Here is a 57,671-nt window from a genome sequence, read left to right on the forward strand (position 1 = left end):
ACGGGTTCCAGGCGCCGGTGAAGCCCGGCGTGAAGTTCCACGACCTGCTCGTCGTGTCACTGGGCGGCAAGGGACAGTACGAGCACGTCATCAACAACACCGGATCCCCCACCTCCGGTACGTCGACCATCCCGTCACAGGTGGTGTCCTTTCCCTGAGACGGGGTGAGGTGAGTGAAGCTTCACTCACCTGAACGGCGTGGGGCCCGGCAGCCAGTCACTGCCGGGCCCCGCGTCATGTCCCGACGACCATCTCCAGGTAGGAACGCAGCTCCGGGACGGTCGCGGGAGTGATCCGCAGCCCCAGGTAACCGTCCGGGCGTACGAGGATCGCCTCGCCGCCGCGAGCGCCGTACATCGACCGGAACTCGTCGAGGCCGTCGTGCACGGCGGGCAGCTGCAGCCCGGACGCCCGCACCTTCGGGGCGAGTACCGCGCAGGCGTTCAGCAGGCCGGGCGCCACGCGCTGGGCGGCAGCCGCCACCTCGTCGAATCGCGTCGGCTGTTCCTCGTCGTCCGCGTACAGCAGCAGAGTGTGGTCCCGTCCCCGCAGCAGGGTGAACAAGCGTACGGGGAAGGACGCCAGACCGTACCTGAGACCTTTGCAGTCGGGAGCGCGGTCGCCCGGGGCCGGGCCGTCGTGCGCGGCGCCGTCCGGCCCCACGACGGGGCTGTCCCGGTAGCCGACCAGGAGCTGGGCCTCCCGGCGCATCATCGTCGCCGGGTCGTCCGGACCGGACTGGATGCCGCTCCGCGCATGACGCACCGTCCTCTGCACCACTTCCTCTCCGACCGGACGGCGCTCGGAGTCGTAGCTCGCCAACAGCCCTTCCCCCGCTTGTCCGCGCACCGCGGCCGCCAGCTTCCACGCCAGGTTGTAGGCGTCCTGGATGCCGGTGTTCATGCCCTGGGCTCCCGTGGGCGGATGGATATGGGCGGCGTCCCCCGCCACGAACACCCGCCCCTGCCCGTAGCGGTCCACCAGACGGTGGCTGATGCGGAAGACGGAGGACCAGCGCAGCGACGAGGCGGTCGTGGGCCGGGGCGAGAGCCGGTCGAGCACCGCCTGGATGTGCTCCAGCCCGGGCTGCGGGCCACGGTCGCCGCTCAGTCCGTGCAACACCCCGTCCCTGCCGGCCTGTTGTATCCGGGAGAGCTCGGGCGGAGTCGGCATCGACATCCGGTAGCGGCGGCTTCCGGGCAGCGGGATGCACACCAGCAGATCATCGGTGCGCCCGTCGACGACATGCGAGGACCGGACTCCGTACCCGACGGGCAGGTCCCAGTCGACCTCGACATCGCCCAGCATGTACTCCTCCGGGAGGGCCGCACCCTCGAAGGCGAGCCCGAGGCCCTTGCGTACGACGCTGTGGGCGCCGTCGCAGCCGACCAGATAGCGGGCCCGAAGCTCCTCCGTCCCGCCGGAGGGCAGAGCCAGACATGCCCTGACCTCGCCGTCGTCCTGGTCGAAGGAGACGAGCTCCGTGCCGCGCTCGACCTGCCCTCCCAGGCGGACCAGGAGTTCTTCGAGGAGCCGTTCCGTCTCGTACTGCGGGAGGGCGGCGAAGCCGTAGGGAACGTCCGGCGGCAGGGTCAGATCGATCCGGGCCTGTTCCTCCCCGTTGACGTAGAGCAGTTGTCCTTCGAGTTGAACAGCCGTCTCCAGCGCCTCACGCACCATCCCCATCCGGTCCCAGATCTCCAGGGTCCTGGGCTGGACGCCCACGGCCCTGGCGAACGGCAGACGCGCCCGGAGCCGGTCGACGACCCTGCATCCGATACCCCGCCGCTGCAGCTCCGTCGCCGCCGTGAGACCGACCGGGCCCGCCCCGACGACCAGCACGTCGATGTCGGTCACGGTGCCTCCCGGAGAGGGTGCGGTCACTCCAATGCAGCACACCGAGGTCGGTATGTCCATTTTCGCGCATCGGGTGGCCGACGCGGGAGGACGGTTCCCTCCCGCGTCGGTCCGTGCGCGTCAGCCGACGGTGCAGGCCTCACCGCCCAGCGCGAACGCTTCCGGCTCGGCATTGCTGCCCGACCAACTGCCCGAGAAGCCGAAGCCCACGGAGGAGCCGGACGCCACCTTGCCGTTCCAGCCGACGTCGGCCGCCGTCACCTTCGCGCCGTCCTGCTTGGGGGTGGCGTTCCACATCTGCGTGACTTTCTGTCCGCCGGGGAAGGACCAGGCCAGCTGCCAGCCGTCGAGGGCCGCGCTCCCGGTGTTGGTGACCGTCACATCGGCCTGGAAGCCGCCGGACCACTGATTGGTGATCGTGTACGTCACCGCGCAGTCGGCGTCCGCCGGAGGCTCCTCCGGATCGGGGTCCGGGTCGGGATCAGGGTCCGGGTCGGGATCCGTGCTCCCGTCGTCCGAGGTCTCACCCACCTGGATCCCCCGGCCGTTGGTGGACACGTACACCCGTCCGTAGACCCGCGGGTCGCCGGTGATCGCGGCCCCGGTCCAACCCCACTGGTGTGCGTCGTCGTTGATCCGCGTCCAGTTCGCACCCGCGTCCGTGGACCGGAAGATCCCGCGCACCCCACCGATCTTCGCGCTCACGAAGACGGTCTGGTACGAGGCGCCCGGGGCGGCCTTGCCGAAGCCCACGCTGTCCGCCTGCTCCACACCGGAGAACTTGGTGAAACTCGTACCGGAGTCGGTGGAACGCCACAGCCCGTACGCGCCCGTCGACGAGCCGCCCGCGAGCCAGATGTCGCCCTCGGTACCGGGCAACGCCTTGAAGCGGACGTTGCCTTCGGCGGGCAGGCCGTTCGCCTTGGCGGTGAAGGTGGCACCGCCGTCCGTCGACACGTAGAAGGTGCCGGCCTTGAAGCCGTAGAACTTCTTCGGGTTCTTCCGGTCGGACTCGACCGTCGCCCCGGCCGGAATGCCGGTGGACGCGGTCCAGGAGTTGCCGTAGCCCGTGGTGCGGTGGACGGCCGCACCGTCCGGGCTCCAGACGAATCCACTGGCGTCCGCGGCTGCGGCGACCGTACCGCCGCCGGTGACTCCGGAAGGTTCGGAGCCCTGGAACCAGTTGGCCCCGTTGTCGGTGGAGAAGCCGATGTGCGGGGCGGCATCGGCGTTGCCGACCCGGACGACCGTTCCTGGTGATGCCTCCGCGAAGTCCAGGCTGGTGGTCGAATCAAGGTTCGGCGAGGTGAACATCAGGCTGGGCACCGCGTCGAGATCCGTGTGCCGGAAGCCTCCGATGTCACCGAGCGCGCTCAGCAGCGGAGCGCCGGACGGCGGGCTCGCCAGGTCGTTGACGGCTGTCTCCTCCAGTCCCTTCACCATCGGAGTGATCTTGAACTGGCTGCCCGAGTCCCAGGACGTGAGGTTCTCGGTGCCGTAGACCGTCGCACCCGTCCCGTACATCATCCGGTCCGAGTCGAAGGGGTCGATCTCCAGTGCCTCCGTCATCCACCCCAGCTTGGGCGTGGTCTCGGGCGGGGACGGGTTGGCGCCCCAGCTGAGCCAGGGGACGGAGGAGACGTCCTGGGTGTAGCGGTTCGAACGGTTCGGGTAACTGGTGTACTCCCAGGCCTGTGTCCACGTCGCACCGCTGTCGGTGGAGCGGAAGATCTGGGTGTCGGGCCACCAGGAGCTGTAGGCGGTGGCCATCAGGGTGCCCGGTTTCTGCCGGTCCACGGAGAGTCCGCTGAACCCGTAGTAGGTGTCGGCCTCCGCGACCGGGCTGACGTCCGTCCACTCACCGGTCCCGGTGGCGTACCGCCAGATGCGCCCCTTGCCGCCGTCGTACGGGCCGCCCGTGTCGCTCAGCGTCAGATAGAGGTAGCCCGTGGAGGAGTCGAGTACACCCTTGTGCGCGAGGTACCCGGTCGGCTGTCCGGCGATCCGCGACCAGGTGCTGCCGCCGTTCGTCGAGCGGTAGACGGTGTTCTCCTTGTCGGCGACCCCCACGTAGATGTCCTGGGTGGTGCTGCCCGCGCTGCCGGACCGCTCGTCGAAGGTCACCCAGACGATGCCCTGGTTGTCGCCGGCGTATCCGCTGGTGTCGGACGGGTCCTGCGCGTAGTTCCCCGGATTCGGGAAGGCCGTCACCTCCGACCAGGTGACGCCTGAATCGGTGGACCTCCACAGCCCCTTGCCACTGGGCGCGCCCAGATAGAGGACGGAGTTCTTGTTCGGGTCGACCGCGAGACGCTCCCCCATCCCGCGCCCCGGCATGTTGCCGCCGAGCTTGAAGGGAAGCGTGGTCGCCTTCCAGGAGGCGCCGCGGTCCGAGGAGCGCAGGACGGCGCCGTTCGTCGGGTCCCAGCTGTTGGTGTACGTACCGACGGCGGCGTACACGTTGTCGGGCTCGGCTGTGTCGGAGGCGAGACTCACGACGCCGGACCAGCCCCATCTGTCCCAGTCCACCCAGTCGAGCAGCGGCGTCCACTGCTTGCCCGATTGGTTCCAGCGGTAGGCGCCGCCGATGTCGGTACGCGCGTAGGCGAGATTCTTCTCGGACCGGTTGAAGACGATGCCCGGCACGAAACCGCCGCCGTCGATCCGCGCATTCTTCCAGCTGTAGGTGTCCGCGGCGATCGACACATCGGATGCTTCGGCCGTTCGGGGCGCATCGTTCGAGCGTGCCGCGGCCGGGGTTCCGGTGACGGCCAACCCGGCGGTCAGGGTGAGTGCCGCCAGTAGTGCGGCGAAGGGTCTGGCGCTTAAGCGCACGGAAACGTCCTCTCCGAGCTGGACCGCCGAAGACGGCGGCCGGGGATTGACACAGAGATGGGAGCGCTCCCATAGCGCAGCACGATCGTAGCGTCACGCGTACCCAGGGAGAAGGGTGGTGCGCACGGTTCATCGGATGAATCGGTGACGCACCCCCGCACGAGCCGCCCAGGCCTCCATCGACGGGCAGCCGGCCGCACGCTTACCGCCCTCACATCGCACCCGCGTCCGCAGAATCAGTGAAAGGGACACATCTCCACCACATTCCCGGAGACGGTGTGACGACCGGACACGCGACGGGAGAAATAGCTCCATCTATTCCCCGACGTCACTTCCACATCCGGCACCGGCAGGGATCCGCATGCGTTCTTCCTACGGGCCCTCATATCGCCGACTCGGCTAAAACCTGCACACCGCATACGCAGACCGACCACGCGGACCGTCACGGAACACCCTGACCGGACCAGGTACGTACCAGGTCCGGGGCCGTTTGGTGCAGGAGTGCCCCACTTGAAGCAAAGAGGGTCACGACCACGAGGAATTCATTCCGTGAAGCTCGTGAAGGAATTGCCGCCAGAAAATGGACGGGTCTGCACGCGAGGGGATTCGAGGGAGCCGATATCGACCGATCCACTGTTGTTCGATTGGCTGCGCAAGGCATCAGCATGCTTTGATCCTGGCCCATACGGGAGCCGCACCACGGGTTCCCGGTTTAACGAATTTCCACACGAAGGGCAGCACTCACCATGAACCTCACCCCCCAGGTTGAGACCCTCGAGATCTCCGACAACGACCTGGACAACGTGTCCGGCGGCCTCATCGGCGGCGTGCTCGGCAACGTCACGGCCACCGCGGACTCCATCGCTCCGGTCTCCGGCGTCCTCGGCTCGGTCACCGGCCTGGTCGGCTCGGTCACCGGCGTGAACACCGGCGCGGTCTCCGGCCTGGCCACCGGCCTCGTCGCCGGTCTCTGAGACGGCATCGACACCGGGCCCCGGAACCACTCGGTTCCGGGGCCCGGTGCGGCCCGCCGACAGGTGAGGGAAGAGTTCCTTGCAGTTCCGCCAACAGGCCCTTTCCAAGCTGCAGTCGCCCGAACAGCTCGACCTGCCGGTGCGGTTCGCACGCCCGCAGGGACTGCTCGTCCTGAGCATCACCGTGGCCGTGATGGCCGCTGCCTGCTTCTGGGCGGTCACCGGCACCGTCGCCTCCACACTCGGCGCCCCCGGGATCGTCACGCACGCCCAGGGCAGTTACATCCTGCAGAGCCCGGTCGCCGGGCAGATCACCGAAGTGCTCGCCGCCGAAGGCGAAACCCTGCCTGCCGATGCACCGTTGCTCAAGGTCCGCACGGAGCAGGGCAGCAGCGTCGTGCGCACCATCGACGCAGGCCGGCTGACCACAGTGACGGCCACGATCGGCGCCGTGATCACTACGGGTGCGGACGTGGCGAGCGTCGAACGCATCGACGGCACCGACGATCCCCTGGTCGTGATGCTCTACGTACCGGCCAACAGCGGGTCGGCCGTCCGGGTGGGCGCCTCCGTCGACCTCACCGTCCAGTCCGTGCCCTCCCAGCAGTACGGAGTGCTGCGCGGCCGGGTAGCCGCAGTCGGCAGGCCCCGGACCCAGCAGCAGATCACCCGCTTCCTCGGCGACGGCCAGCTGGGAGAACAGTTCTCGCGCCACGGCAGACCGGTGGCGGTCCTGGTACGGCTCGACCGCTCCGCCGCCACCGAGTCCGGCTACCGGTGGTCCTCGGCCCAAGGGCCCCCGTACGCGATCGAATCCATGACCCTGGCCACCGGCTCCGTCCATCTGGCCGACCGGCGTCCGATCGATTGGCTGCTCCCGTGACCGCACCGCATCCGTCCCCCGCAGCGCAGCAGCTGCCGCCCCCCTCTCGCGGCAGACACCGTCCCGAGAGCACCTCGGGCGGCAGGCGGCGGTCGCAGCCGCGCCCTGTACCGAAGGCCGGACGGACACGGACCGTACGCACTCCCACCGTGCTCCAGATGGAGGCGCTGGAGTGCGGAGCCGCTTCGCTGGCGATGGTGCTCGCCCACTTCGGCCGGCATGTGCCGCTGGAGGAGCTGCGCATCGCCTGCGGCGTGTCGCGCGACGGCTCGCGCGCCAGCAACGTGCTGAAGGCGGCCCGTAGTTACGGCCTGAAGGCCAAGGGCATGCAGATGGAGCCGGCGGCACTCACGGAGGTTCAGGCGCCGGCCATCCTGTTCTGGGAGTTCAACCACTACGTCGTGTACGACGGCACGGGACGTCGGCTCGGGCGGCGGGGCGTGCACATCAACGACCCCGACAAGGGCCGCCGTTTCGTGCCGTCCGAGGATTTCGACACCAGCTTCACCGGGGTCGTGCTCGTCCTGGAGCCGGGCGACGACTTCCGGCGCGGTGGCCGGAAGCCCGGCGTCATGAGCGCCCTGCCCGCGCGGCTGCGCGGCACCACGGGCACGATGCTGGTGGCACTGCTCGCCAGCCTGCTGCTGGTGGCGGTCGGCGCCACGTTGCCGGCGCTGAGCCGTACGTACATCGACATGTTCCTGATCGGCAACCAGACCTCGCTGCTGGGTGTGCTGTTCGCCGCGATGGGCACCATGGTCGCGCTCACCCTCGTCCTGACCTGGCTGCAGCAGGCGAATCTGCTGCGCGGGCGCATCATCTCCTCCACGCTCGGCAGTGCCCGCTTCTTCCGGCATCTGCTCCGGCTGCCGGTGACCTTCTTCGCCCAGCGCAGCCCCGCCGACCTCGTCCAGCGCCTGCAGTCGAACGACGCGGTGGCCGAGACACTCGCCCGGGACCTCACCGCGGCCGGTGTGGACGGAATCGTCGTCCTGCTCTACGCGTTCCTGCTGTGGACGTACGATCCGCAGCTGACCGTCATCGGGGTGGGAATCGCCCTGCTCAACGTGGTCGCGATGCGGATCGTCGTGCGGCTGCGGGCCACCGGTACCCAGAAGCTGCGGGCCGACAGCGCTCGGCTGACGAACACCTCGTACACCGGCCTGCAGCTGATCGAGACCATGAAGGCGACCGGCGGGGAGAACGGATACTTCCGCCGCTGGGCGGGCCAGCACGCGACGACGCTGGACGAGCAGCAGCGTCTCGGAGTGCCGAGCGCATGGCTCGGCATCGTCGCTCCCGCCCTCGCGACGCTCAACAGCGCGCTGATCCTCTGGATCGGCGGGCTGCGGGCGGTCGAGGGGCATATCTCGATCGGACTGCTCGTCGCCTTCCAGGCGCTGGTGACCCGTTTCACCGCACCGGTCACCCGGCTCAACGGGGTGGCGGGCCGGGTCCAGGACTTCGCGGCCGACGTAGCCCGTCTGAAGGATGTCGAGAACTTCCCGGTCGACCCCCTCTACTCCCGCCCGGAGCCCGCCGCGAGTACCCGTCGGCTCAAGGGTCATGTGACGCTGGACGACATCACCTTCGGCTACAGCCCGCTCGACAAGCCGCTGCTCACCGGTTTCTCGCTGTCTGTGGGGCCCGGTCAGCAGGTGGCGCTCGTCGGCGGGTCCGGCAGCGGCAAGTCGACGGTCTCCCGGCTGATTTCGGGGCTCTACAGCCCGTGGGAGGGCACGATCCGGATCGACGGACAACGACTCGAGGACATTCCGCGGGGCGCGCTTGCCGCGTCGGTCTCCTTCGTCGACCAGGACGTCTTCCTGTTCGAGGGCACGGTGCGGGACAACGTGGCGCTGTGGGACCCCTCGGTCCCGGACGAAGCCGTCGTCGCCGCGCTCCAGGACGCCGCGCTGTACGAGGTCGTCGCCCGTCGTCCGAGGGGCATCCACAGCAGGGTGGAGCAGGACGGCCGCAACTTCTCCGGCGGACAGCGCCAGCGTCTGGAAATCGCGCGCGCTCTCGTGCGACGGCCCAGCATCCTGGTTCTGGACGAGGTCACCAGCGCACTGGACGCGGAGACCGAGCAGGTCATCATCGACAATCTGCGGCGGCGCGGCTGTGCCTGCGTCGTGATCGCGCACCGGCTGAGCACGGTCCGCGACAGCGACGAGATCGTGGTCCTGGACCACGGATCCGTCGTGGAACGCGGACGGCACGAGGATCTGGTGGCTGCCGGGGGTCCGTACGCCGAACTGGTCAGGGAGCACTGACGTGACGTCCGTACAACACCCGGCGGGCGAAAGGACCCTCGGGCACGACCCGGTCATCGCAGCGCTGGGAGGGCTCGGCGCTCCGGTCGACTGCACCGGGCTGCGCAGTCTTTCGCTCGAAGGGCCCCAGGTGCTGTGGCTCGTCGTGGGCGGTGCCCTCGACCTGTTCGCGGTCGACGCGCTGGAGCAGGGCCACTGGCACTTCCTCGGCCGGCTCGAGCCGGGAACACTGGTGCTGGGGCCCGTCGAGGGACCGCAGCACACGCTGGTCGGCCGACCTCTGCAGGAGTGCGTGCTGCGCCGGATCCCGCTGCGGGAGCTCTACCGGCCCGAGTACGCGGACCAGGGGGTGTTCGAGGGGCAGTACCGCAGCCATTACGACACCGGGGACGCCGCTCTGAGTCTACTGGAGCACGCCTTCTCGCTCGGCGTCGGGCGCAGTCAGCGTGTGCTGTTCGAGGCCCCGCTGGACAGCAGGACCGCTGTCGGCGACACGGTGGGCGACGACGACATCCTCTGGCTGCCGGTGTCACCCGGCAGCGTGCAGTACGGCGCGGCGTTCAGCGCGGAGGCCGCCGGTGATCTGCTCGTCGACGCCGCGATGTGGCAGGGGATGGTCAACCAGCAGTACCGGTTGCTGTCCGCGCTCGACCGCTGGATCGAACAGCTGGAGCGCGCCCACGAGGACCGGACGGCGGCCGGCATGAAGGCGGGCGAAGCCGTCCGCAAGGAGGCCGACCAGGCCCTGCTGACCTCGATCGGCCGTTCCGGCAGGAGCCCCTCGCGTACCGCCGGCGCAACCGACGACGCGGTGTACGCGGCCTGTCGGCTGGTGGCGAGGGAGTCGGGGATCGTCCTGTCGGAAGCTCCGGCGGACGGCGCGGTGAGCGACCGGATCGACCCGGTCGAGCGTGTCGCGGTCGCGTCCCGGATCCGGACCCGTGCGGTCCGGCTCGACGGGCGCTGGTGGCGGGAGAACTCCGGACCGCTGGTGGGCCACCGGGCCGCGTCGGGGGCGCCGGTCGCGCTGCTGTGGCGCCGCGGCCGGTACGAGGCGGTGAACCCGCTGACCGGCCGGCGCACCCGTGTCGACAGCACCGCTGCACAGGACTTCGAGCAGCGCGCCGTCATGTTCTACCGGCCGTTGCCGGAGCGGCCGCTGGGCAAGTGGCAGCTGCTGCGCTTCAGTCTGCTCGGCACCCGGGCCGATCTGCGCAGACTCGTCCTGACCGGGCTCGTGACGGTGGCGCTCGGTTCGCTCGTGCCGGTCGCGACGGGCCAGGTGCTCGGCGTGTACGTGCCCAATGCCGAGAACAGCCTCATCGTTCAGGTCTCACTGGCCGTGATCATCACCGGAGTCGTCTCGGCCGCTTTCATGCTGCTGCAGAACCTCACCATCCTGCGCATGGAGGGGCGCATCGAGAGCTCGCTCCAGCCCGCTGTGTGGGACCGGCTGTTGCGCCTGCCGACGAAGTTCTTCACCGAGCGCTCCACCGGGGAGCTGGCGAGCGCGGCGATGGGTGTCAGTGCGATCCGTCGTGTGCTGTCCGGCATCGGGCCCGTCGCCGTGCAGGCCGGCACGCTCGGTGCGATGAATCTCGGCCTGCTGTTCTGGTTCAGCGTCCCGCTGGCGCTGACCGCCATCGCGATGCTGGTTGTCATCGCGGGCGTGTTCCTCACCATGGGGATGTGGGAGCTGCGGTGGCAGCGCCGGTTGGTCGAGCTCGGCAACAAGCTGAACAACCAGGCGTTCCAGACGCTGCGCGGGTTGCCCAAGCTGCGGGTCGCCTCGGCGGAGAGCTTCGCGTACGGGGCGTGGGCGGCGGAGTTCGCCCGCAGCCGTGAGCTGCAGAAGCGCGCGGGCCGGATCAAGAACCTGACGACGGTGCTCAACGCGGTCTATCTGCCGCTGTGTTCGCTGGTCATGTTCATCCTGCTGGCGGGTCCCGCCCGCGGCTCGCTGTCCGCCAGTGAGTTCCTGACCTTCAACACCTCTGTGACCATGCTCCTGACGGCGGTCACGCAGCTCACCGGGGCGTTCGTGTCGGCTGCCGCCGTGCTGCCGATGTTCGAGCAGATCAAGCCGGTGCTCGACGAGGCACCCGAGGTACGCGGTGCCAGCACGCAGCCCGGCGCACTGTCCGGGAAGATCGAAGCGAGGGGCCTGTCCTTCCGCTACACCGATGACGGTCCCGCCGTACTCGACGATCTGTCCCTGACCGTACGGCCGGGAGAGTTCGTCGCGATCGTGGGCCCCAGCGGCTGCGGCAAGTCCACGCTGCTGAGACTGCTCATCGGCTTCGACAAGCCGGTCGCCGGCAGTGTCCTGTACGACGGCCAGGATCTGGCGGCACTGGACCAGGCAGCCGTGCGCCGCCAGTGCGGGGTCGTCCTGCAGAACGCCCAGCCGCTGTCGGGATCGATCCTGGACTGCATCTGCGGCGCCGAGGTCTTCACCCAGGAAGAGGCGTGGGAGGCTGCCGCGATGGCGGGTCTGGCCGAGGACATCAAGCGTATGCCGATGGGCCTGCACACCATGATCTCCGGTGGCGGCGCCATCTCCGGGGGCCAGCGTCAGCGCCTGATGATCGCCCAGGCACTCGTCCGGCGCCCCCGCATCCTGTTCTTCGACGAGGCAACCAGCGCGCTCGACAACGAGACCCAGCGCACCGTGATCGAGAGCACCCGGTCCCTGCGGGCCACCCGTGTCGTGATCGCGCACCGGCTCTCCACGGTCCTGGACGCCGATCGTGTGATCGTCATGTCGGACGGCCGCATCGTCCAGCAGGGGCCGCCCGCGGAGCTGCTCGCGGACACGGGCGGGCGGCTGCATGAACTGGTGCGGCGCCAGATGCAGTAGGCGGCACTGGGGGCGCCGTCCGGGGCACCGAACCGCAACGCCGCCCGTGCCGTCCCTCAACCGGACGTGTCGCGCCGGCCGCCGGGCCTGGGTACGTCCACCGCGTCGCGGATGCTGCCGCGGGCGGCCGCGGCGACGGCTTCGGCGGTGATGCCGAACTCCTCGTACAGCCGCCGGTAGTCGGCGGACGCTCCGTAGTGCTCCAGGCTCACGATCCGGCCCGCGTCGCCGACCAGCTCGCGCCAGCCCTGGCCGACGGCCGCCTCGACACTGACGCGGGCGCGTACGTCGGGCGGCAGCACCTCGTCCTGGTAGGACAGCGGCTGTTCGGCGAACCATTCGCGGCAGGGCATCGAGACCACGCGTACGGCCAGCCCCTCGTCGGCCAGCAGCTTGCGGGCGTCGAGGGCGATCTGGACCTCCGACCCCGTCGCCACCAGGATGACGTCGGGCGCGGTTCCGGAGGCCTCCACGAGGATGTAGGCACCGCGGGCCGCTCCCTCGGCCGGGGCGTGGACGCCGTCGGCGCGGTCGAGCACCGGAAGGTTCTGCCGGGTCAGGACGAGACCGGCGGGCCGGTCGGTGTGCTCCAGGATCGTCCGCCAGCAGACCACCGTCTCGTTCGCGTCCCCCGGGCGGACGACGTCGAGGCCGGGGATCGCCCGCAGTGCGGCGAGGTGTTCGACGGGCTGGTGCGTCGGACCGTCCTCGCCGAGCCCGATCGAGTCGTGGGTCCACACATAGGTGGCGGGCAGCTTCATCAGCGCGGCGAGGCGGACAGCCGGCCGCATGTAGTCGCTGAACGTCAGGAACGTACCGCCGTAGGGGCGGGTCAGGCTCTGCAGGGCGATGCCGTTGAGTACGGCTCCCATCACGTGTTCACGGATTCCGAAGTGCAGGGTCCGCCCGTAGGGGCCGCCCTTGAACTCCTCGGTCTGCCGGTCCGCCGGAATGAAGGAGGGCTCGCCCTCCATGGTGGTGTTGTTGCTTCCGGCCAGGTCCGCGGAGCCGCCCCACAGTTCGGGCAGCACCGGTGCCAGAGCGCCGAGCACCTCGCCGGACGCCTTGCGGGTGGCCATGCCCTTCGCATCGGCCGGAAACGCGGGCAGTGCCTCGGTCCAGCCCTCGGGGAGCCGCTGCTCCCGAAGGCGGTCCAGCAGCGCGGCCCGCTCCGGGTTCGCGGCACGCCAGCTCTCGTACCCCGGCTGCCACTGCTCCCGCGCCGCCCGGCCCCGCTCCCCGACTGCGCGGGTGTGGGCAAGGACCTCGTCCTCGATCGCGAACGAGACCTCGGGGTCGAAGCCGAGCAGCTTCTTCGTGCCGGCGACCTCGTCGTCGCCCAGAGCCGCCCCGTGCGCCTTGCCGGTGTTCCTCTTCGTCGGGGCGGGCCATCCGATGATGGTGCGCAGCATGATCAACGACGGGCGGTTCCGGTCCTCCTCGGCCGCTTCGACCGCGGCGAGCAGCGCATCGACGTCCTCGACGTAGTCGCCCGTGCGGGTCCAGTCCACCGTCTGCACGTGCCAGCCGTAGGCGGCGAAGCGGGCGGGGACGTCCTCGCTGAAGGAGATGTCGGTGTCGTCCTCGATGGAGATGTGGTTCGAGTCGTAGAACACCACGAGGCCGCCGAGTCGCTGGTGACCGGCGAGCGAAGCGGCCTCCGAGGCCACACCCTCCATCATGTCGCCGTCGGAAGCCACCACGTACACCCGGTGATCGAAGGGGCTGGCGCCCGGCGCGGCGTCCGGGTCGAGCAGGCCCCGCTCCCGGCGTGCCGCCATCGCCATGCCGACCGCGGCACCCATGCCCTGACCCAGCGGGCCGGTGGTGATCTCGACACCGCGGGTGTGCCTGTACTCCGGATGCCCGGGGGTCGCCGAACCCCAGGTCCGCAGCGCCTCCAGATCCTCCATCTCCAGGCCGTAGCCGGCGAGATAGAGCTGGATGTACAGCGTGAGGCTGGTGTGACCGCACGAAAGCACGAAACGGTCCCTGCCCAGCCACTGGTCATCGGCCGGATCGTGCCGCATGACCTGCTGGAACAGCAGGTAGGCGAGCGGCGCCAGGCTCATCGCCGTACCGGGATGTCCGTTGCCGGTCTTCTGCACGGCATCGGCGGCCAGGACCCGTACGGTGTCCACCGCCCGCAGATCCACCGGGCCCCATCCCGCCCGGTCAGCCACCGGCAGCGCGAGGCCGGGGTCGCGCGGTGCGGTGCTGCCGGAAGAGGATCGCTCGGGCGCCATGGTGGTGTCTCCCTCGGGATGTCGCTTACCGGTCCGTACGGGCCGGGCCCTTCGGCTCGTCCCCCCTTGGCATCCTCGGTTCCCGGAGCGCCCTTCGCATCCCGGGGCCGGTGCGTTGGAACAGATCGAGCAGTGCTTCGACGAAGCGGGCCGGAAGTGCGCGTACCCGTTCTCCCTCGAGGGACGCCTCAGGCGCGATCCGCCTGGGGCCGAATGAGCACGGACTCCTTCTACGCGTCGGCCGTCGACGCCCGTACCAGGGCGCGCCCGACCCGTGCGCAGGCCTCCACGGGCCTGGTCGCCGGCGGGTGTCGCGTCGCCGGCTTGCTACGGAGTTCTGTGGTGACTGCCGGCCGACGGCGCTCGCCGTCGGCGGCACCGCGGTCCTTGCGATCCGCGCATCGACCGCGCGGCTGACCTCGCCGGTCCACCAGGTCAACCGGCTCCGCGCGCTGCTGCTGAGGCCCCGCGGACGGGACGGAGCCGTTCCGGTGTCCGGACGACCGGGACGGCCCCGCGGGTGAGGCGGGTGAGGCGGGTGAGGCGGGTGAGGAACTGTGTCAGAACCGCTGATCTGTGACGCACGGTGACAAGGGAAAGTGCCTCAACGGCGGGCTGTCTGACTAAGGTTGGTCCGCATGGCCCACACAGAGATCGAGATCACAGCGGAACTGGTCCGGGACCTGCTGCGCGACCAGCACCCTGACCTGGCCGATCACCCCGTGAAGCTCGGCGCGCGTGGTTGGGACAACCAGCTGTGGCGGCTCGGCGACGACCTCGCCGTTCGGTTGCCCTGGGCGACGCAGTCCGCGGACGCTCTGCTGCGCAAGGAGCATGCGTGGCTGCCCGCCCTCGCCCCGTACCTTCCCCTGCCGGTCCCCGTCCCGCAGCGCCTCGGTGAGCCCTCCGAGCGGTTTCCGCGGCCCTGGATCGTCACCACCTGGGTGCCGGGCGAGCAGGCCGACCGCGCCCCCGCCACGCGCGCTGCGGAGGCGGCCGACACCTTGGCCGCCTTCCTGACAGCTCTTCACCGACCCGCTCCCACCGGGGCGCCCGCCGGTCGTGGCCGCGGGGGGCCGCTGGCCGGCCACGCCGAGCAGTTCGCCGAGCAGCTCGCCTCGGCCACCGAGCTGGGGCTGATCCCCGACCCGGACGCCGTCCGCGCGGTCTGGGAGGACGCCGCCGCCGCGCCCGACTGGGCGGGCCCGGCACTGTGGCTCCATGGCGACCTGCATCCGGCCAACGTTCTCACCGCGGACGGCACCTTCTGCGGCGTGATCGACTTCGGTGACCTCTTCGCGGGCGATCCAGCCTGCGACCTCGCCGCCCCTTGGGTACTGCTGCCGGACGGCGCCGCCGACCGCTTCTACGAGGCCTACCGGCCGACCCCGGACGCCGCGACCTTGCGTCGCGCCCGCGGCTGGGCGGTTCTGCGCGCCCTCGCCTGCATCTTCATCGGAGATGCCGGCGTCAACGGCCGCCCCGGCGGCAAGGCCACCTGGGGCCCACCCGCCCACGCCACGCTGCGACGCCTCATCGCGGCCGCCCGCCGCTGATGGATGAGGCTGGTCACCCGTTGGCGGAGCTCTACGCTCTCGTGCCGCTCGATGAGAGCCATGCGGTGGCCACCGGCCTCGGCAGCGAGGGCGACGACGGTGACGACCGGCTTCCTCCCCGGTTCCCTCGGAGCGGTCCGCGAGGTCCGTGCCGATTCCCGGAGGCCCGGTCCGACGGGTGCACGGATGCGGCACAGTCGTGCCGGCTGCGGCCCCAGGATTCCTCGTGCACAGGCGCGTACCAGTTACTCGCCCGTCTCGGCGCCGGCGGAATGGGACAGCCCGCCGTACGCCGTCCCGGCTTCAGCCGGCGCGGAAGCTGCGCAGGCGCAGGCTGTTGCCGACGACGAAGACGGAGGAGAAGGCCATGGCCGCTCCGGCGATCATCGGGTTGAGCAGACCGGCCGCGGCGAGCGGCAGGGCCGCCACGTTGTAGGCGAAGGCCCAGAAGAGGTTCGAGCGGATCGTGCCGAGCGTCTTGCGGGAGAGCCGGATCGCGTCGGCCGCGGCCCGTAGGTCTCCACGTACGAGGGTCAGGTCGCCGGCCTCGATGGCGGCGTCGGTGCCGGTGCCCATCGCGAGCCCGAGGTCGGCCTGGGCGAGTGCGGCCGCGTCGTTGACACCGTCACCGACCATGGCGACGCTGCGGCCCTCCGCCTGGAGCTTCTTGACGACGGCCACCTTCTCCTGCGGCATGACCCCGGAGATGACTTCGTCGATGCCGACCTCGGCGGCCACGGAATCGGCAACCGCCTTGTTGTCGCCGGTCAGAAGGATCGGGGTCAGACCCAGTCCGCGCAGCCGCCGGATCGCCTCCGGGCTGGTCTCCTTGACCGCGTCGGCCACCTCCAGGACCGCACGTGCCTCGCCGTCCCAGGCGACCACGACGGCGGTCCTCCCGGCCCTCTCGGCGTCGTCCTTGGCACTCCTGAGCTGCTCCGGCAGTTCCATGGCCCACTCGGTGAGCAGCTGTTCCCGGCCGACGAGGACGGCGTGGCCCTCGACGATGCCCTGGACGCCGAGGCCGGGGATGCCGGCGAAGTCCTCGGGGGCGGGCAGGGCACCGGCCTTCGCCGCCGCTCCGGTGGCGACCGCCCGGGCGATCGGGTGCTCGGAGGAGTGCTCCAGTGCGCCCGCGAGACGCAGGACCTCCTCCTCGTCCGTGTCCCCGACGGTGTGCACCCTGACCAGGGTCATCCGGCCGGTGGTGACGGTACCGGTCTTGTCCAGGACGATGGTGTCCACCTTGCGGGTGGACTCCAGAACCTCCGGGCCCTTGATGAGGATGCCGAGCTGGGCGCCGCGGCCGGTGCCGACCATGAGGGCGGTCGGGGTGGCCAGGCCGAGTGCGCAGGGGCAGGCGATGACCAGTACGGCGACGGCGGCGGTGAACGAGGCCGTGAGGCCGGCGCTGTTGCCGAGCCAGAAGCCGAGTGTGGCGAGCGCGAGCCCGATGACGACCGGCACGAACACCGCGGAGATCCTGTCGGCGAGGCGCTGGGCAGCGGCCTTGCCGTTCTGCGCGTCCTCGACGAGCGCGGCCATGCGGGCGAGCTGGGTGTCGGCACCGATCCGGGTGGCCTCGACGACCAACCGGCCCCCGGCGTTCAGCGTCGCCCCGGTGACGGTGTCGCCGACGGACTTCTCGACGGGTACGGACTCCCCCGTGAGCATCGACGCGTCCACCGCGGAGGAGCCCTCGACAACGGTGCCGTCGGTGGCGATCTTCTCTCCGGGACGGACCAGGAAGCGGTCACCCACCCGCAGGTCCGCGGTGGGCACGGTGACTTCGAGTCCGCCGCGCAGGACGGTCACCTCCTTGGCCCCGAGCTCCAGGAGAGCCTTGAGGGCGGCACCTGCCTTGCGCTTGGAGCGGGCCTCGAAGTACCGGCCGGCCAGGATGAAGGCCGTGACACCCGCCGCGGCCTCCAGATAGATGTTCCCCGAGCCGTCGCTGCGGGCGATCGTGAACTCGAAAGGGTGTGTCATGCCCGGTGTGCCGGCCGTACCGAGGAAGAGCGCCCACAGTGACCACAGGAACGCGGCGGTCGTACCGACCGAGATCAGGGTGTCCATGGTGGCCGCGCCGTGCCGGGCGTTGGTGAAGGCGGCGCGGTGGAAGGGCCAGGCCGCATACGTGACAACGGGCGCGGCAAGGGTGAGCGAGAGCCACTGCCAGTACTCGATCTGCAGGGCCGGGATCATCGCCATCGCGATGACGGGAACGGCGAGAACGACTGCGGTGACCAGCCGCTGTCGCAGCGGCCGCAGCTCGTTGCCGGCACGCTCGTCGTCGCTCGGGCCGGTCGCCGCACCTTCGCCGTCGGCGGCCCGGAGCGGGGCAGGTTCCCGGGCGGAGTAGCCGGTCGCCTCGACGGTGGCGATCAGGTCCTCGACCGAGATGTCGTCGGCGTAGGTGACCTTGGCCTTCTCGGTGGCGTAGTTGACGGTGGCTTCGACCCCGCCCATGCGATTGAGCTTCTTCTCGATGCGGGCAGCGCACGAGGCGCAGGTCATGCCGCCGATGGCGAGCTCTACCTGGGCGGCGCCCGGAGTCCTGGTGGTCATGTCCTGCTCCTCGTTCGGCGGGAGTGGGGCCGGGACCCGGACCGGAAGGACGGGCCCCGACGGCGGCCGTGGACGGTTCACGCCGGTCGGACGCGGCCGGTCGGCTCATCACCGGCGGCGCCGAGGTCTGCGGCGATCGCTGCGTCGTCCGGTTGTCCACCGGTGGTGACGGTGACCAGGCCATCGGCCACGTCGACGTCCACGGACACGACCTCGTCCGGCCCCGGCGTTCCGACCGGCTTCGTGACGGCCGTCACGCGGTGGCCGCAGACCGTGCCGGACACGCGGTAGACGGTGGCCGTGGTGCCCGCGGCGGCGGTCGTGGTGATGTCGGTGCCGGCCGGGCGGAGGGCGGCCGAAGTGACCGAGAACATTGATGCCTCCTTGAAGCCGCATACCCCTACCGGGTATCTTCTCCTTCTCCAGATATACCCCCCTCCCGTATATTCTGCAAGCCCGGCCGTGCAGGGCGTTGCACATACCCCAGGGGGGTATACCCTGATGAAGGTGGGCCCGTCCTCGAGCCCGCCCGGACAAGAAGGAGCAGCCCCCATGAACACCGCCGGGAAGATCACGTCCTTCACCGCAGCGCTCGCGGTGTCCTTCGGTGCCGCCTACGGCCTCGGCACGGCTGTCGGCCCCCTCGGCGGCACCGAACCTGCTCCCCGGGCCGACCACGTGAACAGCGCGGCATCGGAGGGAGGAGGTGACGGCGACGACCACGCGGAATCACCGGCCGGAGGGCTCCAGATCTCCGAGGCCGGTTACACCCTCGATCTCTTGACCCCACACCTGAAGGCGGCGCAGGAGAGCGAACTGCGCTTCGCCGTACGCGACGGGTCCGGCCGGCCGGTCACCGCGTACCAGCGCGAGCACGACAAGGAGCTCCACCTCATCCTCGCCTCACGCGACCTGGCCACCTATCGGCACCTGCACCCCACCCGGGCCGCCGACGGCACTTGGAGCACCCCCGTCGCCCTGCCCGCCGCCGGTGACTACCGGGTCTTCGCGGACTTCGTCCCGGGCGCGAAGAACGCCCCCGACGTCACCCTCGGCGCCGACCTCGCCGTAGCGGGCACCTACAAGCCGGCCGAACTCGCCAAGCCGTCCCGCACCGCAACGGTCGACGGATACACCGTGACCCTGAACGGGGAACTTCGCCCGGGCGCCGCGGAGGCCCTCACGTTCGACGTCAGCAGGGCCGGCCGGCCGGTCACCGACCTCCAGCCCTACCTCGGCGCCTACGGACACCTCGTCGCCCTGCGCGCCGGTGACCTCGCCTACCTGCACGTCCACCCCGACGGGGAGCCCGGCGACGACAGCACCGAGTCCGGTCCGGGAGTCTCCTTCACCTCGACCGCCCCCAGCTCCGGGACCTACCGGCTCTTCCTGGACTTCAAGCACAACGACACCGTCCGCACCGCGGCCTTCACCGTTCGGGCCGGAACGTCTGCGACTGCTCCCCAGCCGGCCGGGTCCACCTCCGGGCACGAGGACGGCGGCCACGGACACTGAGTCCGTCCATGACGCCGGCGACGTCGGCCAGCCCGGCCACCGGTCCGCCGGCTGCTTCGACGACGGCGTCGTCGGTGCTCCTCAGCGGTTTCCGTACGGTGGCCGCGGGTGAGTCCCTCCTCTCCCCCACGGCGACCCGTGCCCTCATCTCACGTTTCCTGGCCACGCCGGAGCCCGAAGCCCGGCTCGTGCCCCCGGAGCGGGTGAACGCCCTCACCGCCCGCGAGAGGGAGGTGATGGCACTGGCCGCGCACGGTAGGTCCAACACCGAGATCGCCGAGGAACTCGTCGTCAGTCCACTGACCGTACGCAGCCACGTCCAGCGCGCGATGGCCAAACTCAATGCCCACGACCGCGCACAACTCGTCGTGATCGCCTATCAGAGCGGCCTCGTGCAGACCCGGCCTCCCGGCCGGCCCTCATGATCCCGGCAGCATCCTTCGCTCCGCGGACCCGAGGAAATGCGGCCCAGGGCCAGTTCGGTGCAGCACGTCCTCGATGAGTCGGCGGCTCCTGCGGCGCCGGCCCTCCGCACACCTGGACGTCGGCGGGAGTCGCGTCGCTCAGGATGCGTGCCCCTGTCCGCGTTCCGTGAGGGCGTTCACCGGTGGTCGCGCAGGTGTGCGCGCAGCAGGTTGGGGTCGGTGGCCGTGGTGTAGGCGGCGCTGAGCACGTACACGTCCGTGCCGCGCAGCGCGACGGAGGTCGGGTTCTGCAGTCCGTCGGTCGCGTCCAGGACGGTGACGCTGGTGCCGTCGGAACGGATGCGCACCACCGTGTTGGGTGCGTTGAGTGCAGCAAGTACCTCGTTGCCGCGGCCGGTGAAGGTGAAATCGTCGATGCCGGTCATGCCCGACGCCTTGACCTGCGGCGCTCCCGCACGGTTTCCGGAGCGGATCGGTAGGCGCAGGAGGGTGCCCCGGTCGAGGTTGCTCACCCACAGCGCGCCGCCGCGTATCTTCGCGCCGTTGGCTCCGAGGAAGCCGGCCGGGGCGAGTTCGGGTGCGGTGGACCATGCGGTGGGTGTGCCGCCGGTGGTGGGGACGGTCCATACGGTGCCGAGCACCGAGTCCGTGATGTAGAGCCTCTCGTTGCGCGCGTCCAGTGCCAGCCCGTTGGGCAGGCCGTCGGCGGGCAGCGCGGTGATGCGCTGCGGGGCCTGCCCGGGGCGCAGCCGCCACAGCCCCGTCAGGTCGGCGGTGCCGGTCGCGTACAGCACGTACACGGTGCCGTCCGGGGTGTGGGCGATGCCGGTGGTCAGGGGGAACCCGAGGACCGGCGTATGGACGCCGCCGTCGACGGGCGCGGGCAGCGTCGCCAGGATGCGCGTGGTGCCCCTGGGGCTGACCAGAGCCACCTGGCGGCCGGCGGCGAAGGTGACGGCAGCCGTGCCGTCGGGCAGCACGGTGATGTTCTCCGGCATCTGGCCTGCGGACAGGTCGAAGTGGGTGGCGACCCGCACGTCTGTGAGGGGCCCCCTGCCGTGCACCGCGTTGGCCGGCGCAGCCGCCATGAGGGTGGCCGTGGCCATCAGGACGGCCGATATGGTGATCTTGACGCTTCGCTCGGACATGGTTCCTTCACTGGTTTCGGGCATGCGGCAGCCGCGGTGCGGCGCCGTGGCCGAGTGGGTTCTCCGGAGGCGCCGGCCGTGATGGTGCTGCCGGCAGAAGGGCTCGGGTCAGGTGGTGCGGGTTTCGGTGCGCGCGCAGGAGGGCGTGCGGATGCCTGCGAGCATCGGGGGCTCCCCCTGCCGCAGCCCCGGCACCCGGCGCCGCCCACCGCAGGTCGTCAACCCGGCGCCCACGGGAAGAAGTTGGCCGCGGAGCGCCTGGAGTACATCGGCGAGTCGCCCGTGCTTGTTCATGGAACCGAGTATGCGTACGGCCGACGGTCCGCGCCTCACCCCGCTGGGGTGGGGATCCGCAGAGCCCCCTTGCCCGGCTCCTCCAACACGTGACGCGGCGCCTGCCCGATGGGCCGTTCCGGCGCTCACCCCGGATCCCGATGGGCCGTTCCGGTGCTCACGCCGGATCCGGTCTTCCCCGATCCGGCTTCACGGGGGCCGTGAGGGGGCGTCAGTCCCAGCGGTCCTGGTTGATGAAGCGGCTGAAGCCCCGCCAGGAGTTGGGTCCCATCACACCGTCGATGGGCCCGGTGTAGCCGTGGGCGGCGGCCAGCCGTTGGACCGCGGACCAGGAGTTGGGTCCCATCACGCCGTCGATGGGTCCGGTGTAACCCCAGGTGCCCATGTTCCGCTGGAGCGCCGCGTACGTGTTGGTTCCCGGAACCCCGTCGATCGGGCCGGTGTAACCGGACTCGATCCGCAGCCAGTTCTGCGTCCGCTTCCACATGACAGAACCCGGAATGCCGTCCTGCTCGGTCGTCGACTTGGGCAGCCGGTCCTCTCCAGGTGGTGGGTCGGCCGCCTCGGTGAGGTCGAATGCCCAGAGGCGGGCGAGGTTGAGGTCGACGGGAGCAACTCCGCCGGCGGAGCCGACGGAGGTGTACTGGTGGGCGGCCCAGTCGGGATACTGGCCGCCGAGGTCGGGCGCGCCGGGCCAGGTGCCGTTGTCGGGCCCCCAGGAGGCCGCCCACAGGTGAGCGCCGGCGGCGATGGTGCGGCTCCAGGTGCCGGCGCGCAGCGCGCCCGTGCTGATGTAGAACCAGGGGACGTAGGTGCCGACCCGCTCCCGTACCCGGTTGAACCAGGTGGACACATCAGTGTCGTTCCACAGCCGGGTGGAATCGTCGAGCACCTCGACGTCCAGTGCGAGCACGTCGCCGACGCGGTAGTCGTGCAGATGGTCCACGAAGTAGTCGGCGGCGGCGGTGGGAGCGAGGAAGTCTCCCGACAGCCAGTAGTGCCCCACCCGTAGACCTGCGGCGCGGGCACCGCCCACATGGCCGGCGTAGGAGGACGTGACGTAGGGGCCCTCGGCGAGCTGGCACCCCCCGGCCTTGGCGATGGAGAAGCTCCGGCCTTCCGTGGCAGCGCGGGCGTAGTCGATGCCGAGCTGGTAGTTCGAGACATCCATGCCCTGCAGGTCGGCAGCCTGAGCGAGGGCCGGGCCGGTGGTGGCCGCAGCGCCGGCGGCCGTGACGATTCCGGCCGGTGCCAGCGCCGTCGCAACGGCGCCACGAATCAGGGTTCTCCTGCGCATGCTTCCTCCGGTGACGGCGGGCCCACAGCAGCAAACGTGGCATGTCCTTATCAACATCTATGCGCGTAGGTTACCGTGGCGCCGCGTTCCTCCGCCAGCTCAAGTCACCGTACTAACAAGGGAGTTGCTGTGTGCGAGAACCACGGGCCCGAAGACGGCCGGAAGGATCGACCACGGCTCGAGATGAGCCGCCGCACGCTGCTGCGCGGCTCGGTCACCACGCTCGGCCTGGCTGCCGGCGGCGTCCTCTTCTCGGGAAGTCCCGCCCTGGCGCTGGACATCTACAACCCGTTCAGCGGCTACCCGATGACCGGCAACTGGCAGGATCACCTCAACAGCGGTTCCCTGGGCGGGCTTGACTACGGCATGGCCGTCGGCACCGCGCTGCCGGCCGCCGGTGCCGGTGTCGTCACCAATATCCCGGACAACGGTACGGGTGGCCACACGGTGACCATTACCCACAGCGACGGGTATCGGACGCAGTACATGCATCTGTCGCAGTTCCTGCTGGCCAACGGCACCTCGGTCGGCAAGGGCGGCACCGTCGGGCTGTCCGGGGGTGCCGTCGGCGCCCCCGGCTCCGGAAGCTCCACCGGACCGCACGTGCACTGGCATCTGATCACCCCGGGCGGCACCCGGGTCAACCCACTGAACTACCTGGGTGGGGGCGGCGGGCTGCCCAAGTCGACGACCGAGCAGGACGGCATTCCGGGTTCTGTCATGTGGAAGCGGACGCAGAACTGGCTGCGGATCGAGTCCGGTTACACCGGCCCGATCGACGGGGTTCCGGGAACCAACACGTACGCGGCGCTCCAGCGGAACATGGGCACCTGGGGTTACACCGGACCCATCGACGGCGTGATGGGACCCAACTCCTGGTCCGCGGTCCAACGGCTGGCCGCCGCCCACGGCTACACCGGGCCCATCGACGGTGTGATGGGACCCAACTCCTGGCGGGGCTTCAGCCGCTTCATCAACCAGGACCGCTGGGACTGACCCACGCGGCCACCAGCCGTGCGGGGCCGGGACGCGACGACCCGCCCTACCGACGGCACAAGAAAATCCCCGGTCCGCAATTGCGGACCGGGGATTTTCTCGCGTATATTGAGTTCTTCTGTGTGCCCACAGAAAAGGCCCCGCACCAGGGGCCTACAAGAAACACCGTATCCGGCAGGGAGCCATTTTGTCAAATCGAGAAAGCGTCGAATTGCAGAAGGAGCAGGAATTCGTCGACCGGCTCCATAACCGTGTCGACGTGCTGCGGGGTGCTGCCTCGAATGCCGTCGAGGGCGCGTTGACTCCGGTCGGGACCGGCCTGCAGGCACGCCTCGAACGCGATGTACGCGTCGCGGAACGCTCAGGTCTGGTGGCTGCCCTCAATACGGTGGACGGTTCGCTGTGTTTCGGCCGCATCGATCTCTCCGACGGCGCCACGCACCATATCGGCCGGATCGGAATCCGCGAGGACGACACCGAACACACGCCGCTGCTGATCGACTGGCGTGCGCCGGTCGCCCGCCCCTTCTACCTCGCCACCGGGCACACACCGATGGGCCTGCGCCGACGCCGGCACCTCACCACCGAAGGCCGCGTCGTCACCGAGTTGCACGACGAGATCCTCGACCTCGGGGACCGGGAGCGCACCGGTTTCGAGGATCCGAGCGGTGACGCCGTGCTGCTCGCCGCAGTGAGCTCCGCCCGCACCGGCCGCATGGGCGACATCGTGCGGACCATCCAGGCGGAACAGGACCGGATCATCCGCGCCCCGCACCGCGGTGTACTCGTCGTCGAGGGTGGCCCGGGCACGGGCAAGACGGCGGTCGCGCTGCACCGGGCGGCCTTCCTTCTGTACGAGCACCGCGAGCTGCTCGCCAAGCGCGCCGTCCTGATCGTCGGTCCCAACCCCGCCTTCCTGCGCTACATCGGCGAGGTGCTGCCTGCGCTCGGGGAGACCGGTGTCCTGCTCGCCACACAGGCCGAGCTCTTCCCCGGCGTCCACGCGCGCGGCACCGACGCGCCCCGCGCCGCCGCCGTCAAGGGCGGCGAGCCGATGGCCGAGGCCCTCGCCCTGGCCGTCCGTGACCGGCAGCGGCTGCCCGAGCCCGGTGCCCCGCTGGTCATCCCGAACGACGACGGGGACCTCGTCCTCGACTGGGAGATCGCCTACGAGGCCCGGCAAGCGGCCCGCGACACCCGCCTGCCGCACAACCTCGCCCGCCCGCACTTCGCCTTCCGGATCATCGACGCCCTCACCGCGCAGCTCGGCGAGCGCCTCGGTGCGGACCCGTACGGTGGCCCCAACTTCCTCGGCCCGGACGACATCGCCCAGTTGGGCAAGAGCGTCGCGGTCAGCGAGGAGGTGCACGCTGCCGTCGACGAGCTGTGGCCGGTACTCACCCCCGAGGGGTTCCTGGCGGACTATCTGGCCGAGCCCGTGTACGTACCGGACGAGGACGCCGCCGCCATCCGGCGCGCGCCCGGCGGCGGGGAGTGGACCCCCGCCGACGTCCCGCTGCTCGACGAAGCGGCCGAACTGCTCGGAGCCGACGACAGCGCCGAGCGGGCCGCCGCCGAGGCCGGGCGCCAGGAGCGGATCGCATACGCGCAGGGCGTCCTGGAAATGTCGCGGGGCTCGGAGACGTACGAGTTCGAGGACGAGGAGGAGTCCGAGATACTCGCCGCCCACGACATCATCGACGCCGAGAGGATGGCGGAACGGCAGGAGGAAGCCGACCACCGCAGCGCGGCCGAGCGCGCCGCCGCCGACCGGACCTGGGCGTTCGGGCACATCATCGTCGACGAGGCGCAGGAGCTGTCACCCATGGTGTGGCGGCTGCTGATGCGCCGTTCGCCGACCCGCTCACTGACCCTCGTCGGTGACCCGGCGCAGACCTCCGAGGAAGCCGGGGCCGGCTCCTGGGACAAGATCCTGCAGCCGTACGTCGGTGATCGCTACGAGCACGTCCGGCTCGGGGTCAACTACCGTACGCCCGCCGAGATCATGGAGTTGGCCGCCAGGGTCGTACGGGCCGAGGACCCGTCCTTCGAGCCGCCCGGTTCCGTGCGGTCCACCGGCGAGACGCCGTGGACGCGGAACTCCGGCGAGGATCTGGCGGGCGCGGTGGCACAGGCGGTCAGGGAACTGACGCCCGAGGAGGGACGCCTCGCGGTGATCGCACCGGGCGCCCTCCACGAGGAGATCGCCGCCCCGCTGGACGGTGTCACGGCCGGCGCGGAGCCCGATCTCACCCGCCCGGTGGTGCTGCTCGACCCGCGCCAGGCCAAGGGGCTCGAATTCGACCATGTGCTGGTCGTGGAGCCCGCCCGGTACGGGACCAGCGACCTGTACGTTGCGCTGACCCGCGCAACGCAGCGCCTGGGCATCGTCCACCGGGAGGAACTGCCGGCGGCGCTGCGCTGACGGCGCCGGGGTACGTCGCCCAGCGGCCGCGGGTGCCGCCGTTCCGTGTACCGCTGTCGGGCCGGACGTACCGGCCTCCCGCCGACTCGGCACCGGCCCGCATGACCGAATCGGCGAGCCGGTGATGCGGACTCCGGACACGAATGGGTAATGGACGGGGAATGAGGCCCGCACCACCCGAACCGATCCCCATCGTGGGCAGGGAAGGGAGACGTTCACAGTGACACGTGAGCGCCTTTCCCGGCGGCGTGAGCTTTACGCAGCGCGCACTCGCCCTGCGTCACTCCGCCCCACGGGCTCGATGATCACGTCGGCTCCTCCAGCGACGCCCGGCCCCGGCCGGCGCGCTCCCGACTGCGCGACGGCCGGGGCCGGGTCATGTCCGGCCCCAGGACCGGATCTACTTCCGGGCGGACGCCGTACCGGCGCTGCCGTTGATGACGAACTGTGATCCGGGTTCGACCACGACGTCACCGTCGGCCGAACCGGTGATGGTGACACCGGTCAGGGTCGCACTGCCCCGAGCACCTCCATGGGCCAGGATTCCGGACCCGTTGACGGAATTGTCGATGCGGACGTTCGAGATCTGCGCTCCGGGCACGGAACCGCCGCCCGACTTGAACTGGATCCCGTCGTAGGTCGAGTCATGGATGTCGGTGTCGCGGATCGTGACACCGGGGATGTCCTGACCGGCCGCGAACAGCGTGATGGCACCGAACTCCTGGGCCTCGCCCCAGAATGCCCCGCCCGTGCGGTGGAGCGCGTTGTTGGCGATCAGGGTCTGCCCGGAGAAGGGCAGCGGGTCGTGGTCCGTCGCCAGCATGATGCCGGGGTAGTTCATCGTGTCGGAGATGATGTTGTTCTCGATCGTGTTGCCGTAACCGCCGTAGACGGCGATGCCGTTGGCCCGCCAGGGCAACTGGATCGTGTTGTTGCGGAAGTGGTTGTCGTGGCCGATGTCCACCGACGGATTCTTCACGTACTTGCTCGACCACACGGCCAGCGCGTCGTCGCCGGTGTTCCTGAAGGAGGAGTTGAACACCGTCGAATTTCTGGTCCCGTTCGCGAAGTTGATGCCGTCCGCGTAGGTGTTGCGAATCCGCATGCCCGTGAACTCGACGCCCTCACCGGGTCCCCAGAGGTCCGGAATGTTGTCGTAGTCACGGCCGACCCACACGCCCACGTTCGCGTGCTCCAGCCACACATTGGTGATCTCGGTGTCGTCGCCGAAGCGTCCGTTCAGACCCACTCCGCCCTCGGCGTTGCCGTCCCCGCCCCGGATGGTCCCTGAGCCGAAGATCGCCAGGTCCGAGATCTTCGTGTTGTCGTCGATGTCGAACCCGAAGTTCCCCTCGTGCGGGTGGTTGATGCCGCCCGCGTTTTGGGGCTGGGTGAGGGTGTACAGCTGCGAGTGCCACATGCCCGCGCCGCGGATCGTGACGTCCCTGATGCCGACCTGGTTGAACTGGCCCCGGTTCAGCGGGTCGTCGGTCAGGATCTTCTGCTCCTGCCGCCACTGACCCTGCGGAACCCACACGCAGCCGATGGCACCGTTCTGGTCGGCCGTCACTGCCCGCTGGATGGCGTCCGTGTCGTCGATTCCGTCGTTCGGGACGGCTCCGTAGGTGGTGATCGAGGTGCATCCGGCCGGCTGGGCGGCGGGCGGCGCCACCTGCTCCAGGTCGACGAGGTCGATGATGTAGAAGGAGGCCGAGTCGCCCGCGTCGCGCTGGAGACGGAACTTCGTACCGGCGGGGTAGGTCTGGCCGAGCAGGGCATTGGTCTCGTCGAACAGCCTGCGGGCGTCCGCCTGTGGCTGGTTGGTCAGGCCTTCCGGACTGTCCGTGTCACCGTAGAGCCAGCTGTGCTTGGAGGAGAGTGTCAGCTTCCGGGCGAAGGTGTCGTTGACGTACAGGCTGATCGTCGCCTCCGTCCCGACGCCCCCGGGGGCGTCGGGGATGGAGTTGCGGACCACGATCGAGTTCGACGGTACGGTCGAGGTGACCTCGACGTACTGGCCGGTGGAGCTCAGCCGCACGGACTCGCGGCCCGAGGACTCGGTGGCGAAGTTGGTGTGTCCGAAGGTGCGCTCCTGGTCCGACTTCAGCAACGTGCCCTGATAGTCGGCCTGTTCCGCCTCGTACTCGGTATAGGGGACCGCAGCCCCGCGGCCGACCACGATGGCGCGCGAGAAGACGTTGTTGTTCTCGTTGGTCTCGGTGAGGACTCCGGTCGCGTCCGCGGTGGCGGTCAGGTTGGCCCCACCGCTCCTCGCGGTCCAGCTCCCGCCGATGGGCACGGCGACCGTGCCTCCGGCGGGAATGGCCCCGGTCGTGCCGTTCAGCGTGGTGCTCTCCACGAGGAGACGGGTGACCGTCGAGGAACTCACGGCTGTGGTACCGCGGTTGTGTACGGATACGGTGAAGGTGACGGCGGCGCCCACCGCGGGATTCGACGGGCTGGACGTGATGCCGAGCACCTCGAGGTCGGGGCCGGGGCTCTGACCGACCACGAGCTTCGACGAGGCGGTGCGGCTGTTGTTGCTGTTGTCCTGCTCGACGATCGTGTCGGTCGGGTCGACCACCGCCGAGACGCTGTACGCGCCCATCACCCGCTTACCGACGTCGACCGGCACCGTGGCCGAGGCTCCGGCGGCGAGACCGCTCACGGGTGCGCTGCCGGCGACCAGGCCCTCCAGGCTGACGTCGACCGTCGTCGCGGCGGCCGGCGCCGTACCCGTGTTGCGCACTGTGGCGTTGACGGTGACGTCGTCCTTCTCGGACGGCGTGGCGGGCGACCACGTCAGCTCGGAGACGGTCAGGTCGGGGTTGGGCGCGGCGGTCCCGACGACCTGGATCTCGGCGACCTGGGCACCGGGAGCACCAGTGTTGGAGAAGAACCTGAGCTGTACGTCCGCGTGCCGCCCGCTGACCGGGATGGTCACCGTGTTCTGGTTGCCGGAAGGATTGAACGCGTAGTCGGCCCGGTCCTTCAGCGAAGTGAATCCTGTGGCGGACTGGGCACGGCCGAGCACCTGGACACTCTGTGTGCGGGTCGCCCATGCCTGGTCCGGGGAGAGCTTGACCACGACGGCCTCGATGTCGGCGTCGGCACCGAGCTTCACCGTCAGCGACGAGGGGTACCCGTTCGACTCCCAGTACGTGTCGAGCTTGTCGTCATTGGCGTTGGCCCCCACATAGGTCTGCACGAACGACGACGCCTCGATCGGCTTGTTCAGCGCCAGGTTGGAGCCGTCCGAGGACGGCGGAGCCGAATCGTCCTCTCCGGAGACCTCCACCTGGGAGAGCTGCGCGGCGTTCCAGCCGGTGTTGGCGGTCACCTGCACACGGATGTACCGCGCCTGCTTCGCGGGGAAGCCGATGGTGACGGTGTTTCCCGCCGACGGACTGAACACCCGGGCGGCCGACGCGGACAGGGTGCTGAAGCTGCTCCCGTCCGTGCTGCCCTGGACGCCGAGCGTCTGGGTCCGCGCCTCCCACGTGGTCGGCAGCTTCAGCACCACCTGGTCGACGTCGAACCGGCTGCCGAGATCGATCTGGACCCACTGCGGAAACGTGCCGGGACTCTCCCAGTACGTCTGCTGGCTGCCGTCGGTGACGTTCGACGCCGAGTAGGCGCCGTGCGACCCGCTGGTCGTCGCCTGCTTACCGAGAGCCACGTCGGGGCTCTGGACGGCCGCCGACGCGGCGACCGGCAGGAGCCCGACGGTCATCAGTGCGGCCGTCACCGCACCGACGGCGAACCGCCGTCCGAGTTTGTTCCATCTCATGCTGTCCTCAGTTCCGTGAGCTGCGGGACCGGGAGGGCACGGCAACGCGTCGCCGACCTCACGACGCGCACTGCGTCACGCGGTCGGCGAAGGCCGGGTGCGGGCTACCGGTGCACCGATGGGGGGACGATCGGGGACGCCAGCAGGAGGGAAAGCAGACCACCCGCCGGAAACTCGCGCTCATTGCTTAGGATTTTGAGTGATCCGGTCAATATTTTGCGGTGCCGAGGTGACAGGTTTCTAGCAGGTCATGCTTTTGTCAACGGTCCTCACACCGGCACCCCCCTCACACCCGCTATCCGTGCAGCTCAGCGCCACCAACCGGATCGCAGGGGAAAGGAGGGCGACGGGCGAAGCCGTCTACGGCACGGACGGCACCCACGCCAAGTCCGCCCGACACCGCGGTCGGCGTCGGAAATATTCGTGTCCGCCCGCCTCCGCCGAGGCAACGCGCCGGCCGCCCTCGGCGAGCGCGAGGCGACCGCCCTTCAGCTCGGGCACGTAGGTGCGGATGGCCGCGGGAGATGCCGAGCAGTTGCGCCGCTGCAAGGCGGAGGCCCGGTCTCGTACTGGACGTACTCGGCCGGTGCGACAACGCGGCGAGTGTGCGTGCAGGCATCGCCGGCCGGGCGGGGACTGTGCGGACGCCCCCTGGATCCGCTTCCGGACAGACCCTGGGCGCTCAGTGACCAAGGACGCGTGTCCTCCGGCACGGGGGCCGGCTTGAGCATGGTCGCCGAAGACCGGTGCCACGGGTTCGTGGAGTGTCGGTGGTCAGGGAGCGGCGTCCGCGAGGATCGCACGGCGGGCATCGAGCGCAGCCGCCGGCAGCCTCTCGTCCAGCATCATCTCAGCGTCTCGCGTGGAGCCGTTGACGGGGATGCGGGTACGCCGGTCGATCAGCGCCATCGCGGCCGGCAGCGCAGGCAATGCCTGGCGGCCCATCCGTGCGAGACCTTCCAGGCAGTACTCGCCCAACCCCGTCATCACCCAGGTGCGGCGTCATGTGGGCGAGCAGGCGGGGCAGAGCAGTGGCGCCCGCGTGCCGCAAACGCAGTGGGGCGCACAGGCCCTGCATCCGGCCTGGACGCTGAAAGGTGAGGTTGTACAGCTGGGCGGCCTGCCGGAACGTCAGTGGGCCCGCGTTCAGCAGACCCTTCCCGGCGAAAAATTCGGGAGTGCGGCCGATCATGTTGAGCACCACCTGGCAAGGAACTCCTCACTGCAGGCGTGCCGTCGCGACATGGACCTTCATCCCGCAACGGACGTGTCCATTCGGCAGCGCACGTTCCTCCACTGCGGCGAGGAACGCCTCTCGCAAGGACTCGACGGTGGGCGAATCGAGAGGTCCGACGTCGTAGATACCGGACACGGCGGCCCAGACCTGTTCCGCAGGACCACTCAGGTCAATGGGGATGGTCTCCCAGTCGACCGGCGCAAATCCAGCCGGTCCGAGGATGCTGTCGAGCCCGTCACGGCTCCGCGTCCTCCTGTCCCCCAGTACCGGGATGCGCTGCGCAGCAGGAGCCGTACTGATCACTGATCTCAGCAGCCCGAGGAACAACTCATAGGCCTCGCCGCCAACAGCGCCACCCCCCATCACACAGGCCAGCGTGCCTCCGGGGGACAGCACCCGGGCAACTTCGGCAATGACCCGTTCGACCTCTCCCATCAGCATCAACGCCATGTGAGACACGCAGGCATCGAAGCTGTCGTCGGCAAAGGGAAGGTCCTGGGCTCGGCTCTCCCGCAGCGTCGCCCCGGCCAACGCCGGTCGGCAGCGCGCCCGTGCCAGAGCTTCGGGCGACAAGTCCACCCCGGTGATCTGCCGACCATCGGTCCGGGCGAGCAACTCCATCAACAGGCCGTCACCGCAACCGAGATCCAACACCCGCCTGCTCTCAGCAACCCGATCACACAGAATCTCGTAGCTGGACCGGTCGTCCGCGGCACGGCCGCCCCCGAACGCGTCCGCTGTCACTGCTGGGTGCTCAGCGTGGAAGGCCCGCAGGAACGCCTCTTGCGATGTCGTCGTCATACACGCGAACCCTATGTGCTCCGGCTCTTCCCACCCTGACGAGTCCGGCGCTCCACTTCCAGCAGCAACGGCCGGATCGCCGCCCCCAGTTCGTCATCGACATCCCACGGCTTCGACCGAGTCGCTCCACCCCACAGCAACAGCCCCGCAGCCAACAGGGCGTCCTGGACACCATCCTCCTGATTCGACTCGGACGCGCAGACCCCCCGGGCGTAAGCTTCGCTCAGCATGGACGCGGACGCGGCGGGGGGCGGAGCACATGACGGCTGAGTCGGCACAGAGGTGGGGTTCGACCCTCGATTCGGTCGTGGTGTACGCGCAGGGCGCGGTCTGCCGACGCCTGGCCCGGGGCAGTGTGTCGCCCGGCGGCCGGGTGCGGGTGACGGGACTGCCCCGCTCGCTGGACCCCGGCTCGCTGCGGGCCCGAGTCCTGGGCGCCCCCGCGGTGCGCGTCACCGAGGCCCGGGTGGAAGTCGAGGCCGAGCCGCTCGGCACGGACACGCCCGACGAGTTGCGGCGCAAGGTCGAGCGGCTGAGCGACGAGTACGCGGCGGCGCAGGGACGCCGGGACCGACAGCTGAGCCTGATCGAGGAGGTCAGGGCTGTCCATCCGGTCCCACCTGCCCGCAGGCGCGAGGACCCGCACCGCCGCACCCCGGTCGACGCGTGGCTGGAGCTCGCCGGCTTCGTCGACGAGCGGCTGACGGGACTGCACAACCGCCTCGTCGAGCTGGAGGAGGCACTGCACAACGTCGAGCACGAGCTCACCCTCGCCTCCGACAGGCTCGCCCGCGCCTCCACCGACGCCCCGTCAGCACACGTGGAGACCACGGTCTGCGCGGTCCTGACCCTCGACGGCACTGGTGATGCGGAGGTGGAGCTGGAGTACGGGGTGCCGGGTGCCGTCTGGGTGCCGGGCTACCGTCTCACCTACCGTCAGGGCGACGGCAGCGGCCGTCTGGTGCTGCGCGCCTCGGTTGCCCAGCGGACCGGCGAGGACTGGACCGGCGTGCGCATCGCCCTGGCCACCGCCGATCTTCGGCGCCGCACCGACCTGCCGAGGCTCCGCTCGATCCGGATCGGACGCAGTCAGCCCGCCCCCGCGCCTTCCGGCTGGCGCGAGCCCCCGGCCGGACTCGTCGAGCTGTTCTCCGGGTACGACGCGGCCGGCCCCGGCCGGGCCGCACCCGCGGCTTTCGTGTCCGGGGCCTTGCCCGTGGGTGCCGCGGGCGGCTCCGCGTCCGGTCCCGTTCCGCCACCGCCGCCACCCCCGCCGCCGGCACCACAGGGCTACGGCGGTCAGCCGGCCGCAGTCCCGGTGCCCGGCGGCGCGGACGGCGTTCCCCCGGAAGTCTTCGGTGGCGGGATGCCCACCCTCGCGCAGCCGGCCGGTTCGCGACCGGGCGGCAGGCAGCGTGGCGACGGCAGGTCCTTCGCAGGCGCCCCCGCCCCCGCCGCCATGGCGCCCGCGGCTCCTGGCTGGGCAGCGCCGCCACCCCCTCCGGCACCGGCAGCCGGTCCGCCGCAGCCGAGCGGCGCCGAGCTCGACTATGCCGCTCTTGTCCTGTGCGGCCCCGACGAGCAGGGTGGTCGCAGGGGCCGGCTGTTTCCCGACGCTCCCTTCGACCCGGTGGCTGCCGAGTACCGCCGCCGCGCCGAAGCGGTGGCCGCGCTGCCGTTGCCCGGACAGGCCGTGCGGCCCCGCGAGTCGGCGGGGTCCTTCGACCACCGCTTCGATGCCACAGCCCGCGCCGACATTCCGTCGGACGGCACCTGGCACACCGTCACCGTGGGCGAGATCCCTGTCGGCCTGCGTACCGAGTACCTCTGCGTGCCGTCCGTGGAGCAGACCGTGTATGCGACGTTGGTGCTCTCCAATGCCACCGACCAGGCACTGCTGGCCGGCCCCGTGGAGGTCACCGTCGACGACGAGTTCCTGCTGACCGCCGCACTGCCCACGCTTGCCCCCGGCGGGGTCCGCCGGGTGGGGCTCGGGCCGGCCGAGGGCATCCGGGTCACCCGCCGTACGAACCTGCACGAGTCGACCTCGGGCCTGCGCAACAACACCACCGTGCTCGACCACCGCGTCCACGTGGAGCTGGCCAACCGGCTCGCGAGGCCCGTCACCGTGGAAGTCCGCGAGCGGGTGCCGGTCACCTCCGATCCGGACGTCCGGATCGAGGAACGGGCCGACTGGGCGGCACCCGAGAAAGGCATGGGTCCCGATCGACATGCGCCGGGCACCCGTGTCTGGCGACGGGACCTGCCCGCAGGCGCCACTGCCGCCTTCGACGGCGGCTACGAGATCCGCATCCCGACCGGCAAGGCCCTGGTCGGCGGCAACCGCAGGAGCTGACACACGCCATGCCCACGGCCCAGAAGCCGATCGCCTTCCCCGTCACCGCCGTTACGTGCCTTGAGGATCGCGCCCACATCGAGCGCGCCGTCGTGCTCGACCTGGTGGCCGGGGTCCAGCGGCTGCGTCTCGGGCCGGTCAGTGCGCTGGCCGTCGACCGGACCCTCCACACCGAGCTGACCGCCGATCACCCCGCGACCGTGCTCGACGCGCGGATCGTCCGAAGCTGGACGCCGCGCGGGCCGCTGCCGGACACCGACGACGACTCCGCCCTGCGCCGGCGCGTGCACACCCTCGAAGAGGAGCGGCTGGCCCTGGGGCAGCGACGCGACCGGCTGCATGCCCGCCTCGACCTGCTCGGCCGCCTCGCCGCCGATCTGCTGCGGGAGATCGGCGAAGGCGCCGGCTCCGGGGAGACCGAACTGCAGCGCTGGGCGCGCGAACTGGACCGGGTGGACGACGAGCGCGACGCGCACGGCGAGCAACTCCGCACCGTGGAGGCACGGCTGGCTGCCCTCGCCGTCGAACTCGGTGAAGCTCAGCGAGTGATGCACCTCTCCGAGGAGGAGCCGGCCGAGCTGGTCGGCCATATCGAGTTGACCGTGGAGGCCACGGTCGCCGGCCCGGTCGGGCTGCGCCTGAGCCACCTCACCCCGTGTGCGCTGTGGCGGCCCGCCTACCGGGCCGTGCTCGACGGGGACTCCCTGACGCTGGAGACCGACGCGATGGTCTGGCAGCGCACCGGTGAGGACTGGTCGGACGTACGGCTGACATTGTCGACGGCCCGCTCGGCGCTGGCCGCCGATCCGCCACGGCTGGGCGAGGACCGGCTGACGCTCAAGGACCGCTCCGCAGCGGAGCGCCGCACGGTCGATGTCGAGCTGCGCGAGGAGGAGATCGGGGCGGACCTCGGCGCGGCCCAGGTGCTCGGCCTGCCGGGGGTGGACGACGGCGGCGAGGCGCGGGTGTTGAGATCCCCCGCGCCGGTCTCGGTGCCCGGTGACGGCCGCGCCCACCGAGTGCTGCTCTCCGCATTCACCACAGCCGCGCCCAGTGAGTACGCCTGCTCACCGGAGTTGTCCCCCCTGGTCACGCAGGTGGTGCGGTTCGACAACCTTTCCGGACACGCGCTGCTCGCCGGGCCCGTGGACCTGGTCCGCGGCAGCGGATTCAGCGGCCGCGGCACACTGGACTTCACTGCCCCCGGCGCCCCCGTCGAGCTGGCCTTCGGCAGCTGCGACGACTACAGGGTGGTCCGGCATTCCGTGGAATCCCGCGACTCCACCGGGATCACCCAGCGGACCGTGGTCACCCGCACGGTCCGGCTGGACCTGTCCCGGTTCTCCGCCCCCGGGGAGCACGGCGAGCAGGTGGTGGTCCTTCGGGAGCGGATCCCGGTCTCCGAGGTCTCGGCGGTGGAGATACGTCTGCACAAGGACTCGTGCTCCCCGGCACCGGACGCGGTCGACGCGGAGGGCATCGCCAGCTGGGACGTCACCCTCCCGCCCGGCAGCCGCCGGACGGTCACTATGGTCTACGAGCTGTCGGCGAGCGCCAAAGTCAACGGGCTCTGAGTTCGGCCGGTCGAATAGCGCCCGTCAGCCTCCTCGACCCGGATGTCACGGCAACCGGCGACGGCGGCGGCCTCGCCACCACGGTGCGCCGCCCCGCTCGAAGGCGCCGAGCACCTCGCGCGCGGCCTCGTCGATCTCACCGGCAGGCCGGCCGACGTGACGATGCTGGAGCGTACGGTCAACGGTCGGCCCGGCCTGGTCGCCCAACAGGACGGCGTCATCGTGACCGTGTACGCGTTCGACATCGCGGGCGACCGGATCACGCACATCTGGGCCGTACGCAACCCCGAGAAGCTCCGGCCGTGGACAGTGGGCCACAGCACTGAGACCAAACCCGCTCGACCGCACCCTTGGCCGGATCCCCGAAACCTGGAGCCGATACGCCCCCGGCGACCACAGACGGTGAAGCGTCTCGGTGTTCACGGCGGTCATCATGCCGCAGAGCACCGACACAGGGTGACGATGGACCAGCGCCCATGGCGCAGACGTGACTTCTGAACATGCGGGCCTACGGGTCCGCGGCTGGACCGGCCCGACCGTACGACGGACCGCTGATCTCTACCCGGGCGAGTCCAGGACCGATGCCCGCGACGCGTTCACCCTGCGGGTGCACCGCGCCGGGCACGCCCGGCCATGATCCGGATCCGTCAGCACCGCAGGAAGCTCCGGGCAGACCTGTGACGGCGGCCCGGGGTCAGCTGGGCAGCCGCGGCACGCTCTCGATCAGCCGGCGGGTGTAGCGGTGCGCCGGTGCACCGAGCACCTGGGAGGTGGCTCCCTGCTCGACGACCAGGCCGCGCTCCAGCACGGCGGTGCGCTCGCACAAGGAGGCCACGACCGACAGGTCGTGGGAGACCATCACCAGGGTCAGCCCCCGCTCCTGCTTCAGTTCGGCCAGCAGATCGACGACCTTTACCCGGGTCGTGACGTCCAGCGCACTGACCGGCTCGTCGGCCAGCAGGACGCGTGGATCGCAGACCGTGGCGCGGGCGATGGCGATGCGCTGGCGCTGTCCGCCGGAGAACTCGTGCGGGTAGCGGTCGACAGTGTCCGCCTGGAGGCCGACGCGCTCCAGCGCCGCGGCCACCTTGGGCGCTGCGGTGGCGCGGGTGTCGAGGCCGAGGGAGCGCAACGGTTCGGCGACGATCGCGCCGACCCGTCGGCTGGGGTCGAGCGAGGAGTACGGGTCCTGGAAGACGCACTGCACGCTGCGCCTGAAGCGGCGCATCTGCTCGCGGTCGCGCAGGTTCAGGTCGGACCCCTCGAAGCGGACGGTGCCGGCCGTGGGGCGTGCCAGGCCGAGCAGCAGGCGCAGCAGCGTCGTCTTGCCCGCGCCGGACTCACCGACCAGCGCGAGGCTCTCGCCCGCCTCGACGGAGAGGGACACGTCCCGCACCACGTCGGCCACGGTCCCCCGGTAGCGCACCGCGACGTCCTTCAGTTCCAGCACGGGTGTCATCGCGGGCTCCTCAGGTCCAGGGCGGACTCCAGTTTCCGGGCGCTGGCGACCAGGGCCCTGGTGTACTCCTCGCGTGGCGTGCGCACGATGTCGTGGACCGCGCCCTGCTCGACGGCCCGGCCGTCCTTCATGACCAGCACCCGGTCGGTGACCCTGGCCACGACGGCGAGGTCGTGGCTGACAAACAGCACGGCCATCTCCCGTTCCTGGACCAGGCCGTCGATCAGCTCCAGCATCTCCGCCTGCACGGACACGTCCAGGGCGGTGGTGGGCTCGTCGGCGATGAGCAGCTTCGGCTCGCAGGCCAGCGCCATCGCGAGGGCGACGCGCTGGCGCTGTCCGCCGGAGATCTCGTGCGCGAAGGCGCGGGAGATGCGGTCGGGCTCGGGCAGCCGTACCTGTTCGAGGGCGTCGTGCACAGCCCCGCGCAGGTGTTTGCCCTTGAGGCCGGTGCGGCGGGCGAGCGGCTCGGCGATCTGGCGGCCCAGTCGCATCAGCGGGTCCAGTGCGGTCAGCGGTTCCTGGAAGACGACGGCCGCGTCGCGCCCGCGGACGGCGGTGAGCCGCTTCTCGGCGGCACCCACCGTCTGTGTCCCGGCCAGTTCCACGCTGCCGGTCGAGGTCATGCCGTCGGGCAGCAGTCCGAGTACCCCGAGCGTCGTCAGGGACTTGCCGGAGCCGGATTCGCCGATGAGGCCGAGCCGTTCACCGCCGGCCAGGGTGAAGGACAGGTCGTCGACCAGGGTCCGGCCGTCGGCGGCACGGACGGTCAGTCCGCGTACGTCGAGGAGAGTCACGCGCGCCTCCGCCGGGTGGCCGGGTCGAGGGTGTCACGCAGGCCGTCGGCGACGAGGTTCACACCGATGACGAGCAGTACGAGCAGGATGCCGGGCGCGAGCGCACCGGCCGGCGCCGTGGTGAAGGTCGCCTGGGCCTCCTGGAGCATGCGGCCCCAGGAGGCGTTGGGCGGCGGTGCTCCCAGACCCAGGTAGGACAGCCCGGCCTCGGCGAGCACGGCGAGCCCGAACTGCAGGGCGAGGTTGACCACCAGTGTGGGCCAGATGTTGGGCAGGACGTGGGAGAGGACCGTACGCGGCCAGGTGGTGCCGGATGTACGGGCGGCGGTGATGTAGTCCTGTGCCAGGACCCGCTTGACCAGGATGCGCACCAACCGCGCCACGACCGCGCTCTGCGCCAGGCCGATCGCCAGGACCGCCGAGCCGAGCGTCGCCGACCGTGCGGCGACGATCAACATCGCCAGCAGCAGCGTCGGAAAGGCGATGAGGATGTCCAGGAACGCCGAGAGCGTGTCGTCGATCCAGCCCTGTGCGAACGCCGCGAGCACGCCCAGGGTGACTCCGATGACGGCGGCGATGAACACCGATCCGAGCCCCGCCTCGACGGCGATGCGGGAGCCGGTCATCACCTGGGTGGACAGGTCGCGCCCGAGCTTGTCGGTGCCGAGCAGATGGCCGCCGCCGGGTCCGGCGAGCCGTCCGCCGGAGGTGTCCTCCACGTCGTAGGGCAGCCAGAAGAACGACACCACGGCCAGCAGCGCGATCAGAGCGGCGAGTACGCAGCCGACGACGAGGGTGGCGGAGCGCCGGGGGCGCCGCTTCGTGGGGGCGAGCAGGTCCGTCCCGGTCATCGGGCACCTCCCGAGAGTCGGCCGCGCAGCCGCGGGTCGATGATCCGCTGGACCAGGTCGGCCACGAAGCCGATCACCAGCACCGCGAGGGTGGAGACGAACAGCACCCCCTGGATGACCGGGTAGTCGTGCTGCGCGATGCCGGTGGCGAGCAGGGAGCCGAGGCCCGGCAGGGCGTACACCGACTCCACGACGACGGCGCCGAGCAGCGTCGAGGCGAGTTCGATGCCGAGGATGGAGATCACCGGCACGGCGGCGTTGCGCAGACCGTGCCGCCACATGGCGCGGCCGAAGGACGAGCCGAGGGCGCGCGCTGTACGCAGAAAGTCGCTGCCGAGCACGTCGAGGGTGGCGGAGCGGACATAGCGGATCAGGGACGCGCTCATCACCAGGGCGATGGTCACGACCGGCAGGACCAGGGAGCGGAACGCCTCGGCGGGGTCGGCCCAGCCGTCCTGCGGGAAGCCACCGGAGGGCAGCCAGCCCGCGTTCAGCGCGAACACGGCGATGAGGATCATGCCGAGCCAGAACACGGGTATCGCGATGCCCAGTTGGGACACGCCGCTGAGCAGCGCTCCGTACCAGGTGCGCCGCTTGTACGCGGCGACGAACCCGGCGGGTACGGCGACCAGGACGGCAAGGACGAACGCGGCCAGCGTAAGCGGGACGGTGACGTTCAGCCGGGCGACGACCTCGGGGCCCACGGGCAGCGAGCTGACGAACGAGGTGCCGAGGTCGCCGCTCCCCAACTGCCCGAGCCAGTGGACGAACTGCTCGGGCAGCGGCCGGTCGGAGCCGATGGAATGGCGGGCCGCGGCTATCTGCTCGGGACTGGCACCCACCGCGGTGAGCGCGTTGGCCGGGTCGCCGGGCAGCATGCGCAGCAGCACGAACAGCACCACGCTCGCCAGGGCCAGCGACACTGCGAGGAATGCGAGCCGACGCAGCAGATAGCGCGCCATCAGCCCTTCTTCTCGATGTCGTAGGTGAAGAACTGCGAGTTCAGGCCGTTGATCGGGTAGCCGGAGAGCTTGTTGCTCGCGACGACGATCTGCGGGTAGAGGTACAGCCAGTCGCTTGCGGCGTCCTCGGCGGTCTGCCGGTTGACCTTCTTCAGCAGTTCGGTCTGCGCGGCAGCACTGGAGGCTTCCTCGGCCTGCTCCACCCACTTGGTGACCTGCGGGTTGTCGTAACCCCAGTAGAAGTCGGGGTTGCCGTACCAGACCAGGTCGCGGTCGTTGACGTGCTCCTGGAGCGTGGCCGTGAAGTCGTGGTTCTTGTAGACCTTCGTGTACCACTCGTCCGGCGTGATCGTGTTGATCTTGACGGTGATGCCGACCTTGGCGAGCTGGGACTTGATGAAGGTCGCAGCCGTCGGGTGCGGGTCGTAGTTGGGGGTGTCGAGGGTGAAGCCGAAGCCCTTGGCGTAACCGGCTTCGGCCAGCAGCTTCTTGGCCTTCGTCACGTCGTGGGCGTCGACGTCGGTGAGGTCCTCGTACCAGGGGTCGGTGGGCGGCACCATCGAGCCGATCTGCTTGCCGTAGCCGCCCCAGACGGACTCCAGGAGCTTCTTGTCGTCGATGGCGGCGGACACGGCCTGGCGCACCTTGACGTCGGTGAAGGGCTTGGCCTTGTCGTTGAACGCCAGCAGCAGCTTGGTGGTGGAGTCCCCGTCGTTCACCTTGTAGGTGCCGTTGCTCTTGAACTGGTCCAGGGCGTCGGGCGACTGCTCGCTGGTCACCACGTCGACGGCGTTGGTCAGCAGCGCGTTGTTCAGCGCTGTGGCGTCCTTGTAGTAGTGGAAGACGACCTGCTTGTTGGCGGCGGCGTCGCCCCAGTAGCCGGCGAAGCGGTTCAGGCTCAGCGCGGAACCGCGGGTCCACTTGTTCAGGGTGTACGGGCCGGTGCCGTCTTCCGTCGTCTTCAGGTTCTTCGCCTGGGAGTTGATGATCCAGACGTAGGAGAGGTTGTAGACGAAGGAGATCGACTTCTTGGACAGCGTGATCTTCACGGTCCGCTTGTCGGGGGTGGAGATGTCCTTGATGACCTCGAGGTTGCTCTTGCGGGCGGACTGGGAGTCCTCCGCGATCACCTTCTCCAGGCTGTACTTGACGTCCTGCCCGGTGAGTTCCTTGCCGCTGTGGAAGGTCACACCGTCGCGCAGGGTGAAGGTGTAGGTGAGGCCGTCGGCGCTGGTCTCGTAGTTCTGGGCGAGGAGCTTGTCGACCTTGCCGTCGTCGGTGAGTCTGAACAGACCCTCGTAGACGTTGCCGTTGAGTGCCTCGGTGACTCCCTGGCCGCCGCCCGCGGTGTTGTCGAGGTTCTGCGGCTCGTAGAGGGATCCGATGTTGACGACCGCGTCCTTGTCCCAGGTGCCGCCCGAGGCGCTGGAGCCGCCGGAGCCGCCGCAGGCGGTCAGGGTCAGGGCGAGAGCGGCGGCGGAGGCGGTGCCGTACAGGACGTTCTTCTTGGTGCTCATGGGATGAGGGCTCTTTCGGTGCGGGGAGCTGCGGGGTGATCAGTGCTGGGCGTCGAAGCCGTCGCGGAAGACGGGGAGCTTCTCGCCGGCCTCGACGGGCAGGTGGAAGCGGTTCTGCCGCGGCGGCATCGGACAGTTGTACTGATCGGAGAATCCGCAGGGCGGCACGAAGGCCCGGTTGAAGTCGAGGACGACCCGGCTCTCGTCGTCCGTGCGCCGCACGAAGAGGAAGCGGCCGGCGCCGTAGGTGATGTCACCGTTGGTCGGGTCGCCGAAGACGAGCAGCAGGGTGCCGTCGTCGTCGAAGGCGCTGAGCGTGTAGGCGCGGCCGTCGACGGTGAGAGTGATGTCGCCGGGGACGACCAGGTCGCGGCTGCCGCCGTTGTCCCGGATGTGCTCGAAGGCGATGCGCCGGGCGCCGGGAACGGGCGTGTAGGAGGCTTCCAGGACCCAGGCGGGGTCGTAGGGGAAGGCGTCGACCCGGTCGAAGTGGCGGATGGCGGGCGCGTCGGCATCCCAGAAACGCAGACCGTGCTCGAGCTCGCCGGTGACCAGGTCGGTGCGCTGGAGCGCGGTGACGGTCACGGTGTCCGGCCGGTCCGCGCGGGCGTCCGCCGCGTCCGGGGTCTCGCCCGCCGGAGCCCAGCGGGTTTCGACCAGGGCGAGGTTGCCCGTCGGGGACGTGAGCGCACGGTGGCGCTCGGCACGCCAGGCGTCCCATTCCTCCGCCGGGTCGGCGGTTGCGCGGTCGAGGGAGGAGCGAGACACGGCAGTACTCATTCGTCTAGGCGGGGGCAGCCCTCACAGCCCCTGGGTAACAGGGTGTGAATAGGTGGCCAAAGCATCACCTTTATTGAGCATAAGCTCACCTAATGTCAAACTTCTGCGCCACATTATGAGACAGACGTCTCAACCCTCGACCCTTTAGGGCAGGTGCAACCGCCTCCGCCACCCCGGTACACCTTCTCCAGGGGTGGATTCCCCGACGGGGCGAAGCCGTCAACTCCGAGGCCCTCGTGCTCCTTCAGCCGTTCCACGACCTGGACGGTCGAGCCCACGACGGACGTTCCCGGCCCGGGCTGGCCCGGAAAAGGCTCATGCCGGACCAGGGCTCGGGTGCGTCTCCAGTCGGCGGCCCCAATGCGGGCACCCGGCCCCCCGTGCTCGCGGAACTGCTGCCGGCCGACACCGACCTCCCCCGCCTCGACGCCGGGCCGACGGGCTCGTCGGCGTGCCCGGGGCCACCTGGGTCGAGATGTCGGCCGGTGACCTGATCACCTAACTGCGGGTCGCCCTGAACCAACGGCGATCTGCGCAGACCGATGAAGTCGAAACCCCGCCGGGTAATTCCTGGCGGGGTTTCCTCGTGCCCGCCTAGAGGGTTTCCTGCTTCTCCGGCGTGCCGCCGGAGATCGTGATGCGGGTCAGGGCCTCGGCCGTGGTGGGAAGTGCGGGTATCAGCTCGCCGACCCCCGTGACGTCCAGCAGCCTCGCGAGGTGTGGCGGCGCGGCCGCCAACGACAGGGACCCGTGCCGGTCCTTCGCGTACCGCAGGATGGCGATCATCGTGTTGAGGCCGGAGGAGTCGCAGAATTCCAGGGGTGCCATGTCCAGGACCAGGTGTGGCCTGCCCTGCCTGATCAGCTCCAGAGCCTGGGTCCGCAAGGCCGGAGCGCTGTCCACATCGATCTCTCCGGCGACAGTGAGGACGGCGATCGAATCCGCCGGGTGCCCGACTGTGAGGATGAGGGTCTGGCTGTGCGTCATGGGTGTCAGTGCTCCAGGCCGGGAGCGGGTCGCCGTCGCGGCAGGAGCGGCGTGGCCCGCTGGAAGATCACGCATCAGATGTCGACTGCCGAACCGTACCCTACGACAACTGTTGTCATGTGGAACTCATCAGGGGTCGGTCGTGGTCCCGGAAGTCTGTTGCGGACGGGGGTAGGATATTCGCGGCCGCACGTGTGTCCCGGAACCCTTGTCCTGGCATCCGCACGAGCGCATCGGATGCCCGGCTCGATTGCTCGGTCCGGTGGCCAGACGGACGAGTGAGGCGATGCCGGATCGGAGTGTCATCAATATGGGCTTGAGACCCGAACCCGACCATCGGTCGCGGGATGCGGCCCGTGAGGGTTCCGAGTTCGTCGAACTCCTCGAAGTCCTCTGGGAGCACGGCCGTGAAGCCGTACCGACAGGCCCGGTCTCACCTTCCCAGCTCCGCGTGCTGTACACGCTGGACCGGGAGGAGGGCATCAATCTGCGGATGCTCGCCGATGCCCTGGGATCGGCCTCCCCCTCGGTCAGCAGGCTGTGCGACCGGTTGCAGGCCACGGGATTCGTCGAGCGTGCCCCCAGCCCGGTGAGCCGCCGGGAGCTGGAGCTCCGGCTGACCAGCCACGGCAAGGCGTATCTCCTCGACCTGCGTATGCGAAGGGAGGAGGTACTGATGTCCACGGTCGACGCCATGCCGGCCAAGGCGCGGCGTTCGCTCCTCGAAGGGCTCAGGGCCTTCCGTAACGCGGCCGCCTCCTCGGGGCAGGACAGCGACGGGGCGAGACCCTTGCGGTCGACCGGATAGAGGCCGGCCGACCGGTCGGCCGCCTGATCGGCGCCGGTCACACGAGCGCGTCGCCGGTGGAGGGTTGCCGGCCGAACCAGTCCAGGCAGACCACCAGGGCATCGTCGTCCAGCGGGTTGGCACTCCGGTAGTCCCGCAGATCGCGGAGCACTGCCAGAGGCACCTGCTCGGACGGCAGGAAGCGATGTGCGGACAGCGACCGTGCGAGGGCACGCTCCCCGTAGTGCTCCCCCGCCGCCGACACGCTGTCGTAGACACCGTCACTACCGATCAGCAGCCGGTCGCCCGGCTCCACGCGCAGGCGCTCCGCGACGTACTCCGTCTCTTCGAACATGCCCAGCGGGAGCTGCGCGTCGACGTCGACGGACTCGACACTGCGTCCCCTCAGCCGCCACATGCGGGGGGAACCCGCGTCCACGGCCTCTACCTCGCCCGTAGCCAGATCGAAGCGCAGCAGCAGGACCGACGCGTACAGCGCGCCACGGTGCTGGGCGTAGACGGCCTGGTCGGCGAGGCTGGCCTGGCCGGGAAGGTCGAGGCCGGCGCGCCGGGCGTTGCGCAGCGCGTTGACAACGAGATTGGTCAGCAGGGCCGCCTCCATCCCCTTGCCCATACCGTTGGTGACGGTGAGCGTGAGGTGATGGGCCGACACCGACCAGTCGAAATTGTCGCCGAAGATCGCGTACGCGGGCTCCAGGTGGGCGCCCAGCGAGAATTCGGGGCGGGACACGGAGCGGCCTGGCAGCAACTGCCACTGCATCTCCGCGGCCAGGGTCAGCCGCGTGGCACGGCGGGCGAGGAGGTAGAGGTCGGTGTCCCGCTCGGCGACCAGGATCGCGTGGCCGAGCGCTTCGCAGATCTGCTGCATCTCCGCGAGGCCCGCCACGGACCAGCCGCCCTCCCGCGCCGTGACGGTGAGGACACCGAGCCGGTCGCCCCGGACGGTCACCGGCAGGTGCGCGGTCGCCGGGCCCGGCGCGGTCCGGGGCTCCACATATGGTTCCTGGGCGCCGAAGGCCCGCCCCTGCGGGCTGTCATGTATGCGCACCGGCTCGGCGAGAGGCGCCTCGGACACCACTTGGAGCGTGGTCATGCTGTAGTCGGCGAGCCGCAACTCCACGCTCTGTACGTCGTACTGCTCCCGCAGAGCCGCCGTGACGACGTCGAGGAGCAGATGGGGCGCGGCCTTGCGCAGCTCCCGCTCGACGGCACCGAATCTGTCCACGTGATCCTGTTTCTCATCGTGCTGCGCCGAAACCCGGGCCGTCCGTGGGCCCCGGCCGTCGGCCTCCAGCGTACGGGGCCTGTACCCGATCCAGCGCGGCGCGCCCAAGAGGTCGCACCGGTGGTCGGCGCTGCTCATCTTACGATGTCCAGAGACAACTGTTTCCACACAGCAAGAAAATTCGCGTCATCGCGCATGGGCCTCCTGAGGCGGGGCACGGGCTCGTCAGGAAGCGCGCTCAGCACCAGGGAGGGTGGGAACAAGAAGTGATTACTGAACAGACTGCCGGGGTCGTACGGACTGACGGGACGTCGGCTTCGGAGGTTTCGCCGGAGCGCGTCGGTGAGCTGCCCTGGATCGAGGACGCAGGCAAGGTGGCCCCGAAGGACGCCCGCGCTCTGTCGGCGCTGTTCTTCGAGCAGCTGCAGGTTCTGGAGGAGGGCACGCGCGAGTACCAGTACGCGCGCAACACCCTCATCGAGATGAACATCTCTCTGGTCCGGTTCGCCGCGCGGCGCTTCCGCAACCGGGGCAGCGGTGACATGGAGGACATCACCCAGGTCGGAACCATCGGACTCATCAAGGCCATAGACCGGTTCGAGCTCTCCCGGGAGGTCGAGTTCGCCACCTTCGCCGTCCCCTACATCGTCGGCGAGATCAAGCGCTTCTTCCGTGACACCACCTGGGCCGTCCACGTCCCCCGTCGGCTGCAGGAACTCCGGGTGGATCTGGCCAAGGCGAGGGACGAACTCGCCACCCGCCTGGACCGCGACCCGACGGCGAAGGAACTCGCCGACCACATGGACCTCACCGAAGACGAGGTCATCGAGGGCATCATCGCGTCGAACGGCTATACCGCGGGCTCCCTGGACCTGCCGACCGACATCGGGGAAAATCCGGGCACGGCGTCCCGCACCTTCGCCGACATCCTGGGCGAGCCGGACTCCGCCATGGAGACGGTGGAGAACCTGCACGCCTTGGCCCCGCTGCTGGAAGAGCTCGACGACCGCGAGCGCCGCATCATCGAGATGCGTTTCGGCCAGGAGATGACGCAGTCACAGATAGGCGCCGAACTCGACGTCTCCCAGATGCACGTCTCCCGCCTCCTCACCCGCACCCTCAGCAAGCTCCGCGCCGGCATGCTGGCCTGAACCCGTCCGCGCCCGTAGCGTTGGGGACCCGGGCCGTCGTCCAGGGAACCCGGCGCGACGCAGGCCGCAGGGTCGCTCGGCCAAGCTGGAAGCCAGTTCGCCCGGAGCGAGGACACGCTTCTGCGCGCAACCACGTCATGCCGTACGCAGCAGCGTCCACGCCGTTGCACCGGCTCCACCGGATGTGCGCCGCAAGGACAACCGGGCCGGCACGCCCGAACCCTCCGCAAGCCGCCGTTCGCACGGGGCGGAGGGATACGGCTTCTGTACCAGCAGCAGACGAAGACATGACGTGTAGCTCCTCCCAGAAGAAGCTCGGGTTCCTCCAAGTGCCCCAGAGGAGTGCGTGGAGCGAATACTTTCCTCCAGGCACCCCGTCCCTGGCCATGCCTGGCGTACAACCCGACCTTTCACCGCACAGGGATCCGACGACGTCGCCGCCTCAGCTCGCGCGGTGGTGAGCACGCGGCGTGCCACCCTGGCGGACATTGCCGAGGCCGGCAATCCCTCTTCGCGTCCACGCCGCTACGGCGCTCATCGGAGTGCTCCCCAGCCGTGCCGTTGCCCGGCTGGGTCCTGTCGTGTTTCCGACGTCGTGCCGTGAGGTCGGTCGTGACACATACGGACGGCGGCGGCAGCAAGCGGCCGCCCTGTCCGGACCGACAGCCCGCAGCATCATCGGTGTACGACACTTCTGCCGCCCCTCGACTCGTCGGTCCCGCACCGCCGGAGCCAAACCGGCCGCTTGCCGGAACCGCCGTTGATCGCGGCTGAATCCCGCCGGTACCCGGACAAACATCATGCGGACGCGATCATCGCATCGAGTTAATGTCGGCAATTTCCCTTGGTACAGAGGGCGAAGCGGCCGTTAAGGTTCCCCTGGATCTGGACGGATTCCCGTTCATATACCCGCTTTTCCTCCTGTTGCCCGGTGACGTCCGCATACGCGCGTCACCGCCCTGACCAAGGAGAGCTCGCCCGATGAGTGTTGAATCGAGCCCGGAAGCGCAACTGGAGTTGCCGCGGCAGTCCAGCCTGAGCACGGCGGCTGCCCGCAACCTCGCCACCACGACCAAGTCCGCCCCGCAGATGCAGGAGATCACCTCTCGCTGGCTGCTGCGGATGCTCCCCTGGGTGGAGACCCGAGGCGGGGCCTACCGGGTGAACCGTCGCCTGACCTACACCGTCGGCGACGGGAGCGTGGAGTTCGTCCAGGACGGCGCCGACGTCCGGGTGATCCCCCGTGAACTCGGTGAACTGGCGCTCCTGCGCGGCTTCGACGACGTAGAAGTGCTGACTGCTCTCGCCGATCGGTGCGTCCAACGCGACTTCCGGATCGGCGAGACACTGGTCGAGCGCGGGACTCCCGCGGACAAGCTCCACCTGATCGCCCACGGCCGCATCAGCCAGGCCTCCGTCGGCAGTTACGGCGACGAGGTCGCTCTGGACGTACTCGCCGATGGCGACCGGTTCGGAGAGAACGCCCTGCTGGACGAGGACGCCCAGTGGGAGCACACCGCCACCGCGGAGACCTCGGGCACGCTACTCACCCTGTCACGCGCCGACTTCGCGGCCGTGCTGTCCACGGCGCCGAGCCTCCGAGACCACCTCGAGGAGTTCTCGTCGCTCACCCGCCAAAGGCAGAACCATCGCGGCGAGGCTGAGATCGCGATGTCGGCCGGCCACGTCGGCGAGCAGGAACTGCCCGGCGCGTTCGTCGACTACGAACTGAAACCGCGCGAGTACGAACTCTCCGTCGCACAGACCGTTCTGCGGATCCACACGAGGGTCGCCGACCTCTACAACGGGCCGATGAACCAGACCAAGGAACAGCTCAGGCTCACCATCGAGGCGCTGCGAGAGCGCCAGGAACACGAGCTGATCAACAACCGGGAGTTCGGCCTGCTCCGCAACGCCGACTTCAAGCAGCGCATCCAGACGCACTCCGGCCCGCCGACCCCGGACGACATGGACGAACTGCTCTGTCGACGCCGCGGCACCAAGTTCTTCCTCGCGAACCCCCGGACCATCGCGGCTATCGGGCGTGAGTTCAACTCGCGCGGGATCTACCCGGACCACGTCGACCTCGGTGGTCAGCAGGTCCCGGCCTGGCGCGGGGTCCCGATCCTCCCCTGCAACAAGATCCCCGTCACGAAGGAGAAGACCAGCTCGATCCTCGCCATGCGTACCGGCGAGGAGAACCAGGGCGTCATCGGTCTGCACCAGACCGGACTGCCGGACGAGTACGAACCGGGGCTGTCGGTCCGCTTCATGGGCCTCGACGAGAAGGCGATCACGTCCTACCTCGTCAGTACCTACTACTCGGCCGCCATCCTCGTGCCGGACGCGGTCGGCGTGATGGAGAACGTGCAGATCGCCCGCTGGCCCAGGTAGCAGGCCCAGCCCGAAGGGCTTGGTGCACCCCCCGAAGCCTTCCGGGGCAGTCGCGCATGCCCGGAAGGGCTTCGGGACAGCCGCCCACCCCACCAAGGAGCCATGGATGCCCGCGCCTGAGCCACCGCCACCGCCACCGCCACAGTCGAGCCTGCCGGAGTCGGCTTCCCACTTCGTGGCGCACGTACTCGCTGCCGCTGCGGCCCGCGCCTGCGATATCAACGCCGCCACCGGCGGCCCGCCCTGCGCGCCGTCCCTGCCTGCCCCGCCTGCGATTTCCACGTCCGCCCAGCTTCCCCTCGACGCCCCGGCAGCCGAGGTGCCGGCACCGAGCGCCGACCTGGGACGGATCCTGCGCGGCCCCAGCGGCCTGGGCACGGCGAGCCTGCACCTGACCCTGCGGGAGGAGCCGCCGACGCCCTCGGCCCCGTCGGCAGACACGGCGGAAGGCATCCCGGTCCCGGGCCTCTACCACCACCCGGTGCCCGAGCCCGACCCCGTGCGGGTCGAGGAGGTCAGCCGAAGGATCAAGTCCTGGGCATCGGACGAGGTCGCCCTGTATCCCGAGGACTGGGAGGAGGAGTTCGACGGCTTCTCCGTGGGCCGCTACATGGTCGGCTGCCATCCGGACGCGCCCACGGTCGACCACCTGATGCTCGCCACCCGCTTGATGGTGGCGGAGAACGCGGTGGACGACTGCTACTGCGAGGACCACGGGGGCTCGCCCATCGGCCTCGGCGAACGTCTTCTGCTGGCGCACACCGCCCTCGACCCCCTGCACACGACGGAGGAGTACCAGCCGCAATGGGCCAAGTCGCTCCATGCCGACGCCCCTCGGCGCGCCTACCGCTCCGCCATGGAGTACTTCGTCCGAGCGGCCAGCCCCTCCCAGGCGGACCGCCTCCGGCACGACATGGCCCGGCTGCACATGGGGTACCTCGCAGAGGCAGCCTGGGCCCAACTGGACCACGTCCCGGAGGTGTGGGAGTACCTGGCGATGCGCCAGTTCAACAACTTCCGTCCCTGCCCAACCATCACCGACACGGTCGGCGGCTACGAACTGTCGGCGGACCTGCACGCCCAGGCCGCCATGCAGAGGGTCATCGCTCTCGCAGGGAACGCGACGACCATCGTGAACGACCTGTACTCGTACACGAAGGAACTCGACGCTCCGGGCCAGCACCTGAACCTGCCCGTCGTGATCGCCGAACGTGAGGGCCTCTCCGACCGGGACGCCTATCTGAAGTCGGTCGAGGTCCACAACGACCTCATGCACGACTTCGAGACCGAAGCCTCGGCCCTGGCTGCCGCCTGCCCCGCGCCGCAGGTGCAGCGCTTCCTGCGGGGCGTGGCCGCATGGGTCGACGGCAACCACTCCTGGCACCAGTCCAACACCTATCGCTACAGCCTGCCCGATTTCTGGTAAGAGAATGGATGCATCTGTGACCAACACCGAACTCACCGCCACCGCCACCTCCCTGCGTATCCCCCGCCCGGCGACGCCCTACCAGGGGGACATCGCCCGCTACTGGGACGGGGAGGCCAGGCCCGTGAACCTGCGTCTCGGCGATGTCGACGGGCTCTACCACCACCACTACGGCATCGGTGAAGTCGACCACGCAGCACTCGGCGACACCGAGGACGGCGCGAGCGAAAAAAAGCTGATCGCCGAGCTCCACCGACTGGAGTCGGCGCAGGCCGAGTTCCTCCTGGGGCACCTCGGCGACATCGGGCAGGGCGACACCCTGGTGGACGCCGGCTGTGGCCGCGGCGGCTCGATGGTGATGGCGCACCAGCGCTTCGGATGCACGGTCGAAGGTGTCACACTGTCGGCCAGGCAAGCCGACTTCGCCAACAATCGCGCCCACGAACTCCGCGTCCAGGACCACGTCCGCGCCCGCGTCTGCAACATGCTCGCCACGCCTTTCGGGACCGGGTCGGCTGCGGCCTCATGGAACAACGAGTCGAGCATGTACGTCGACCTGCACGACCTGTTCGCCGAACACTCCCGCATCCTCACGGTCGGCGGTCGCTACGTGACCATCACCGGCTGCTGGAACCCGCGGTACGGCCAGCCCTCGAAGTGGGTCTCACAGATCAACGCGCACTTCGAGTGCAACATCCACTCCCGCCGTGAGTACCTGCGCGCCATGGCCGACAACCGCCTGGTGCCGCAGGCTGTCGTCGACCTGACCCCCGACACCCTGCCCTACTGGGAGCTGCGGGCCACGTCTTCGCTGGTGACGGGCATCGAGGACGCGTTCATCAACTCCTACAAGGACGGGTCCTTCCAGTACCTCCTCATCGCAGCCGACCGCGTCTGACCTGCTGCTGACCGGGAGGGCCCGCCCCGACGGAACGGGCCCTTCCCGTGACCACGCGGCGTCGAAGTCGGCGCGTAGCACATGCGAGCCATAGCCATGCTGGGACCACGCACAGGAAACCGGTCCCAGCATCCGGCATTCAGGCTGGTCAGCCGGTAGGGCGACGGGTGTGCCATGAGCAGACGAAGAACCTGCCGGCAGCCTTCGCAGCTCATGCGGCCGCCTCGCACGCTGCTCAGTCCGTGCGTCCGGACATTCGCCCGACAATCCCACCGAAGCGACTCACGATCCCAGGAACGCCGTCGGTCCCGTGTCGCCGGCCGGCCAATGCGGCAACACGGCCCCGCATGCCCGATCAATCCCTTCCTGTCAGCCACCACTCGAATTCCGCTGACCTGATCACTTCGGTTCCGTGCAAGGTGGGCGGAACGGCTGCCGGCCGTGGAGTGACCGGCAGCCGCGCAGCGGTACCTCACGCATCAGCCGACGGAGATCAGGTCCCCCGCCGCGGCCCGCACCGCGTTGTACGCCTGCTCCAGCACCTCGGGCGAGGTCGTGACGTGGGGCAGGTCGTCCGGGGTGTGGAACTGGCGGAAGTTCCCGGCCAGGGAGAGCAGCGGAACCGAGGGGCCGAGGAGCTGGTTCCACACCGCGCCCTCGCCGGGGAACTTGGCGGCCTGGCCGAAGCGCGCGGTGGCAAGGTGGGCGGCGAGGCCGGGAACCGCGTCGAAGCCCGGGTTACTGGCCGCCCCGCGGGGCGTGAGTTCGAGACGCCCGTCGGGGCCGGGGGCAGCCGCCGCGAGGGCGGAGCCCAGGTGGAAGACCGCGCGTGGCCGGAGGTCGAACCCGTCGGCCAGGTAGGCGCGCACACCGTAGTTGCTGAGCTCGTGGCCGGTGTTGCCGAGGAAGAAGACCGGGTGCTCGCGCGAGAGCTCGACGGCCAGGGCCAGCGCCAGCGCGAGGCCGGTCCCGCGCTCGGCCGCGCAGTTGAACCATCCGCTCAGGGGGGTGGTGACGACGATCGGGTCGGCGACCGGCGTCCGGGTGCCGAACCAGCCGGTCAGGCAGTACGTACGCGCCGCAACGGTCCGGGCCCGGAAGTCGACGTCGGCTCCGTACCGCTGAATCCTGTCGGCGACCCGTCCGGGAACGAGGAGCGTGGGGATGCCGGTCTTCGGGGCGTCGGGGTCGCTGTTGTAGGCCACCAGCCCGTCGTACGCCGGGTAGTTGGCCGTCGTGCTGGTCGTGGGCAGGACCGCCACCGAGGCTCCGGCCGCAGCGGCCTCGGCCACCGCTGCCAGCACGGCAGGATCGTTGCCGTCCTTGCTGGTGGTCACGGGCCGTACGAACTCTGCGCGGCCCTTCAGCCGGCCGACGCCCTCGTAGTACAGCGGAACGGTCGGGACGTTGACGTTTCCGACCCGGACCTGCGCCTTCCACTCGTAGTGCGGGTAGTCGTAGTACCAGCGGCCGGTGGCCGCACCCAGATCCCGCAGCTCACGCTCGAGCCACCGGAGCGAGGCGGCCTCGCCACTGGTTCCGGTGCGGTGCTGCCACGTGCTGAAGGCCTCGACCAAGGAGTAGAGCGAGGCGCCCGACCCGAGGGAGCCGCGGCCGGCGCCGACCGTTCGGCGGACGGTCCCGGCGTGGGCCGGGGTGGCGCCGAAAGCCGTGCAGCCGGCCAAGGCGGCTCCGGCGGTGAGCACGGCACGGCGTGACGGGCGGCTGGGAAGGTTCGGTCGGTTCGTCATCATTCTTGCTCCAGGAAATGTGCGATTTTCACTCGCCACGCCTCCGGCGCCCAGTGATGGGGCCGGAGGGTGGGTGCTTGGTGCGCAGGGATCACGGACGGACCCCGGGGGCCGTCCGCCGTCCTCATGCGTCAGTCGACACGGACGTGGGCCGCGGCCCACGACGTGTGGTCGAAGGACGTGCTGTCGTTGGCGTTCCGCACCACCAGGCGGAGCAGCCTCACGCCGGTGACGTCCACGTCGACGGGGCGTGGACCGCCGACGGCGGTGAGCAGGCCGCTGTCGTAGAGCCGCACGCCGTCCCCCCAGACTTCGGCACTGGTTCCACCGGCCGGGCTCTGCCGGGCGGAGAAGTCGTCGATTCCCACGACCGAGGTGAGCCGGGAGGCGTTGCCACCGAGGTAGTAGACGATCTCCGAGTGGGCGTGGACACCGAGGCCCTTGGTGTAGGTGACGCCGCCGAAACTGATCGGGGTGCCGTCGCCCGCCGGCTTCTTGCCGTTGCTGGTGTCGCGCTCGACCGGTCCCCAGCCGTTGGTCGCCGAGAGCCAGGGGATGTCACTGAGGTAGGTGTCGGTGGTGGGTGCCGGTGACGGTGTGGCGATGGCACGCCGGGACTCGTAGCGGACCTGGTGCCGCCCGTGACGGGCGGTGCCCTCGGCCCGCAGCGCCCAGGTTCCGGCCGAGGTCCCCTCGACCGGAGGGGTGATCTTCCAGGTGGTCTCCAGGGCCGAGCCCGGGGCGAGGTCGTCCGACGGCCGGGCGGAGACGTGCTCGACCCGCCAGCCGTCGGGAACCGTGAGCCTGAGCCGGGGGCGTGTCCAGGTGCGGGCGGAGGCGTTGGTGAACACTGCGGTCGTCGTGAACGCCTCGCCGGGGAAGGCGAGTTCGGGAGCGGTGAGCCGCACGCCGAACCCTTCGCGGTGGTAGGCGTCCGCCCAGGATGCCCGGAGCAGTGCGGTGAGTTCCGCCGAGACCTCGGGGTTGCCGGCGCGTACGTCCGTGGTCTCGCCCGGGTCGGCGGCCAGGTCGTAGAGCTCGAACTGCCACTGCTCGTCAGGGACGCCCCGGTCCCGGGCGGGGGCGAAGCGGACGGCCTTCCACCGGTCGCGGCGCACCGCTTCGGCGAGGACATTGATACGGCCCTTGTCGACCGCCTTGGCCCGCGACGTCGAGCCGGGGTCGTTGCGGTACCAGTAGAGGTGGTCGTGCAGCGGCGCGGCGCCGGGCCCGGGGGTGAGCAGGGCGGCTGCCGACAGGCCGTCGATGTCGCGCGGCGCCGGGGCGTCGGCTAGTTCGGCGAGGGTCGGGAGCACGTCGATCAGCGGGGTGACCCGGTCGGTGACGGCCGGACGGACGGTGCCGGGCCACCAGGCGATGAGCGGAACCCGTAGGCCGCCCTCGTAGAGGTTGCGCTTGTAGCCCTTGAACGGCCCGTTGGCGTCGAAGAGGTCCGGGTTGACGCCGCCCTCCTCATGAGGGCCGTTGTCACTGCTCACGAGCACCAGGGTGTGCCGGTCGATGCCGAGGCGCCGCAACGTGTCCACGACCGAGCCCGCAAGTGAGTCCAGCCGGGTCACCTGCGTCGCGTGGCCCTTGTCGGGCGCGCCCCACGGCCGGTCGGCGTACTCGCCGGTGTCCGGGATGTCGCTCGGCGCGTGCGGAAGGTTCGGGGTCAGGTACAGCAGGAACGGTTCGTCCGCATGCTCGGTGATGAACGCCTCGGCGCGCTGCTCGATCAGGTCGGTGACGTACGCGCCCTTGTTACCGTCCGCGTTCTCCGGCAGCTCGACCCGCTCGCCGTTGTGCCAGAGGTAGTCGGGGAAGTACTCGTGGGCGTGCCCGTGGGTGATGTACCCGTAGAACTCCTCGAAGCCGCGCCGGTTGGGGTGGCTTGGCTGATCGGCCTCCTCCGGCCCGAAGCCCCACTTGCCGATGCAGGCAGTGCGGTAACCGCGCGCCCGCACCACCTCGGCGAAGGTCGTGTCGTCGTCCCCGAGTGAGCCCTGCGGACCACCGAAGGGGTTCTCCCGTACCGGTGCGTGGCCGCCGTGCAGTCCGGTCAGCAGTGAGGCCCGCGACGGCGCGCAGACCGCCGCCGCGGAGTACGCCTGGGTGAACCGGGTTCCCTCAGCGGCCAGTCGGTCCAGACGCGGTGTGTGGATCAGTTGCTGGCCGTACGCTCCGAGGTCGCCGTAGCCGAGGTCGTCGGCCAGAAGCACCACGATGTTCGGGCGCCTGCCGCCCGCATGGCCGACGGCGGCTGCCGGGGCGGCAGGCAGAGCGGCCACACCGAGGGCGGCTGCCGATCCGGTGAGGAACTGTCGGCGGCTGGGCACGTAGGACTCCTTCTGCGTGGGGTGGCGCGGGTGAGCGAGGGATCCGGCCCCCTCCGGTGCCGCCCCGCCCCGCACCTGATCCGGTGCGGGACGGAGTCCGCGCGTGGTGCGGCGGCGGGATGTCGTCGGCGGTTGGCGCGGGTGTGTCTACCGGGCCGCGGGGCCTGTGAGCACCACCGGCACTTCCTTGCCGGGTTCGACGACCAGGGTTTTGTTCCGGTAGTGGGACGTGTGGCCGTTTGCGTAGACATCCCCGGAGACGGTGAAGGTCAGCGGGTCGTGGCCGTCGCGGAGGGTCGCCAGGGGGGCGTCGAGTCTGTCGAGCCAGCGGATCAGCTTGTGCCCCAGACGGTGGACGACCTGCGGCTCCCGCGCGGCCCGGTTGTCGCTCTCGCCGATGTCGGCGACCAGGTCGTACAGCTCCCAGGAGCGGTCCTCGTAGTTGTACAGCAGCTTCCAGCGGCCCGACCTGATCACCGACTGCGGATGCTGGTCGCGGGAGTCGTCGATGAGGTAGCCGGGCAGGTGCCAGTAGAGAGCGTCACGGTCGAGCTCCGTCGTGGCGTCGGCGAACACGCGGCTCAGGTCGACGCCGTCGAGGGACTGGTGGACGGGTGTCCTGGCGCCCGCCAGGGAGGCGAAGGTGGTGTGGAGGTCCGCGCTGTACACCGGGGTGTGGTTGACGGTGTTGCCGTCCACCAGTGCGGGGTTGGCACTCCAGGCGATGAGCGGCACGCGCAGCCCGCCTTCGCGCAGCTCGCCCTTCTCCCCGCGAAGCGGCCCGTTGTCGGTGAACTGGCCGACTCCGCCGTTGTCCCCGGTGAAGACGACAATGGTGTTGTCGTCCAGGGTGTGGCCCGGGCGGCGAGGGTCGGCGGTGGTCTCGAGGTGCTCGATCACGCGGGCCACGCTCTGGTCGAGTCCCTCGACCAGAGCACCGTAGGCGGGGTTGGACGGGCCCGTTCCCGGCGTCTTCGCCCGGTACTTGGCGAGGAGGTCCGCGCGTGCCTGTTTGGCTCCGACCGGTGTGTGGACGGCATAGGTGCTCAGAAAGGCGAGGAACGGATCGTCCTTGTTGCGTTCCACGAAGTCGATCGTGGCGTCCGCCAGTGCGTCCGATACGTGCTTGTCGGTGCCGACGAGGGCGTCGAGGGCGGCAGGGTCGGTGGTGTGGGCGTAGGGCTTGATGTTGTCGTCGACGTACTGCTGGGTGTAGTCGGCGGCGAAGGCGTCCAGCTCCGGACCGATCTGCGACACGAATGTGCCGTCCTGCGCGTGGTAGGCACCGGGAGCACCGGCGTGCGTACCTCCGATGTTCTCGTCGAAGCCGTGCACCGCGGTGATGTCGGACGGCGTCGCCGCCACGTGGAACTTGCCGAGGTACCCCGTGGTGTAGCCGGCGCCCTGCAGCCGCTCGCCGACCGTGACCGCCTCCGCGGGCAGCGCGACGTCCTCGTCGGGCAGCCCCTGAGGGGGGCCGACCAGGAGGGTGTCGTCGCCGCCGCGGTTGAGGTTGTCGACGAGGTAGATGTTGTTGGTGGGCCGCGGGGCGTACAGCCCGGTGAGCAGGGCGGCCCGCGTCGGCGCGCAGTTCGGGGACGCGTACGCGTTGTCGAACGCCATCCCCTCTCGGGCGATCCGCTCCAGGGTCGGCGTCTCGTAGAAGTCGTTCGGGTTGCCCTGGTTGGTCAGCGGACTGCTGAGGTCCGTCCAACCGAAGTCGTCGCCCAGCACGAAGACGATGTTCGGACGCGCGCCGTCGGAGCGGGCGGGTCCGGCCGCCCTGTCCTGGGCCGCGGACGGAGGGCCCACGGTAGTGAGGGCGAGTACCGTCGGGAGCGCGAGCAGTCCCAGTCGCTTGAGACGTCTGTTTCTCACGAAGTTTCCTTCTGCTTGGTCCAGGTGGGGCCGGCGGCGCCCCGCCGAGGGCGGGGTGCGGGTGTCAGCCGACGTCGTTGGCGCAGCGAAAGCCGATGTTCGCCGCGGCCGAGTCGGCGGTGTTGCTGGACCGTGCGGCGACCCGGTAGCGGTAGCAGTACGAGTCGTGGCACAGGTAGGACCCGCCCCGCATGACGCGTGGAGCGGACGGGCTCGTGTCGTGCCAGGTACCCCGAGGGTCGTGTACGGGGGCCTGGTCGGCGCGCGCCGCGTAGGCGTCGGCCGTGAAGGTGTCGGCGCACCACTCCCACACGTTGCCGACCATGTTCCACAGCCCGAAGCCGTTGGGCCGGAAGGACTTCACCGGCGCGGTCGCGACATGGCCGTCCTCGGCGGTGTTGTGCGTGGGGAAGGTTCCCTGCCAGATGTTGCACATCCACCGTCCGCGTGGGGTGAGTTCATCACCCCACGGGAACCGGCTGCCCGCCAGCCCGCCGCGCGAGGCATACTCCCACTCGGCCTCCGTGGGCAGCCT

At 70.0% G+C, this 57,671-nt stretch carries 40 protein-coding genes and 1 pseudogene (1 of these 41 running past the window's edge); 18 read left to right on the top strand and 23 right to left on the bottom strand.

The features are described 5' to 3' along the window. Nucleotides 1–234: 234 nt before the first annotated feature. Nucleotides 235–1,857, bottom strand: a complete 1,623-nt coding sequence (locus tag ACFWBQ_RS34225; RefSeq protein ID WP_385506361.1) for an FAD-dependent monooxygenase — start codon at nucleotides 1,855–1,857, stop codon at nucleotides 235–237. 120 nt (nucleotides 1,858–1,977) lie between these two features. Then, nucleotides 1,978–4,692, bottom strand: coding sequence for a cellulose binding domain-containing protein (locus tag ACFWBQ_RS34230; RefSeq protein WP_385506365.1), 2,715 nt, complete (start codon nucleotides 4,690–4,692; stop codon nucleotides 1,978–1,980). A gap of 746 nt (nucleotides 4,693–5,438) precedes the next feature. On the opposite strand from ACFWBQ_RS34230, the gene ACFWBQ_RS34235 reads away from it, so the two are divergent. The 4 genes from ACFWBQ_RS34235 (at nucleotide 5,439) to ACFWBQ_RS34250 (ending at nucleotide 11,685) form a co-directional block, all read left to right on the top strand. Then, complete coding sequence (locus ACFWBQ_RS34235) at nucleotides 5,439–5,666, top strand: type A2 lantipeptide (RefSeq protein ID WP_385506368.1); 228 nt, start codon at nucleotides 5,439–5,441, stop codon at nucleotides 5,664–5,666. A 79-nt stretch (nucleotides 5,667–5,745) separates the two neighbouring features. Continuing rightward, nucleotides 5,746–6,549: a hypothetical protein gene (locus tag ACFWBQ_RS34240; RefSeq protein ID WP_385506371.1), complete on the top strand. Its 804-nt coding sequence runs from the start codon at nucleotides 5,746–5,748 to the stop codon at nucleotides 6,547–6,549. After that, nucleotides 6,546–8,825, top strand: a complete 2,280-nt coding sequence (locus ACFWBQ_RS34245) for an NHLP family bacteriocin export ABC transporter peptidase/permease/ATPase subunit (RefSeq protein ID WP_385506373.1) — start codon at nucleotides 6,546–6,548, stop codon at nucleotides 8,823–8,825. Before ACFWBQ_RS34240 ends, ACFWBQ_RS34245 begins: the two co-directional genes overlap by 4 nt. 1 nt (nucleotide 8,826) lies before the next feature. Further along, on the top strand, nucleotides 8,827–11,685 hold the full coding sequence (locus ACFWBQ_RS34250) for an NHLP bacteriocin export ABC transporter permease/ATPase subunit (protein ID WP_385506375.1): 2,859 nt from the start codon (nucleotides 8,827–8,829) through the stop codon (nucleotides 11,683–11,685). Nucleotides 11,686–11,741: 56 nt separating this feature from the next. On the opposite strand, the gene tkt is transcribed toward ACFWBQ_RS34250, so the two are convergent. Continuing rightward, nucleotides 11,742–13,931 (bottom strand): transketolase, encoded by a 2,190-nt coding sequence (gene tkt / locus ACFWBQ_RS34255; protein WP_385506378.1) that lies wholly within the window; start codon nucleotides 13,929–13,931, stop codon nucleotides 11,742–11,744. A gap of 638 nt (nucleotides 13,932–14,569) precedes the next feature. Here tkt and ACFWBQ_RS34260 point away from each other — a divergent pair. Next, entirely contained in the window at nucleotides 14,570–15,487 is a 918-nt protein-coding gene (locus ACFWBQ_RS34260) for an aminoglycoside phosphotransferase family protein (protein WP_385506381.1), read from the top strand. 303 nt (nucleotides 15,488–15,790) lie between these two features. Here ACFWBQ_RS34260 and ACFWBQ_RS34265 read toward each other — a convergent pair whose 3' ends face one another. Further along, nucleotides 15,791–18,055, bottom strand: a complete 2,265-nt coding sequence (locus tag ACFWBQ_RS34265; RefSeq protein WP_385506384.1) for a heavy metal translocating P-type ATPase — start codon at nucleotides 18,053–18,055, stop codon at nucleotides 15,791–15,793. A 77-nt stretch (nucleotides 18,056–18,132) separates the two neighbouring features. Continuing rightward, nucleotides 18,133–18,429: a copper-binding protein gene (locus ACFWBQ_RS34270; RefSeq protein WP_385506386.1), complete on the bottom strand. Its 297-nt coding sequence runs from the start codon at nucleotides 18,427–18,429 to the stop codon at nucleotides 18,133–18,135. A 178-nt stretch (nucleotides 18,430–18,607) separates the two neighbouring features. Here ACFWBQ_RS34270 and ACFWBQ_RS34275 point away from each other — a divergent pair, with 178 nt between their 5' ends. Both ACFWBQ_RS34275 and ACFWBQ_RS34280 read left to right on the top strand, forming a co-directional pair. After that, a complete protein-coding gene (locus ACFWBQ_RS34275; protein ID WP_385506389.1) occupies nucleotides 18,608–19,570 on the top strand; it encodes a hypothetical protein in 963 nt (320 codons plus the stop codon). 71 nt (nucleotides 19,571–19,641) lie between these two features. After that, nucleotides 19,642–19,995: pseudogene (locus ACFWBQ_RS34280) on the top strand (response regulator transcription factor); the annotation flags it as partial. 176 nt (nucleotides 19,996–20,171) lie between these two features. Here ACFWBQ_RS34280 and ACFWBQ_RS34285 read toward each other — a convergent pair. The 3 genes from ACFWBQ_RS34285 to ACFWBQ_RS34295 form a co-directional block, all read right to left on the bottom strand. After that, a complete protein-coding gene (locus tag ACFWBQ_RS34285) occupies nucleotides 20,172–21,143 on the bottom strand; it encodes a hypothetical protein (protein ID WP_385506391.1) in 972 nt (323 codons plus the stop codon). 108 nt (nucleotides 21,144–21,251) lie between these two features. Next, nucleotides 21,252–21,437 carry a hypothetical protein gene (locus ACFWBQ_RS34290; protein ID WP_385506393.1) on the bottom strand — a complete coding sequence of 62 codons (186 nt, stop codon included), beginning with the start codon at nucleotides 21,435–21,437 and terminating at the stop codon, nucleotides 21,252–21,254. 211 nt (nucleotides 21,438–21,648) lie between these two features. Further along, nucleotides 21,649–22,734 carry a glycoside hydrolase family 25 protein gene (locus ACFWBQ_RS34295; RefSeq protein WP_385506395.1) on the bottom strand — a complete coding sequence of 362 codons (1,086 nt, stop codon included), beginning with the start codon at nucleotides 22,732–22,734 and terminating at the stop codon, nucleotides 21,649–21,651. Nucleotides 22,735–22,917: 183 nt separating this feature from the next. Here ACFWBQ_RS34295 and ACFWBQ_RS34300 point away from each other — a divergent pair, with 183 nt between their 5' ends. After that, nucleotides 22,918–23,730 carry a M23 family metallopeptidase gene (locus ACFWBQ_RS34300; RefSeq protein WP_385506397.1) on the top strand — a complete coding sequence of 271 codons (813 nt, stop codon included), beginning with the start codon at nucleotides 22,918–22,920 and terminating at the stop codon, nucleotides 23,728–23,730. A 211-nt stretch (nucleotides 23,731–23,941) separates the two neighbouring features. Next, the gene (locus tag ACFWBQ_RS34305; RefSeq protein ID WP_385506455.1) at nucleotides 23,942–26,155 is read left to right on the top strand and encodes a HelD family protein; all 2,214 of its coding nucleotides are present in this window, start codon (nucleotides 23,942–23,944) and stop codon (nucleotides 26,153–26,155) included. A gap of 400 nt (nucleotides 26,156–26,555) precedes the next feature. On the opposite strand, the gene ACFWBQ_RS34310 is transcribed toward ACFWBQ_RS34305, so the two are convergent. From ACFWBQ_RS34310 to ACFWBQ_RS34320, 3 genes are all read right to left on the bottom strand, one after another. Further along, a complete protein-coding gene (locus tag ACFWBQ_RS34310) occupies nucleotides 26,556–29,945 on the bottom strand; it encodes a CARDB domain-containing protein (protein WP_385506399.1) in 3,390 nt (1,129 codons plus the stop codon). Between the two features lie 774 nt (nucleotides 29,946–30,719). After that, nucleotides 30,720–30,890, bottom strand: a complete 171-nt coding sequence (locus ACFWBQ_RS34315; RefSeq protein WP_385506400.1) for a hypothetical protein — start codon at nucleotides 30,888–30,890, stop codon at nucleotides 30,720–30,722. Nucleotides 30,891–31,164: 274 nt separating this feature from the next. Further along, the gene (locus ACFWBQ_RS34320) at nucleotides 31,165–31,983 is read right to left on the bottom strand and encodes a class I SAM-dependent methyltransferase (protein ID WP_385506402.1); all 819 of its coding nucleotides are present in this window, start codon (nucleotides 31,981–31,983) and stop codon (nucleotides 31,165–31,167) included. A gap of 259 nt (nucleotides 31,984–32,242) precedes the next feature. Between ACFWBQ_RS34320 and ACFWBQ_RS34325 the strand changes: the two genes are divergently transcribed. Genes ACFWBQ_RS34325 through ACFWBQ_RS34340 form a run of 4 tightly spaced genes read left to right on the top strand, consistent with a single transcriptional unit; the run spans nucleotide 32,243 to nucleotide 36,550 of the window. Next, nucleotides 32,243–34,339, top strand: coding sequence for a DUF4139 domain-containing protein (locus ACFWBQ_RS34325; protein WP_385506405.1), 2,097 nt, complete (start codon nucleotides 32,243–32,245; stop codon nucleotides 34,337–34,339). 8 nt (nucleotides 34,340–34,347) lie between these two features. After that, nucleotides 34,348–35,913, top strand: coding sequence for a mucoidy inhibitor MuiA family protein (locus ACFWBQ_RS34330; RefSeq protein ID WP_385506407.1), 1,566 nt, complete (start codon nucleotides 34,348–34,350; stop codon nucleotides 35,911–35,913). Nucleotides 35,914–35,955: 42 nt separating this feature from the next. Then, nucleotides 35,956–36,411, top strand: a complete 456-nt coding sequence (locus tag ACFWBQ_RS34335) for a hypothetical protein (protein WP_385506410.1) — start codon at nucleotides 35,956–35,958, stop codon at nucleotides 36,409–36,411. Beyond that, a complete protein-coding gene (locus ACFWBQ_RS34340; RefSeq protein WP_385506411.1) occupies nucleotides 36,401–36,550 on the top strand; it encodes a hypothetical protein in 150 nt (49 codons plus the stop codon). The genes ACFWBQ_RS34335 and ACFWBQ_RS34340 overlap by 11 nt, the downstream gene beginning before the upstream one ends. Nucleotides 36,551–36,607: 57 nt before the next feature. Here the strand turns inward: ACFWBQ_RS34340 and ACFWBQ_RS34345 are convergent, their stop codons facing one another. The 7 genes from ACFWBQ_RS34345 to ACFWBQ_RS34375 all read right to left on the bottom strand — a co-directional run bounded on the left by ACFWBQ_RS34345 (nucleotide 36,608) and on the right by ACFWBQ_RS34375 (nucleotide 43,266). Next, a complete protein-coding gene (locus ACFWBQ_RS34345) occupies nucleotides 36,608–37,372 on the bottom strand; it encodes an ABC transporter ATP-binding protein (protein WP_385506413.1) in 765 nt (254 codons plus the stop codon). Continuing rightward, nucleotides 37,369–38,169, bottom strand: coding sequence for an ATP-binding cassette domain-containing protein (locus ACFWBQ_RS34350; RefSeq protein ID WP_385506415.1), 801 nt, complete (start codon nucleotides 38,167–38,169; stop codon nucleotides 37,369–37,371). The genes ACFWBQ_RS34345 and ACFWBQ_RS34350 overlap by 4 nt, the downstream gene beginning before the upstream one ends. Next, the gene (locus tag ACFWBQ_RS34355; protein WP_385506416.1) at nucleotides 38,166–39,020 is read right to left on the bottom strand and encodes an ABC transporter permease; all 855 of its coding nucleotides are present in this window, start codon (nucleotides 39,018–39,020) and stop codon (nucleotides 38,166–38,168) included. Before ACFWBQ_RS34355 ends, ACFWBQ_RS34350 begins: the two co-directional genes overlap by 4 nt. Continuing rightward, the gene (locus ACFWBQ_RS34360) at nucleotides 39,017–39,982 is read right to left on the bottom strand and encodes an ABC transporter permease (RefSeq protein WP_385506417.1); all 966 of its coding nucleotides are present in this window, start codon (nucleotides 39,980–39,982) and stop codon (nucleotides 39,017–39,019) included. The genes ACFWBQ_RS34355 and ACFWBQ_RS34360 overlap by 4 nt, the downstream gene beginning before the upstream one ends. Then, complete coding sequence (locus tag ACFWBQ_RS34365) at nucleotides 39,982–41,499, bottom strand: ABC transporter substrate-binding protein (RefSeq protein WP_385506418.1); 1,518 nt, start codon at nucleotides 41,497–41,499, stop codon at nucleotides 39,982–39,984. The genes ACFWBQ_RS34360 and ACFWBQ_RS34365 overlap by 1 nt, the downstream gene beginning before the upstream one ends. Before the next feature lie 39 nt (nucleotides 41,500–41,538). Further along, nucleotides 41,539–42,279: a DUF1684 domain-containing protein gene (locus ACFWBQ_RS34370; protein ID WP_385506420.1), complete on the bottom strand. Its 741-nt coding sequence runs from the start codon at nucleotides 42,277–42,279 to the stop codon at nucleotides 41,539–41,541. 594 nt (nucleotides 42,280–42,873) lie between these two features. Next, nucleotides 42,874–43,266, bottom strand: coding sequence for an STAS domain-containing protein (locus ACFWBQ_RS34375; protein ID WP_385506422.1), 393 nt, complete (start codon nucleotides 43,264–43,266; stop codon nucleotides 42,874–42,876). Between the two features lie 310 nt (nucleotides 43,267–43,576). On the opposite strand from ACFWBQ_RS34375, the gene ACFWBQ_RS34380 reads away from it, so the two are divergent. After that, complete coding sequence (locus ACFWBQ_RS34380) at nucleotides 43,577–44,074, top strand: MarR family winged helix-turn-helix transcriptional regulator (protein WP_385506425.1); 498 nt, start codon at nucleotides 43,577–43,579, stop codon at nucleotides 44,072–44,074. Between the two features lie 37 nt (nucleotides 44,075–44,111). Here the strand turns inward: ACFWBQ_RS34380 and ACFWBQ_RS34385 are convergent, their stop codons facing one another. Then, a complete protein-coding gene (locus ACFWBQ_RS34385) occupies nucleotides 44,112–45,299 on the bottom strand; it encodes a PP2C family protein-serine/threonine phosphatase (RefSeq protein ID WP_385506427.1) in 1,188 nt (395 codons plus the stop codon). Between the two features lie 269 nt (nucleotides 45,300–45,568). Between ACFWBQ_RS34385 and ACFWBQ_RS34390 the strand changes: the two genes are divergently transcribed. From ACFWBQ_RS34390 to ACFWBQ_RS34405, 4 genes are all read left to right on the top strand, one after another. Then, the gene (locus ACFWBQ_RS34390) at nucleotides 45,569–46,450 is read left to right on the top strand and encodes a SigB/SigF/SigG family RNA polymerase sigma factor (protein ID WP_385506456.1); all 882 of its coding nucleotides are present in this window, start codon (nucleotides 45,569–45,571) and stop codon (nucleotides 46,448–46,450) included. A 981-nt stretch (nucleotides 46,451–47,431) separates the two neighbouring features. Then, a complete protein-coding gene (locus tag ACFWBQ_RS34395; protein ID WP_385506430.1) occupies nucleotides 47,432–48,844 on the top strand; it encodes a family 2B encapsulin nanocompartment shell protein in 1,413 nt (470 codons plus the stop codon). A gap of 106 nt (nucleotides 48,845–48,950) precedes the next feature. Next, a complete protein-coding gene (locus ACFWBQ_RS34400) occupies nucleotides 48,951–50,270 on the top strand; it encodes a family 2 encapsulin nanocompartment cargo protein terpene cyclase (protein ID WP_385506434.1) in 1,320 nt (439 codons plus the stop codon). A gap of 16 nt (nucleotides 50,271–50,286) precedes the next feature. Further along, on the top strand, nucleotides 50,287–51,168 hold the full coding sequence (locus ACFWBQ_RS34405) for a geranyl diphosphate 2-C-methyltransferase (RefSeq protein ID WP_385506436.1): 882 nt from the start codon (nucleotides 50,287–50,289) through the stop codon (nucleotides 51,166–51,168). A gap of 479 nt (nucleotides 51,169–51,647) precedes the next feature. Here ACFWBQ_RS34405 and ACFWBQ_RS34410 read toward each other — a convergent pair whose 3' ends face one another. The 4 genes from ACFWBQ_RS34410 to ACFWBQ_RS34425 all read right to left on the bottom strand — a co-directional run. Next, nucleotides 51,648–52,919, bottom strand: a complete 1,272-nt coding sequence (locus tag ACFWBQ_RS34410) for a hypothetical protein (protein WP_385506438.1) — start codon at nucleotides 52,917–52,919, stop codon at nucleotides 51,648–51,650. Nucleotides 52,920–53,050: 131 nt separating this feature from the next. Next, nucleotides 53,051–55,258 (bottom strand): sulfatase-like hydrolase/transferase, encoded by a 2,208-nt coding sequence (locus tag ACFWBQ_RS34415; protein WP_385506440.1) that lies wholly within the window; start codon nucleotides 55,256–55,258, stop codon nucleotides 53,051–53,053. Between the two features lie 147 nt (nucleotides 55,259–55,405). Next, nucleotides 55,406–57,136 (bottom strand): sulfatase, encoded by a 1,731-nt coding sequence (locus ACFWBQ_RS34420; RefSeq protein WP_385506443.1) that lies wholly within the window; start codon nucleotides 57,134–57,136, stop codon nucleotides 55,406–55,408. A gap of 64 nt (nucleotides 57,137–57,200) precedes the next feature. Then, nucleotides 57,201–57,671: the final stretch of a formylglycine-generating enzyme family protein gene (locus ACFWBQ_RS34425; protein ID WP_385506445.1), read on the bottom strand. Its footprint extends 540 nt past the window's final position; the window shows 471 of its 1,011 coding nt (coding positions 541–1,011); its start codon lies beyond the right edge, outside the window — the gene reads right to left on this strand; it ends in the stop codon at nucleotides 57,201–57,203.

It is taken from the genome of Streptomyces sp. NPDC060035, from assembly GCF_042736635.1.
In the GTDB taxonomy this organism is placed as follows: Bacteria; Actinomycetota; Actinomycetes; order Streptomycetales; family Streptomycetaceae; genus Streptomyces.

Excerpts from the sequence above, each read along its gene's own strand:
- ACFWBQ_RS34320 (WP_385506402.1), bottom strand. The coding sequence starts at position 31,983 with ATGACGACGACATCGCAAGAGGCGTTCCTGCGGGCCTTCCACGCTGAG.
- ACFWBQ_RS34345 (WP_385506413.1), bottom strand. The coding sequence starts at position 37,372 with ATGACACCCGTGCTGGAACTGAAGGACGTCGCGGTGCGCTACCGGGGG.
- ACFWBQ_RS34235 (WP_385506368.1), top strand. The coding sequence starts at position 5,439 with ATGAACCTCACCCCCCAGGTTGAGACCCTCGAGATCTCCGACAACGAC.
- ACFWBQ_RS34285 (WP_385506391.1), bottom strand. The coding sequence starts at position 21,143 with ATGTCCGAGCGAAGCGTCAAGATCACCATATCGGCCGTCCTGATGGCC.
- ACFWBQ_RS34290 (WP_385506393.1), bottom strand. The coding sequence starts at position 21,437 with ATGAACAAGCACGGGCGACTCGCCGATGTACTCCAGGCGCTCCGCGGC.
- ACFWBQ_RS34335 (WP_385506410.1), top strand. The coding sequence starts at position 35,956 with ATGTCACGGCAACCGGCGACGGCGGCGGCCTCGCCACCACGGTGCGCC.
- ACFWBQ_RS34275 (WP_385506389.1), top strand. The coding sequence starts at position 18,608 with ATGAACACCGCCGGGAAGATCACGTCCTTCACCGCAGCGCTCGCGGTG.
- ACFWBQ_RS34380 (WP_385506425.1), top strand. The coding sequence starts at position 43,577 with ATGGGCTTGAGACCCGAACCCGACCATCGGTCGCGGGATGCGGCCCGT.
- ACFWBQ_RS34395 (WP_385506430.1), top strand. The coding sequence starts at position 47,432 with ATGAGTGTTGAATCGAGCCCGGAAGCGCAACTGGAGTTGCCGCGGCAG.
- ACFWBQ_RS34270 (WP_385506386.1), bottom strand. The coding sequence starts at position 18,429 with ATGTTCTCGGTCACTTCGGCCGCCCTCCGCCCGGCCGGCACCGACATC.
- ACFWBQ_RS34265 (WP_385506384.1), bottom strand. The coding sequence starts at position 18,055 with ATGACCACCAGGACTCCGGGCGCCGCCCAGGTAGAGCTCGCCATCGGC.
- ACFWBQ_RS34330 (WP_385506407.1), top strand. The coding sequence starts at position 34,348 with ATGCCCACGGCCCAGAAGCCGATCGCCTTCCCCGTCACCGCCGTTACG.
- ACFWBQ_RS34360 (WP_385506417.1), bottom strand. The coding sequence starts at position 39,982 with ATGGCGCGCTATCTGCTGCGTCGGCTCGCATTCCTCGCAGTGTCGCTG.
- ACFWBQ_RS34355 (WP_385506416.1), bottom strand. The coding sequence starts at position 39,020 with ATGACCGGGACGGACCTGCTCGCCCCCACGAAGCGGCGCCCCCGGCGC.
- tkt (WP_385506378.1), bottom strand. The coding sequence starts at position 13,931 with ATGGCGCCCGAGCGATCCTCTTCCGGCAGCACCGCACCGCGCGACCCC.
- ACFWBQ_RS34375 (WP_385506422.1), bottom strand. The coding sequence starts at position 43,266 with ATGACGCACAGCCAGACCCTCATCCTCACAGTCGGGCACCCGGCGGAT.
- ACFWBQ_RS34315 (WP_385506400.1), bottom strand. The coding sequence starts at position 30,890 with ATGGGCCGCCAGGCATTGCCTGCGCTGCCGGCCGCGATGGCGCTGATC.
- ACFWBQ_RS34300 (WP_385506397.1), top strand. The coding sequence starts at position 22,918 with ATGAGCCGCCGCACGCTGCTGCGCGGCTCGGTCACCACGCTCGGCCTG.
- ACFWBQ_RS34410 (WP_385506438.1), bottom strand. The coding sequence starts at position 52,919 with ATGACGAACCGACCGAACCTTCCCAGCCGCCCGTCACGCCGTGCCGTG.
- ACFWBQ_RS34260 (WP_385506381.1), top strand. The coding sequence starts at position 14,570 with ATGGCCCACACAGAGATCGAGATCACAGCGGAACTGGTCCGGGACCTG.
- ACFWBQ_RS34310 (WP_385506399.1), bottom strand. The coding sequence starts at position 29,945 with ATGAGATGGAACAAACTCGGACGGCGGTTCGCCGTCGGTGCGGTGACG.
- ACFWBQ_RS34365 (WP_385506418.1), bottom strand. The coding sequence starts at position 41,499 with ATGAGCACCAAGAAGAACGTCCTGTACGGCACCGCCTCCGCCGCCGCT.
- ACFWBQ_RS34370 (WP_385506420.1), bottom strand. The coding sequence starts at position 42,279 with ATGAGTACTGCCGTGTCTCGCTCCTCCCTCGACCGCGCAACCGCCGAC.
- ACFWBQ_RS34400 (WP_385506434.1), top strand. The coding sequence starts at position 48,951 with ATGCCCGCGCCTGAGCCACCGCCACCGCCACCGCCACAGTCGAGCCTG.
- ACFWBQ_RS34325 (WP_385506405.1), top strand. The coding sequence starts at position 32,243 with ATGACGGCTGAGTCGGCACAGAGGTGGGGTTCGACCCTCGATTCGGTC.
- ACFWBQ_RS34295 (WP_385506395.1), bottom strand. The coding sequence starts at position 22,734 with ATGCGCAGGAGAACCCTGATTCGTGGCGCCGTTGCGACGGCGCTGGCA.